General features: G+C 35.5%; 52 protein-coding genes and 1 riboswitch (2 of these 53 running past the window's edge). Of the genes, 44 read left to right on the top strand and 8 right to left on the bottom strand.

The annotated features are described in order from the left end of the window. Positions 1–1,473 carry the 3' portion of a peptidoglycan D,D-transpeptidase FtsI family protein gene (locus GF867_RS02805; RefSeq protein WP_153831598.1) on the top strand. 645 nt of this gene lie to the left of the window's left edge, so the window shows 1,473 of its 2,118 coding nt (coding positions 646–2,118); its start codon lies beyond the left edge, outside the window; it ends in the stop codon at positions 1,471–1,473. Positions 1,474–2,335: 862 nt separating this feature from the next. Here GF867_RS02805 and GF867_RS02810 read toward each other — a convergent pair. Together GF867_RS02810 and GF867_RS02815 are read right to left on the bottom strand one after the other, a co-directional pair. After that, entirely contained in the window at positions 2,336–2,965 is a 630-nt protein-coding gene (locus GF867_RS02810; protein WP_153831599.1) for an endolytic transglycosylase MltG, read from the bottom strand. A 15-nt stretch (positions 2,966–2,980) separates the two neighbouring features. After that, on the bottom strand, positions 2,981–3,382 hold the full coding sequence (locus tag GF867_RS02815) for a helix-turn-helix domain-containing protein (RefSeq protein ID WP_153831600.1): 402 nt from the start codon (positions 3,380–3,382) through the stop codon (positions 2,981–2,983). 403 nt (positions 3,383–3,785) lie between these two features. Between GF867_RS02815 and rpmG the strand changes: the two genes are divergently transcribed. The 4 genes from rpmG to GF867_RS02835 all read left to right on the top strand — a co-directional run bounded on the left by rpmG (position 3,786) and on the right by GF867_RS02835 (position 6,171). Then, complete coding sequence (gene rpmG / locus GF867_RS02820; protein WP_153831601.1) at positions 3,786–3,938, top strand: 50S ribosomal protein L33; 153 nt, start codon at positions 3,786–3,788, stop codon at positions 3,936–3,938. A gap of 128 nt (positions 3,939–4,066) precedes the next feature. Further along, entirely contained in the window at positions 4,067–4,771 is a 705-nt protein-coding gene (locus GF867_RS02825; RefSeq protein ID WP_253940709.1) for a rhomboid family intramembrane serine protease, read from the top strand. 14 nt (positions 4,772–4,785) lie between these two features. Continuing rightward, a complete protein-coding gene (locus tag GF867_RS02830) occupies positions 4,786–5,760 on the top strand; it encodes an ROK family glucokinase (protein ID WP_153831602.1) in 975 nt (324 codons plus the stop codon). Between the two features lie 12 nt (positions 5,761–5,772). Next, the gene (locus tag GF867_RS02835) at positions 5,773–6,171 is read left to right on the top strand and encodes a rhodanese-like domain-containing protein (RefSeq protein ID WP_153831603.1); all 399 of its coding nucleotides are present in this window, start codon (positions 5,773–5,775) and stop codon (positions 6,169–6,171) included. Positions 6,172–6,317: 146 nt separating this feature from the next. Here GF867_RS02835 and GF867_RS02840 read toward each other — a convergent pair whose 3' ends face one another. Beyond that, complete coding sequence (locus tag GF867_RS02840; protein WP_153861141.1) at positions 6,318–6,461, bottom strand: DUF4044 domain-containing protein; 144 nt, start codon at positions 6,459–6,461, stop codon at positions 6,318–6,320. 140 nt (positions 6,462–6,601) lie between these two features. Between GF867_RS02840 and gnd the strand changes: the two genes are divergently transcribed. The 3 genes from gnd to GF867_RS02855 all read left to right on the top strand — a co-directional run bounded on the left by gnd (position 6,602) and on the right by GF867_RS02855 (position 10,428). Next, on the top strand, positions 6,602–8,044 hold the full coding sequence (gene gnd, locus GF867_RS02845) for an NADP-dependent phosphogluconate dehydrogenase (RefSeq protein WP_153831605.1): 1,443 nt from the start codon (positions 6,602–6,604) through the stop codon (positions 8,042–8,044). A gap of 191 nt (positions 8,045–8,235) precedes the next feature. Next, positions 8,236–8,937, top strand: coding sequence for a response regulator transcription factor (locus GF867_RS02850; RefSeq protein ID WP_153831606.1), 702 nt, complete (start codon positions 8,236–8,238; stop codon positions 8,935–8,937). Between the two features lie 3 nt (positions 8,938–8,940). Beyond that, positions 8,941–10,428 carry a sensor histidine kinase gene (locus GF867_RS02855; RefSeq protein ID WP_153831607.1) on the top strand — a complete coding sequence of 496 codons (1,488 nt, stop codon included), beginning with the start codon at positions 8,941–8,943 and terminating at the stop codon, positions 10,426–10,428. A gap of 36 nt (positions 10,429–10,464) precedes the next feature. Here GF867_RS02855 and GF867_RS02860 read toward each other — a convergent pair whose 3' ends face one another. The 3 genes from GF867_RS02860 to GF867_RS02870 all read right to left on the bottom strand — a co-directional run bounded on the left by GF867_RS02860 (position 10,465) and on the right by GF867_RS02870 (position 13,071). Beyond that, entirely contained in the window at positions 10,465–11,613 is a 1,149-nt protein-coding gene (locus GF867_RS02860) for a M20 metallopeptidase family protein (protein ID WP_153831608.1), read from the bottom strand. A gap of 114 nt (positions 11,614–11,727) precedes the next feature. After that, positions 11,728–12,693 carry a membrane protein insertase YidC gene (gene yidC, locus GF867_RS02865; RefSeq protein WP_153831609.1) on the bottom strand — a complete coding sequence of 322 codons (966 nt, stop codon included), beginning with the start codon at positions 12,691–12,693 and terminating at the stop codon, positions 11,728–11,730. A 102-nt stretch (positions 12,694–12,795) separates the two neighbouring features. Continuing rightward, positions 12,796–13,071 carry an acylphosphatase gene (locus GF867_RS02870; RefSeq protein WP_153831610.1) on the bottom strand — a complete coding sequence of 92 codons (276 nt, stop codon included), beginning with the start codon at positions 13,069–13,071 and terminating at the stop codon, positions 12,796–12,798. A gap of 130 nt (positions 13,072–13,201) precedes the next feature. Here GF867_RS02870 and GF867_RS02875 point away from each other — a divergent pair, with 130 nt between their 5' ends. The 20 genes from GF867_RS02875 to queA all read left to right on the top strand — a co-directional run bounded on the left by GF867_RS02875 (position 13,202) and on the right by queA (position 39,785). Next, the gene (locus GF867_RS02875) at positions 13,202–15,952 is read left to right on the top strand and encodes an FtsK/SpoIIIE family DNA translocase (RefSeq protein ID WP_253940710.1); all 2,751 of its coding nucleotides are present in this window, start codon (positions 13,202–13,204) and stop codon (positions 15,950–15,952) included. Between the two features lie 271 nt (positions 15,953–16,223). Further along, the gene (locus GF867_RS02880) at positions 16,224–17,252 is read left to right on the top strand and encodes a BMP family lipoprotein (protein WP_153831611.1); all 1,029 of its coding nucleotides are present in this window, start codon (positions 16,224–16,226) and stop codon (positions 17,250–17,252) included. A gap of 239 nt (positions 17,253–17,491) precedes the next feature. Further along, on the top strand, positions 17,492–18,520 hold the full coding sequence (locus GF867_RS02885; protein ID WP_153831612.1) for a BMP family lipoprotein: 1,029 nt from the start codon (positions 17,492–17,494) through the stop codon (positions 18,518–18,520). 187 nt (positions 18,521–18,707) lie between these two features. Next, entirely contained in the window at positions 18,708–20,324 is a 1,617-nt protein-coding gene (locus tag GF867_RS02890) for an ABC transporter ATP-binding protein (protein WP_153831613.1), read from the top strand. Between the two features lie 3 nt (positions 20,325–20,327). Beyond that, positions 20,328–21,416, top strand: coding sequence for an ABC transporter permease (locus GF867_RS02895; RefSeq protein ID WP_153831614.1), 1,089 nt, complete (start codon positions 20,328–20,330; stop codon positions 21,414–21,416). Beyond that, positions 21,416–22,369, top strand: a complete 954-nt coding sequence (locus GF867_RS02900; protein ID WP_153831615.1) for an ABC transporter permease — start codon at positions 21,416–21,418, stop codon at positions 22,367–22,369. Before GF867_RS02895 ends, GF867_RS02900 begins: the two co-directional genes overlap by 1 nt. A 92-nt stretch (positions 22,370–22,461) precedes the next feature. Then, complete coding sequence (locus GF867_RS02905) at positions 22,462–23,739, top strand: M16 family metallopeptidase (protein ID WP_153831616.1); 1,278 nt, start codon at positions 22,462–22,464, stop codon at positions 23,737–23,739. Next, a complete protein-coding gene (gene yfmH / locus GF867_RS02910; RefSeq protein ID WP_153831617.1) occupies positions 23,732–25,018 on the top strand; it encodes an EF-P 5-aminopentanol modification-associated protein YfmH in 1,287 nt (428 codons plus the stop codon). Before GF867_RS02905 ends, yfmH begins: the two co-directional genes overlap by 8 nt. 75 nt (positions 25,019–25,093) lie before the next feature. After that, the gene (locus GF867_RS02915; protein WP_153831618.1) at positions 25,094–26,116 is read left to right on the top strand and encodes a helix-turn-helix domain-containing protein; all 1,023 of its coding nucleotides are present in this window, start codon (positions 25,094–25,096) and stop codon (positions 26,114–26,116) included. Positions 26,117–26,125: 9 nt separating this feature from the next. Continuing rightward, a complete protein-coding gene (gene pgsA, locus GF867_RS02920) occupies positions 26,126–26,710 on the top strand; it encodes a CDP-diacylglycerol--glycerol-3-phosphate 3-phosphatidyltransferase (protein ID WP_153831619.1) in 585 nt (194 codons plus the stop codon). A 154-nt stretch (positions 26,711–26,864) separates the two neighbouring features. Beyond that, positions 26,865–28,124 carry a competence/damage-inducible protein A gene (locus GF867_RS02925; protein WP_172973937.1) on the top strand — a complete coding sequence of 420 codons (1,260 nt, stop codon included), beginning with the start codon at positions 26,865–26,867 and terminating at the stop codon, positions 28,122–28,124. Positions 28,125–28,204: 80 nt separating this feature from the next. Beyond that, positions 28,205–29,257 carry a recombinase RecA gene (gene recA, locus GF867_RS02930; protein ID WP_153831621.1) on the top strand — a complete coding sequence of 351 codons (1,053 nt, stop codon included), beginning with the start codon at positions 28,205–28,207 and terminating at the stop codon, positions 29,255–29,257. 223 nt (positions 29,258–29,480) lie between these two features. Further along, positions 29,481–31,040 carry a ribonuclease Y gene (gene rny, locus GF867_RS02935; protein WP_153831622.1) on the top strand — a complete coding sequence of 520 codons (1,560 nt, stop codon included), beginning with the start codon at positions 29,481–29,483 and terminating at the stop codon, positions 31,038–31,040. Between the two features lie 170 nt (positions 31,041–31,210). Beyond that, on the top strand, positions 31,211–32,029 hold the full coding sequence (locus GF867_RS02940) for a TIGR00282 family metallophosphoesterase (RefSeq protein WP_153831623.1): 819 nt from the start codon (positions 31,211–31,213) through the stop codon (positions 32,027–32,029). 29 nt (positions 32,030–32,058) lie between these two features. Further along, a complete protein-coding gene (gene mutS, locus GF867_RS02945; protein WP_366927734.1) occupies positions 32,059–34,656 on the top strand; it encodes a DNA mismatch repair protein MutS in 2,598 nt (865 codons plus the stop codon). Positions 34,657–34,691: 35 nt separating this feature from the next. After that, the gene (gene mutL / locus GF867_RS02950; protein ID WP_153831624.1) at positions 34,692–36,671 is read left to right on the top strand and encodes a DNA mismatch repair endonuclease MutL; all 1,980 of its coding nucleotides are present in this window, start codon (positions 34,692–34,694) and stop codon (positions 36,669–36,671) included. Then, the gene (gene msrB, locus GF867_RS02955; RefSeq protein WP_153831625.1) at positions 36,668–37,105 is read left to right on the top strand and encodes a peptide-methionine (R)-S-oxide reductase MsrB; all 438 of its coding nucleotides are present in this window, start codon (positions 36,668–36,670) and stop codon (positions 37,103–37,105) included. Before mutL ends, msrB begins: the two co-directional genes overlap by 4 nt. 5 nt (positions 37,106–37,110) lie before the next feature. Then, positions 37,111–37,707 carry a Holliday junction branch migration protein RuvA gene (gene ruvA, locus GF867_RS02960; protein WP_153831626.1) on the top strand — a complete coding sequence of 199 codons (597 nt, stop codon included), beginning with the start codon at positions 37,111–37,113 and terminating at the stop codon, positions 37,705–37,707. 28 nt (positions 37,708–37,735) lie between these two features. Beyond that, on the top strand, positions 37,736–38,749 hold the full coding sequence (gene ruvB, locus GF867_RS02965; RefSeq protein WP_153831627.1) for a Holliday junction branch migration DNA helicase RuvB: 1,014 nt from the start codon (positions 37,736–37,738) through the stop codon (positions 38,747–38,749). Between the two features lies 1 nt (position 38,750). Continuing rightward, positions 38,751–39,785 (top strand): tRNA preQ1(34) S-adenosylmethionine ribosyltransferase-isomerase QueA, encoded by a 1,035-nt coding sequence (gene queA, locus GF867_RS02970; protein ID WP_153831628.1) that lies wholly within the window; start codon positions 38,751–38,753, stop codon positions 39,783–39,785. A gap of 60 nt (positions 39,786–39,845) precedes the next feature. Here the strand turns inward: queA and GF867_RS02975 are convergent, their stop codons facing one another. After that, positions 39,846–40,034, bottom strand: a complete 189-nt coding sequence (locus GF867_RS02975) for a YjzD family protein (RefSeq protein ID WP_153831629.1) — start codon at positions 40,032–40,034, stop codon at positions 39,846–39,848. A 141-nt stretch (positions 40,035–40,175) separates the two neighbouring features. Here GF867_RS02975 and GF867_RS02980 point away from each other — a divergent pair, with 141 nt between their 5' ends. The 12 genes from GF867_RS02980 to GF867_RS03035 all read left to right on the top strand — a co-directional run bounded on the left by GF867_RS02980 (position 40,176) and on the right by GF867_RS03035 (position 54,019). Continuing rightward, on the top strand, positions 40,176–43,517 hold the full coding sequence (locus tag GF867_RS02980; RefSeq protein ID WP_366927735.1) for a DNA polymerase III subunit alpha: 3,342 nt from the start codon (positions 40,176–40,178) through the stop codon (positions 43,515–43,517). Positions 43,518–43,695: 178 nt separating this feature from the next. Next, a complete protein-coding gene (pfkA, locus tag GF867_RS02985; protein WP_153831630.1) occupies positions 43,696–44,673 on the top strand; it encodes a 6-phosphofructokinase in 978 nt (325 codons plus the stop codon). Between the two features lie 20 nt (positions 44,674–44,693). Beyond that, entirely contained in the window at positions 44,694–46,451 is a 1,758-nt protein-coding gene (pyk, locus tag GF867_RS02990) for a pyruvate kinase (RefSeq protein WP_153831631.1), read from the top strand. A 174-nt stretch (positions 46,452–46,625) separates the two neighbouring features. Further along, positions 46,626–47,492 (top strand): CvfB family protein, encoded by an 867-nt coding sequence (locus tag GF867_RS02995; RefSeq protein WP_311453476.1) that lies wholly within the window; start codon positions 46,626–46,628, stop codon positions 47,490–47,492. Positions 47,493–47,500: 8 nt separating this feature from the next. Further along, positions 47,501–48,397: a site-specific tyrosine recombinase XerD gene (xerD, locus tag GF867_RS03000; RefSeq protein ID WP_153831632.1), complete on the top strand. Its 897-nt coding sequence runs from the start codon at positions 47,501–47,503 to the stop codon at positions 48,395–48,397. A 28-nt stretch (positions 48,398–48,425) separates the two neighbouring features. Then, positions 48,426–49,595 carry a phosphopentomutase gene (gene deoB / locus GF867_RS03005; RefSeq protein ID WP_153831633.1) on the top strand — a complete coding sequence of 390 codons (1,170 nt, stop codon included), beginning with the start codon at positions 48,426–48,428 and terminating at the stop codon, positions 49,593–49,595. A 20-nt stretch (positions 49,596–49,615) separates the two neighbouring features. After that, positions 49,616–50,416: a purine-nucleoside phosphorylase gene (locus tag GF867_RS03010; RefSeq protein WP_153831634.1), complete on the top strand. Its 801-nt coding sequence runs from the start codon at positions 49,616–49,618 to the stop codon at positions 50,414–50,416. A 79-nt stretch (positions 50,417–50,495) separates the two neighbouring features. Continuing rightward, positions 50,496–50,921 (top strand): hypothetical protein, encoded by a 426-nt coding sequence (locus tag GF867_RS03015; protein ID WP_153831635.1) that lies wholly within the window; start codon positions 50,496–50,498, stop codon positions 50,919–50,921. 17 nt (positions 50,922–50,938) lie between these two features. Further along, the gene (locus GF867_RS03020; RefSeq protein ID WP_153831636.1) at positions 50,939–51,709 is read left to right on the top strand and encodes a segregation and condensation protein A; all 771 of its coding nucleotides are present in this window, start codon (positions 50,939–50,941) and stop codon (positions 51,707–51,709) included. Continuing rightward, positions 51,696–52,286, top strand: a complete 591-nt coding sequence (scpB, locus tag GF867_RS03025; RefSeq protein WP_153831637.1) for an SMC-Scp complex subunit ScpB — start codon at positions 51,696–51,698, stop codon at positions 52,284–52,286. Before GF867_RS03020 ends, scpB begins: the two co-directional genes overlap by 14 nt. A 24-nt stretch (positions 52,287–52,310) precedes the next feature. Further along, positions 52,311–53,039: a pseudouridine synthase gene (locus GF867_RS03030; RefSeq protein ID WP_153831638.1), complete on the top strand. Its 729-nt coding sequence runs from the start codon at positions 52,311–52,313 to the stop codon at positions 53,037–53,039. A gap of 77 nt (positions 53,040–53,116) precedes the next feature. Further along, positions 53,117–53,242: riboswitch (FMN riboswitch) on the top strand. Between the two features lie 135 nt (positions 53,243–53,377). Then, the gene (locus tag GF867_RS03035) at positions 53,378–54,019 is read left to right on the top strand and encodes an ECF transporter S component (protein WP_153831639.1); all 642 of its coding nucleotides are present in this window, start codon (positions 53,378–53,380) and stop codon (positions 54,017–54,019) included. Between the two features lie 220 nt (positions 54,020–54,239). On the opposite strand, the gene GF867_RS13945 is transcribed toward GF867_RS03035, so the two are convergent. Continuing rightward, positions 54,240–54,443: a ferredoxin gene (locus tag GF867_RS13945; protein ID WP_311453471.1), complete on the bottom strand. Its 204-nt coding sequence runs from the start codon at positions 54,441–54,443 to the stop codon at positions 54,240–54,242. A gap of 182 nt (positions 54,444–54,625) precedes the next feature. Between GF867_RS13945 and GF867_RS03045 the strand changes: the two genes are divergently transcribed. From GF867_RS03045 to der, 4 genes are all read left to right on the top strand, one after another. Beyond that, positions 54,626–55,273: a LysM peptidoglycan-binding domain-containing protein gene (locus GF867_RS03045; RefSeq protein WP_153831640.1), complete on the top strand. Its 648-nt coding sequence runs from the start codon at positions 54,626–54,628 to the stop codon at positions 55,271–55,273. Positions 55,274–55,380: 107 nt separating this feature from the next. Next, complete coding sequence (gene cmk / locus GF867_RS03050; RefSeq protein WP_172972551.1) at positions 55,381–56,049, top strand: (d)CMP kinase; 669 nt, start codon at positions 55,381–55,383, stop codon at positions 56,047–56,049. 162 nt (positions 56,050–56,211) lie between these two features. Continuing rightward, positions 56,212–57,534, top strand: a complete 1,323-nt coding sequence (rpsA, locus tag GF867_RS03055; protein ID WP_153831642.1) for a 30S ribosomal protein S1 — start codon at positions 56,212–56,214, stop codon at positions 57,532–57,534. Positions 57,535–57,648: 114 nt separating this feature from the next. Then, on the top strand, positions 57,649–57,671 hold the beginning of the coding sequence (gene der / locus GF867_RS03060) for a ribosome biogenesis GTPase Der (RefSeq protein WP_153831643.1). 1,291 nt of this gene lie beyond the right edge of the window; 23 of the gene's 1,314 nt are visible here — the first part of the coding sequence; it begins with the start codon at positions 57,649–57,651; the stop codon falls past the right edge of the window.

The following is a 57,671-nucleotide window of genomic DNA, read 5'->3' on the forward strand; positions in this document are numbered from 1 at the left end:
GAAATTGGTACCGATTGGCAAAGAGTTTACCCTCAAGGGGATATGCTTAAGTCTATTTTAGGTCAAGTTTCAACTGAACAAAGAGGATTACCAAGCGAAAGAGCAGATGAATTATTGACACGTGGCTATGCTATGAATGATCGAGTAGGTATTAGTTATCTTGAACAACAATATGAAGATGCTTTAAGAGGATCAAAATCAATTTATAATATCGTCACAGATTCTGCCGATGATATTCTAGAAAATGAGATGGTCTTTGAAGGAGCCAAAGGAGATAACTTAGTATTAAGTATTGATTCAGCCTTCCAAGCAGAAGTTGATGAAATTACTGAAAATGCATTGAAGAATATGACGAACCAAGGCTTGAATGACAGAATTTATGTCGTGGCTATGGATCCTAATACAGGAGATATTCTAGCGATCTCTGGTAAACGATTCGAGTACGATGAAGCAACGGATTCTTATAATTACGATGTAATTGTGGATGATGCTTTAGGTGCGATCAATACAAGTTATGGTATGGGATCAAGTGTGAAACCAGCGATGGTTGCGATGGGTTATCTAGAAGGTGTAATAAGCACGTCAGATAATATTATTGTAGATGAGCCGCTGAAATTCCAAGCTTCGCAAGAGAAATCATCAGTTTTTAACCGAGATGGACAATTGCCGATTGATGATATTGAAGCATTACAAAAATCTTCAAATATCTATATGATAAAATTAGCGATGAGAATTGGTGGTCAAACAGACTATCAAGAAGATGGACGTTTGAATATTGACTTCGAAACAATCAATATTCTTAGAAATTATTTCGCAGAGTTTGGTTTGGGGACTCAAACAGGAATTGACTTACCTAATGAATCTTCAGGATACACACCAACAAGTGACCAATTAGTTAGTGCGTTAGACTTAGCATACGGACAATTCGATTTGTATACACCATTACAAATGGCTCAGTATGTTGCGACCATCGCAAATGGTGGTACAAGGTATGCACCACGAATTGTGAAAGAAATTAGAGGAACTGATGTAAACGGTGAATTAGGTGCTGTGAAAACTACTGTTCCTTCTAAAGTCATGAATGTTATTAATATTGACCCTAATGCAATGGACCGTATTCATGAAGGGATGCGTCAAGTATCTCATACAGTTGATGGGACAGCTCGTTATTATTTCTTAGACTATCCAATCGAAGTGGGATCTAAGACTGGTACAACCGAGGCGTTTTATTCGGGACCAGTTCAACATGCTTCTAATAAACCGGTAACAAATGCAACTTATGTTGGTTATGCACCATTTGATAATCCAGAAATTGCAATCACGGTAATCGTTCCGTACTTATTAGAAGAATCTTGGGGACGTGAAAGTACGAAAGTAGCACATGAAGTGATGAATGCCTATTTCTTACAGAAAGAATCAACTCGTGAAACAATTGAACAATATATGCAAACATTTGTTGCACCAGCAAACTAATATAGAAATTTTAATATAGAAATGAAAAACCCTCCGATATCGCTGATATCGGAGGATTTTTCATTATTTAATAGTATAAGGGTTTATAAGTTTTCTGTTGATTTATCAAGCTTTGTACTACGTTCAGCTGATTGTTTTCCAAGGCGGTGGTCGCTTTCAAAGCCTCACTTACGTTCGTGCTTTTCCAGCTCAATCGGCTAGGGTGTGTCTAATTCGCAGCGCTCAAAGTCACACCAAGCTACACCGATTGCCCTTTATACCGCTATGGAAAACAATTAGCTGATCTACGTTAAATATTCCAACAAAAGTAAAACGATATAATCAAATTATACTGCTAAACAGAATTTAAAAACCTTGGACTTGTCCGAGATTTTCTTAATTATAAGTTTTTGTTGATTTACCAAGTTTTGTACTTGGCTCAGCTTATTGTTTATCAAGGAGGAGGTCGCTTTCAAAGCCTCACTGATGTTCGGGTTTTTCCAGCTCAATCAGCTAGGGTGTGTCTAATTTGTTGCGCTCAAAGTCACACCAAGCTACGCCGATTGCCCTTTGTACCGCTGTAGAAAAAAACAAGTCGCTAAGCTGCGTTAAGTATTTCAACAAAAGTAAAGCAATATAATCAATTTAAAGACCACGGACTCGATCGAGGTTTTCTGATTTGAAAGATAATGAGTAGGGCAATAAGTCTCATTCAACACTCAAAAGTTTTGAATTACTGGGGTCTTAAGGTTTTAAGGTTATTACTACATGTAACGAGTTGGCGCCATTATTATTAATTTGAATTCAAAAAAAACGGGTTTCTCACAACTAATTGTGGAAACCCGTTTTTCTATACAAGAGACTTTATGCCCAGACCCTGATATTAATAATAATAATATGCGCCGTGTGTAATCTCATTAGCGATGTCATGAATTGTCATATCAGATGAAATTTCATAGCTACCAGCTTGAATAATAGAGTTTAAACCCCATTCATCAAGTAAAGCTTGGAATTCTGCTGCTGATTCGACGAATCCTTGAGCTTCTAAGTTGCTCGCGATATCGACGGATGTTTCTCCTTGAGAAATCACGAAAGTGCCAGAAGTTGAAGAAGTAGAATTTTCTGTTTCCTCATCTGTAGAATCTTCTGTAGTTGTTTCATCTTCAGTTTCGCTTTGTTCACCATCTCCGTCACTTGAAAGTGAACGATTTTCTAATTGTAATTCAGCAATTTGGTTTTCTAGCCCAGTATTTTTTTCAGTTAATGATGCAATTTCTTCATCTTTTGTTACTTGATTTTCTTCCAATGTATCGCGTTCTGCGATTAATGAACTCATTTCATCACGATATTGTGCTAATTCTTCTTCGTGAGTAGCAGAGCTTGAATTTAAGACAGAAGGAATCGTTACACCTTGGATAGGAACGTTCCCTTGAAAGAAAATCGCATAAGCACCCGTTAAAATACCAGAAGCTAAGAATCCAAGTGCTAAAGAGCGTAAAGTACTTTTATTCATAAGCTTGATCCTTTCTTAACGATTTTCGATATAATCATCAATAACATGTTGTACAACTTGTGGACTAACTTTTACTTCATGAGCAATTTCATGCATTGTATACCCTTGAGAGTATAAGCGAATGACGTCTTCTCGTGTCATATCTGAAATTGATTCAGGTAGAATTTCTTCTTCAATTGCAGTAGACAATTCTTCTGCTTCGCTAGAGTAGTCAACATTATTATTTGCTACAACTTGACGTTGTGTGCGTTCTAATTCTGATATGCGACTTTTGATGCTGTACAATTCTTGAGACTGTTGAACAGAAAACTCACTTAATTGTTCCTCGACATTGTTAGAGTCTTTACTATACATTGAAATTACAAATAATATAATCGCAATGACAAGTAGGGCAATAACTAAAATCCATATATCCATGGTTTCACCTCACCTAATTAATTTACCTGTACGTAATTTAATTTTATCAAACGTTTCAAAAGTTTCAACTATTAGAGTGTTACAGTCTAGTTAATTTTTGATACGACCAATAAAATGCTTAATTATTATAGCATACTATTAATTTACTAACATAGCTTATTGCTTCTTTCTGAAAAATAATTTAGTACAATTTTGTAAAAAAGCTCTTGTTATTATTAAAAACTTGAGTATGATATTGAAGATGTTCGATATATACAAAAGTGATGGCGATACTTATATTTGAAAACTATATGGATTTTCAAAAAAAATATAGCCAAATACATTGATTAATGTTATAATACTTTAGTATTGTTTGAAGTAATCAATAATATTACAAATACTAATAATGTTTGGAGGGATATCAATGCGCGTAAACATCAATTTAGAATGTACAGAATGTGGCGAACGTAATTACTTAACTAAGAAAAGTAAACGTAATAACCCTGATCGTTTAGAAGCTAAAAAATATTGCCCGAGAGAGCGTAAAGTAACGCTTCACCGTGAAGTTAAGAAATAATTCATATTTATATGATAAAAATTAGTTAGCAGCATTCGTGTTGCTAGCTTTTTTTTGTATAAACATGAGATTATAAGCTATATAAATCATGAATTATAAACATATTTTGTAATTGGAAGGTGATTAACATGCAAAAGAATTTTCAAGTTTTTAATCGACGTAAAGCTTCATTTCAAGATGAACCTATTATGACTTATTTGTTTCTTGCTATTAACATTATAGTTTATATATATATGTTAATACGGTTTGGGACAACAGAAAACACATTGGTTTTACTAAAAATGGGTGCAAATTTTAGTCCGTTTATTGTTCAAGCACAAGAATGGTGGCGTCTCTTAACTGCTGCATTTCTTCATATTGGCATACAACACATCGTTATGAATGGCATTACGCTATACTTTTTAGGGATGGAATTAGAGAAATTAATGGGACATTGGCGATTTACTGTAGTCTATTTGGTTGCAGCAATCGGTGGTAATCTATTTTCTTTTGCTTTTAGTGAAAGTGTATCGGCTGGCGCAAGTACGGCCATATTCGGTATGTTTGCATCTATTATTGTATTATCGAAGATGTATCCACATTCCTATGCATTAAAACAAAGAGCCACATCCTATACAGTCTTAATTATCTTGAATGTTCTCACGGGATTGACGTCAAGTGGAATTGACAACTGGGGACATTTCGGTGGAGCAATTTACGGAGCATTAATCACTTTGTTCGTGGGATTATCCATAAAAAGTAAAATTTCTTCAAAAGAACGTTTATTTGCTCTTGTAATCGTAGCCATTTTGACTGTATTATTAGTCATGTATGGTATTTATAAATATTATTAAAGGAGCAATTATAAATGAAAGATAAAATTATTGGGATAGATTTAGGTGGAACTTCAGCCAAAATGGCGATTATTTCCTTAACAGGGGATGTTTTGGAAAAATGGTCAGTGAGTACTAACATTTTAGAAGAGGGTACCCATATCGTTCCTAACTTGATTGAATCTTTAAAAGAAAGAATCGAATTATACAAAATGAAAGAAACTGATTTCTTAGGCATCGGGATGGGCTCGCCAGGTAAAGTGGATGCCGATGCTAAAACAGTCATTGGTGCTTATAATTTAAACTGGAGCACATTGCAAGAGATTGGTAAAGCTTTTGGTGAAAAATTTGATATTCCGTTCTTTATTGAGAACGATGCAAATATCGCTGCTTTAGGCGAACAGTGGCGTGGAGCTGGTGAGGGCGCACTAGATTGTATTACTGTCACTTTAGGTACAGGTGTAGGTGGTGGCGTTGTTGTAAATGGGCAATTAGTCCGTGGTGTAAATGGAGCTGCTGGCGAAATTGGTCACTTAACAATCGATACCGAAGGACATTTTGATTGTACTTGTGGCAAAAAAGGTTGTCTAGAAACAGTGGCTTCAGCAACTGGTATTATGCACTTAGCACGTAAATTTGCACAAGAATATGTTGGAGATTCAGAAGTTAAGGCTCAACTAGATGACGGAGCAGACGTTAATTCAAAAGATATTTTCGATGCTGCTAAAGAAGGAGATTACTTTGCATTACAAGTAGTTGATCATTTTGCGCATTATTTAGGACTAGCTTGCTCGCATTTAGCGAATACATTAAATCCATCAAAAATTGTATTAGCAGGTGGTGTAGCGCTAGCAGGAGATTTTTTATTAAACAAAGTTAATGAACAATTCATGGGATATTGTTTCCCACAAATTCGTCATAATGAAACATTGGTCTTAGCAAAATTAGGAAATGACGCTGGTATTATGGGAGCGGCACAACTTGTTAAGTTACAGTCAGTAGAAGGGTAAGGATTTATTTTTATGACACTATTAGAAACAATTTTATTTACTTTAGTATTTATTGCAGCTTTATACGGAATTTACTATGCATGGCTTTGGGTTTTACGTAAGATGTCTGCCAAAATGGTTGATTCGGATAAAATGAATGAGGATATACGTAAAGTTGAAGTCATCGATGTAAGAGAACCGGCAGAATTTGATGCGAACCATGTACTGGGCGCACGTAATATCCCAATTTCTCAATTCAAAATGCGATTCAATGAAATTCGTCGCGATAAAGAAATTTATTTATACGATGATAATTTAAACTACGCTTCTCGTGCAGCGAATATTTTAAGAAAAGATGGCTTTAAGAACATTCATATTCTTAAAGGTGGTTTTTCGAATTGGACAGGTAAAACAAAATCAAATATTAAATAATAAAAAAGCACTGATGACTGGTTAAGCTGTCATCAGTGCTTTTATTCATATTGAGTGTTTGATGCTGCAACGGCAAGCTAATCAAAATTCCAATATGAAAAAATCATTAGTAACATGAAATTATTATTTCATGTTAGCTAGCAAAATTAGATAAATAAGTTTAAGCTAACTGCTAAACTTATTAATAGAGATGAAACCATCGCAATTACCATTAGGATGGCAGTTATTTTAACAATTTTTTCCATTTTGCTTTTCTTTTTCTTTGAGTATTTATTTAATTTTTGAGGCATAATAAGCTCCTTTAAAACATTCTGTAAATACATTTTACCGAATAAAAGATAAGATTTCAATTGTGAAAAGCAATAGAAACTTTAAACTATGATTAAAATTTGGTAAAATAGAATAGAGTTAAAAGTTAAGGAGGAAAATTATGAGTAAACAACAAATTGGTGTAGTAGGTATGGCGGTTATGGGCCGTAACATTGCATTAAATATTGAAAGCCGTGGCTATTCAGTTTCTTTGTATAACAGAACGGGATCTAAAACAACAGATGTCTTAGAGGAAAATCCAGACAAAAATCTAAAAGGAACTTTCACAATTGAAGAATTTGTGGATAGTTTAGAAACTCCGCGTAAAATCATGTTAATGGTACAAGCTGGAGCGGGTACGGACGCGACAATTGAAAGCTTATTACCACATTTAGATAAAGGTGATATCTTAATTGATGGTGGTAACACCTATTACAAAGATACAATTCGTCGTAGTGAATATTTAGCGGAATCCGGTATTAATTTTATTGGTACTGGCGTTTCTGGTGGTGAAGAAGGAGCTTTATTAGGGCCAGCTATTATGCCTGGTGGACAAAAAGAAGCATACGAATTGGTAGCACCAATTTTTGAGAAAATTGCAGCTAAAGCTGAAGACGGAAAACCGTGTGTGACATATATTGGTGAAAATGGTGCAGGTCATTATGTAAAAATGGTACATAACGGTATTGAGTATGGAGATATGCAATTAATTGCAGAATCATATGACTTATTACACCGTGGTTTAGGTTTATCAGCAGAAGAAATCGGTAAGATTTTTGAAGAGTGGAACAATGGTGAATTAGATAGTTTCCTAATGGAAATTTCTGCACAAATTTTACAAACAAATGACCCAGAAACTGGCAAGCCAATGGTTGAAGTAATCATGGACCGTGCTGGAAATAAAGGAACTGGTAAATGGACTTCACAAAGTGCTTTAGATTTAGGTGAGCCACTATCATTGATTACTGAATCAGTGTTTGCACGTTTCATTTCTTCTCAAAAAGAACAACGTGTTATTGCAAGTGAAATCATTCCGAACGTTGACGCACAACTAGATATTGATGATGCTGCAAAAGCAGAATTTATCGAAGCGTTACGAAATGCATTATACTTCAGTAAAATTATGAGTTATGCGCAAGGCTTTGCTCAAATGAATGCAGCGAGTGAAGAATACAACTGGAATTTACCTTATGGTGAGATTGCAAGTATCTTCCGTGCAGGATGTATTATTCGTGCAAAATTCTTACAAAAGATTACAGATGCTTACGAAAAAGATGCTAATTTACAAAACTTAATGTTGGATGAGTACTTCTTAGATATCGTATCTAAAAATCATGATGCAGTACGTCATGTAGTATCAACAGCAATCGCTGCTGGTATACCAGTGCCAACATTCTCAAGTGCAATTAGTTACTATGATTCATACCGTTCAGCAGTATTACCTGCGAACTTAATCCAAGCTCAACGTGACTTATTTGGTGCTCATACATACAATCGTGTAGACAAACCAGGTACTTTCCACTTCTTATGGAATGAAGGAAAAGAAGAAAAATTAGAAGATTAATCTTTCATATCTCTTCTCACTGTGTAGCTAATTATTAGCAAGCAGTGAGAGGTTTTTTTAATTATTTGGTGAAAATATCAAATTATATTAGTTCATTATGAGAAATAAAAGATAAATATATAGCATTGTGTTCACAAATTGTGTAAAATCAATGAAGTAGATAAAATATCAATGAGGAGGAGATTCCTTTTATGGCAGAAAAAACGAAACAACGCATTTTAATTATTGAAGACGAAAAAAACTTAGCGCGTTTTGTAGATTTGGAATTACAACACGAAGGTTATGAAACTGCAATTTGTATGGACGGGCGAAGTGGATTAGAAACAGCGTTGAATGAAGATTGGGATGTTATTCTTTTGGACTTAATGTTACCAGAATTAAATGGTTTAGAAGTTTGTCGTCGCATTCGTCCAGTGAAAGATACCCCAATTATTATTATGACAGCGAGAGATTCAGTGATAGACCGAGTTTCAGGTTTAGATCAAGGAGCAGATGATTACATTGTTAAACCATTTGCAATTGAAGAATTACTTGCGAGATTACGTGCTTTATTCAGACGTATTGAAACAGAAGACGAACAAAGATCTCAACAACAACCGACAGTGAAATATCGTGACTTAGTTATTGAAAAAGCGAACAGAATTGTACGTCGTAATGATGAAGTCATTGATTTAACTAAACGAGAATATGAATTATTATTGTTCTTGATGGAGAACTTAAATATGGTTATGTCACGTGAAGTCTTACTCGACAAAGTTTGGGGTTACAAATCAGAAGTGGAAACGAACGTAGTAGATGTTTACATTCGTTATTTACGTAACAAGATTGACGTTACTGGCCAAGACAGCTATATCCAAACTGTTCGTGGTACAGGATATGTAATGAGAACTTAATTTATGAAATTGCCTAAATTTTTTGACACAAAACAACCCCTTTCCTTGAAATGGAAATGGGGAATTTTGTTATTAGTTAGTTTTTTTATTGTAAGTTTAGCGGGTGTTACTTTTTATCATAAACAAACAATGTATAGCCGTTATAATCATTTAAAAGAAATCAGTCAACAAAGATTTAATATAATAGAAAACATGTTGTCGGGTTTATCTGAACCATTTCAAAAAGAAGACTTTGTGACGAACACCGTTACTGGTGATAAAACAATTGTTGACTATTTGACTTATTTAGAAAATGAAGATATTGTCGTTAGATTATTTAATAACGACAGCCAATTGATTTTTGAGACTAGAAAATTAACAGCTTCGAAATCTGATTTATCTAAAAATCTTACAACTGTGGTGATTGATGGTACCGAAACATTTATCGGCAATACCAATGTTGTATCGAGAGAAACGAATCAGACTCTCGGAACATTTCAGTTTTTAGTGTCTCCTGAAGTCATTGAAAAAATGGAAGCCACACAACAAAAGCATCTCTTAACCGTATTGTTGATTTTGACAATTCTAGCAACTGTAATTTCTATTTTTATTTCGAATCGCTTCTTAAGACCATTGACGTATTTAAATAATAGTCTAGATCTTGTAGAAGAAGAGAATTTATCTGAATTAAGAGTACGAAAACCGTCTAGTAATGATGAGTGGAGTGACTTAAGTATTCATGTCAACCGCTTATTAGATAAAATAGATTTATATGTAAGAAACCAGAAGCAATTCGTGGAGGATGTTTCACATGAATTAAGAACTCCAGTCGCAATTGTTGAAGGACATCTTAAAATGTTAAATCGATGGGGAAAAGAGGATCCGGAAATTTTAGAAGAATCAATTTCAGCGTCTTTACAAGAAATAACTCGTATGAAAGGCTTGGTTCAGGAAATGTTGGACTTGTCCAGAGCTGACCATGTGGACATCGATTATAAGGATGAAATTACTGAAGTTAATTCTACTACTCGACAAGTGTTTAACAATTTTGTCATTTTATATCCCGATTTTCAGTTTTACCTTGATAGTGAAAAAGACGATAAAGAACTTTATGTTAGAATTTTCCGGAATCATTTTGAGCAGATTTTGATTATTTTACTGGATAATGCAGTGAAGTATAGCCGAGAACGCCAAGAAATTCATGTGTCTGTTAGTCAAACGTTAACTAAAGTTGAAATAGCGGTGCAAGATTTCGGAGAAGGTATGACGGATGAGGATAAAGAGAGAGTATTTGGTCGTTTTTATCGCGTGGATAAAGCACGTTCTAGAAATAAAGGCGGCAATGGATTGGGCTTAAGTATAGCTAAACAATTAGTAGAAGGTTATAAAGGTGATGTACGTGTGGAAAGTGTCTTGAATCATGGATCTATTTTCTATGTTGAATTTCCGATTCTTAGTGACACACGTCAAGTTTATAAACTTAAGCAAATTGCTCAAAAGAAAAACTTATAAAACAAAAAACATCTCATTTTTGAGATGTTTTTTGTTTTATAAAAGAATATTTGTAGGGTAATTCATTACAATTGAATAGAAGGCACGAATACCGTATGGAATGATTTCATCAGGAAACACATAATCATGACTGTGAAGTGGTGGTGTCTGAAGCCCGCTTCCGATACCGAAGAATACGCCTGATTTTTCAAGTTGATAATAACCAAAATCTTCTGATGGTCTAAAGGGTTCAACTAATTCATGTATGTGGAGCCCGTCATTCGAAAATATTTTATTTACATGATGAGTCAAACTCTCGGGATTGGTAGTTTCGACAAATTCGTCGTTGACTTCAAATTGTAAGGTTAGGTTATATTGCTTAGCTAGCTGTAGTGAAGTTTCTTTTATTTTTGTCAGTAATTTTGATAAATCTTGTTGTTTTTCAGCTCGTAAAGTTAATTGTAGACTTCCATTACTTGGAGAAATACCAAAATGATTTGCCTGACCAACTTGAATACTTACTACGGTTGCCAATACCATACTTGAAAATGTTAAATCCTTCCATTTAAATGATTCAAATCCATTAAAATATGAGAGTGGTTCTAACATTTGGGTAAGCTGGGAAATGGCAAATGCAGGATTAGTCCCTTTTTCAGGTGTAGCAGCATGTGTTTGGTGTCCAGTAAAACGAACAGTTAGACCTAACGACGCACACATAAACGTTCCAACACGGATAATTATATGACCAAGTTCAAAGCCGGGAAAATTATGTAAACCATAAATACGCTCGACGTTTTCTAAGTCAAAAAGTTTTAAACATTGCTTTGCGCCTTGTCCATTTTCTTCCGATGGTTGAAATAAGAAAATAATTGATTGTTCTAACTTTTCTTTTTGTAATAACAATGCCAAGCCGGCCAGTATTGTGGAATGACCGTCGTGTCCGCATCCGTGAAAAGGGTAACCGTCTGGATGGAGTATTGCATCGTGATCCGCTCGGAATACAATGGCACCACGGCTACTATTAACTCGTTGGATAGCGTAAAACCATGTCCCGAGATCATGTATTTCTAGGTTAGTATTTTGTTTTAAAAACTTAATGAGTAGGGCGCGCGTTTTAAATTCTTTCCCAGATAATTCTGGAATATCTTTTAGGTTGTGTCTTAGTTGTGTTAATTTTTGTAGTAATGATTGATCGATAAATTTCAAAAGGCAAGCTCCTTAAATTTTAATATCATATTTAAGATATTATACCGCTATAAAATTAAAATTCAATTAAAAAAAGAGCCTTGATTCTAAATCAAGGCTCTTGAAAATTATGTTTTATTTCTTATTTTGTTTTCCTGCATTACGACGATTGTTAGTCTCAATACCAGGAGTGTTTTTTGTTGGAACTAAACGCTGAGTCGTTCCATCAGATTTTGTTTGTGTAGCTCTTGGTTTACGAGCTTTACGTGGTGAGTTTTTATGTTTTGCTTCTTCTTCAGCAACTAAAGCTTTAATTTTTGGACGAACAATTTTATTCGTATACATTTGTTGAACTAAAGCAAAAATACCACCTGCTAAGAAGTACAAGCCTAAACCAGCTGCAGATATCCAAGAAATCCAACCAATCATTAATGGGTTCATCAACATCATGGTACGATTAGTTTGAGCCGCTTGAGCGTTATCGGCTTGAGGTGTATTTTTTTGCATCAACCAACCTTGTGCTGCTGTAACTAAGACAACAACAATTACTAAAGGAATGCTTTGTTCACCTAAGTTAATACCTAAAAAGACAGAACTTCTAATTTCTTCAGAAGAACGAATCGCTGCATAAACAGCTGAAATTATTGGCATTTGAATAACTAATGGAAGACAGCCTGATAGACCACCAAACATATCGATATCATATTTTTTATAAACAGCCATTAATTCTTGGTTTAATGCGTTTTGTTCTTGAGGATCTTTTGTAGCTTCTAGCTCAGCTTTAATTTCATCAATCTCAGGTTGTGCAATTTTCATTTTCGCTTGACTAATCATTGAATTTTTTGTCATTTTTAATGATGACGGCATCATAATCAATCGAGTAATGATTGTGACGATGATAATTGCAATACCATAACTACCGCCAAAAACATTTGCTAACCAATCTAAGAAGATTGATGCGGGTCTTCCGAAGTAGTCATATACCCATCCAGAAGGATTTCCAGCCGAATCATAAGATACACAGCCAGATGCTACTAATACAACAAAAGTAAGTAGAGCTATCATTTGGATTTTTTGTTTATTTAATTTAAATTTCTTCATGTTCACGCTCCTAGTAAAATTTCATACTTCACTACTATAGCGAATAATGATAGCTTTTTCAATAAGAAAAAAAACTATGTAACTATGTTAACTAATTATGAATTAATAGATAATTGAGAAATCATTATACTCTTTAACTGAAGGAATAGTTTTTGTATCAACATGTTGTGCATTCATAAATGGGTGTGATTTTTTATGAACGATTTGAAGCAATTTTTTTAAATCTTCTTCAGTACCTTGTAAGATAATTTGTACAGAACCGTCGGATAAATTTCTCACGTTACCATGTAAGTCTTTTTGACTTGCGTTTTGGTAAATATGTGCGCGATAGCCTACGCCTTGAACACGACCTTTAACGATTATTTTATAAGTTTCCATAGTAAAAACTTCCTTTCTCGTATAATATACAAACAAGAGTTCGAAAAAATAATCAACTAATGTTATAATGCTAGATGCTATTATTATATCAAAAATATAATTTAGATTAAAAGATAAGGAGGCAAAGGAGTTGGCCAATCAAACCAAAAAAACGAATGCGACTAAAAAACGCAAGCCAACTAATAAAAAGGATAAACAGACTTATCAAGCATCCTATTTGATTTTAGGTTTAGTTATTTTTTTCTTTAGTGTTGTCGCACTATTTAACTGGGGCTTTTTCGGGTTGATGTTTGCGAACACATTCCGTTTATTCGTAGGGGAAGCTTATACGTTATTATTATCAGTTATTACTATTTTTTCATTTTTATTAATTGTTAAGGGGCGGTTGGTAAATGTTCGTTCAAAACAATTTATTGGTGGAGTGCTTGTTTTATCAGCGATAACGACATTACTGCATTTTAATACATTCTTTTTTACTGAAATTACTGCGAACACAATATTTAATGAAACGTTTGAAATATTTAAGAATGAGTTGCTTACGAGTCAAAATTACCAAAGTTTAGGCGGTGGAATGCTAGGAGCGTTATATTATGCGACGTTCGGCTATTTATTTGGACAATGGGGAACTTACTTATTGGTTTTTATACTTTTTTTTGCGGGTTTCTTCATGTTAGTCGATTTTACTATCGAAGAAATTCTTTCGGCTGGTCGGTCGATTTATAATGGATTGGGTAAAGGATTATCAGCCTTATTCCCTAATTTTGAAAAAGTAAAAAATGTTTTTAATCAAGTTGACACACGTGACAAACATTATGTGCCTGCAATAGAAAAGAAGAAAGCTGAAATTGTTGTTGCGAATGATACAAAGGAAGCTAAAGAAGAGCTACAAATTCAAACGCAAACAGTAGAACCTCAAAAACGTCGTTTAATTGAGAAGTTTTTCAAGAGTAATACGGAATTGTCTCAAGAAGAAGAGGGGAAATCAGCTACAAAATTTGAAGCAAGTTATCAACCTTCATTAGATGTTGAGCCTAAACAAACTTGGGAACCTTATACTACTCGTGATACGTTAGCAAGCACAGCAGCGAGTGAACGTGAAAGTTTAGTGCTAGACTTAGATTATTTTGATGAAATGAATCGTAAAGAAACTAAGGTTTCAGTGGATAAAATTACACCGATTGAACACAATATCCCAATTCAGCAAATGGATTCTCATCAAGCGATTGTTGAAGCTAAGCCCAAGGTAAATCGAGTTGACGAGTTTAATGAGTCCAATATTGAAAAGCCTGTTAATGATGTTAAAGCGATGAATGATGACAACTTTAATTTAGCAGCTGCTCACTGGCAAGAAGGCTCAAATCAAAAACAGGATTTAACACAAGACGAACTTGATCAGATGTTATCAGCTAGTGAAGCTCAGGCTAACACTTCAAAAGTTAAGTCTAAGAAAACAAAATTTGATAGTTACCAGTTGCCATCGACTAAATTACTTAATAAAATACCGCCGGTGGATCAGACGGAAGAGTATGAAAGAATAAATGTAAATATTGATAAGTTAGAGAAAACGTTTGAGAGTTTTGGTGTCAAAGCTGAAGTAGTTAAAGCAAACTTAGGTCCTTCAGTTACCAAGTACGAGATACAACCAGCGATTGGGGTCAAAGTAAGTAAGATTGTGTCATTATCTGATGATATTGCTTTAGCATTAGCTGCTCGTGATGTCAGAATGGAAGCACCAATTCCAGGTAAATCATTAATCGGTATTGAGGTACCTAATAATCAGGTAAGTCCTGTTTCCTTTGCTGAGATTATTGATGCAGGATTAGATAGTCCAAATATTCTGGAGGTACCACTAGGACGTGATATCTCAGGTTCAGTTTGCTTAGCAGATTTAAGTAAAATGCCTCACTTATTAATGGCAGGGGCAACAGGTAGTGGTAAGTCAGTGGGGATGAACGTTATAATCGTCTCGTTATTAATGAAGGCTAAGCCTGAAGAAGTTAAGTTTTTAATGATTGACCCTAAAAAAGTCGAATTAACCATGTATGATGGTATTCCACATCTGTTATCACCAGTTGTCACAAATCCTAGAAAAGCTGCAAAAGCATTGAATAATATTGTCCAAGAGATGGAAAGACGTTATGAACTATTTGCGGCGACCGGTGTTAGAAATGTTGATAGCTATAACGAGCACATAGATGCGTACAATGCTGAAGAAGGTACAGGTTATGAACGATTACCAAAAATCGTTGTCTTTATTGATGAACTTGCTGACTTAATGATGGTCGCAAGTAATGAAGTAGAGAATGCCATTATTCGTTTGGCTCAAATGGCAAGGGCCGCTGGAATTCATATGATTATCGCAACGCAAAGACCATCTGTTGATGTTATAACAGGGATTATTAAGGCTAACGTTCCATCTCGTTTAGCATTTGCCGTTTCAAGTGGTACAGATTCTCGTACCATCTTAGATAGTAATGGAGCAGAGAAGTTATTAGGACGTGGAGATATGTTATTCCAACCTATGGGTAAAAACAAACCAGTCCGGGTGCAAGGTGCTTATATTTCTGATAGTGAAGTTGAACGAATTACTGAATTTATACGTGATCAACAAGAAGCAGAATATGATGAAACAATTATGGTTTTAGAAGAAGAATCTGGAGAAAATGCACAGGTATCGGAAGATGAATATTTCGAAGAAGCAGTAGAGTTAATTCGAGGGGCCGAGACCGTAAGTATTTCTCAATTGCAAAGAAAATTTAGAATTGGTTATAATCGTGCTGCTAGATTGATTGATGATTTAGAAGCAGTGGGCTATGTTAGTGCTCAAGATGGTAGTAAACCTAGACAAGTTCTTTTAGGGAATCAACCTTTAGAGATTTAAAAATAGTATCCTCTATGAAACAAAATCAGTTTCGTAGAGGATATTTTTATGTCAATCTTATGACAATATAATAACAAAACACGATAGGATCTATGTTTTTTTTGGCTTAAAGTCAAAGATAATTCACAATCTGTTTTATAGATTATTGATATAAATGATTTTATGGTTGTGTTATAAAAAATAAAATAATCATTGAAAATTTATGTTGATATTTTCATAATAGTTTAATATAATTGACTCAGAAAGCGTATACATACTTAGGAGGTATTTCATGAAAAAAATTATTACTTTAGCCGCATCAGTTCTTTCAGTGGTGGGTCTAGCAGCGCCAACTATCGTAGCAGCACAAGATGCTTTTTCTGCTGTAATCGTTACTGATATCGGTGGTGTAGATGATAAGTCATTTAACCAAAGTGCTTGGGAAGGATTATCTGCATGGGGTGAGGAACAAGGATTAGAGCAAGGTGTAGACGGATTTGAATATATTCAATCTAACAGTGACTCTGATTATGTTACAAACTTAAACACAGCTGTTCAATCTAATTTTGATATTATTTTCGGAATTGGTTATAAATTAGAAACAGCGATTAACGATATTGCTGTACAATATCCAGATCGTCAATTTGCTATCGTTGACTCAGTGGTAGATCAACCAAATGTTGCTTCATTAACATTTAAAGACCACGAAGCTTCATTCTTGGCTGGTGTTGCAGCCGCTTTAACAACTGAAACTGATCACGTAGGTTTCATTGGTGGTGTTGAGGGTGTAGTAATTGGTCGTTTTGAAGCTGGTTTCGTAGCTGGTGTACAAGCTGTAAATCCTGATATTGAAATTTCTATTGAGTATGCAGGTAGTTTTGCAGACGCTCCTAAAGGTCGTCAAATTGCAGCGGCAATGTACTCAAATGGTGCAGACGTAATTTTCCATGCTTCTGGTGCGACTGGTAACGGTTTATTCTCTGAAGCAAAAGATATTGTGTCTAATGATCCAGAACGTAACATCTGGGTTATTGGAGTTGACTTAGACCAAGAAGCTGAAGGTATTGTGACAATTGATGGTGAAGAACGTCACTTAACCCTTACCTCAACGCTTAAAGGTGTTGGCGAAGCTGTAAAACAATTTACTGAACTTTCTCAAGCAGGGGAATTTGAGGGTGGAAATCACGTGTTCGGTTTAGCTGATGGTGGTGTGGAAATCAGTGAAGGTAATATTGCTGAAGAACACTTAGAGACAATCGAAGAATACAGACAACAAATTATTGATGGGGACATTGAAGTTCCAGAAGTACCAGGTGAATAATTTTTATCTTAGACCATGTGTACACATGGTCTATTTTCAATTAATTTACAAAAAAAAATTGAATTCCACAGGGTAAAGCCATGAAAAATAAGATTCCATAAGAAATTTTAAAAAAACGAACGTTAAGCATTTTTAAATCGTTAATATGTGTATTTTGTTGCGATATATTTCGAATTAGAGTATTATAGAATAGAATTCTAGTGATTCAAAATCAACTTTTTTTGGAGGAAGAAAACAAAATGAAAAAATCATTAGCTTTAGCTTCAACAGCTTTATTATTGGCAGGATTTGCTGCACCAGCAGTAGTTTCAGCACAAGACGACTTCTCAGTTGTTATGATTACTGACCAAGGTGGCGTTGACGATAAATCATTTAACCAAAGTGCATGGGAAGGAATTCAAGCTTGGGGAGAAGAGAACGGTAAAGAACGTGGCGTTGGTGGATTTGATTACTTGCAATCAAATAGTGACTCAGATTACATTACTAACTTAAACTCAGCAGTTCAAGCTAACTTTGATATTACATTTGGTATTGGCTTCAAGCTAGAAACAGCAATTAATGATGTAGCACAACAATTCCCAGATAATCACTTTGCAATTGTTGACTCATTTGTGGATCAACCAAACGTAGCTTCATTAAACTTTAAAGACCATGAAGCGGCATTCTTAGCAGGCGTAGCTGCAGCATCTACTTCTGAAACTGGACATATTGGATTTATTGGTGGTGTTGAAGGCGTTGTAATTGACCGTTTTGAAGCTGGATATATTGCTGGTGCTAAAACAATTAACCCAGATATTCAAGTTTCAGTTGAATATGTTGGTAGTTTTGCAGATGCTCCTCGTGGACGTCAATTAGCTGCTGCAATGTACTCAAACGGAGCTGACATCATTTTCCAAGCTGCAGGTGAGTCTGGTAACGGTGTGTTTTCTGAAGCAAAAGACTTAGTTGCGAATGACCCATCATTAAACATTTGGGTTGTTGGTGTTGATATGGATCAAGAAGCTGAGGGTGTAATTGAAATTGATGGAGAAGAACGTCATTTAACACTTACATCAACTTTAAAACAAGTTGGTGAATCAGTTAAATTATTCATCGAAAAAACACAAGAATCAGGGTTTGAAGCTGGTAATACAGTTTACGGTTTAGCTGATGGTGGTGTAGGTATCACTGATGGTAACATGTCAGAAGAATCTTTAGCGTTGGTTAAAGAATACTCTGAGAAAATTGTTGCAGGTGAAGTAGAAATTCCTGAAACACCTGAAAACTAATCAGGCTTGAATAAATTATTCACATAGCATACAATAATAAGGCTGACTTTTGTCAGCCTTATTTTATTGATGAAACATTGGACAAAAGCTTATTTTTTAACCTATTATTTTTTTTGAGATATTGCTATAATAAACTATATAGTCAAAGTAAGCGTTTGAATACTAAATATGAATGAGAGGATTACGTATGGAAACAAAACAATTCCCCGTAATAGAAATGCGCGGTATTTCCAAGCGTTTTGGTGATTTTTATGCCAATAAAAATATCAATTTGGAATTGCGTAAAGGTGAAATCCATGCATTATTAGGTGAAAATGGTGCAGGTAAGTCTACATTAATGAACATTCTGTCAGGTTTATTAGAACCAACAGACGGCCAAATATTAATGAATGGTCAAGAAGTTGAAATTAATTCACCAACTGTTGCTAACGAACGAGGCATCGGAATGGTTCATCAACATTTCATGTTGATTGAAGATTTTACTGTCGTTGAGAACATAATCTTAGGTAATGAACCTAAAAAAGGTGTAATGCTTGATAAAGCGTCAGCCAAAAATGCTATCGTTGATGTTTCGAAAAAATATGGACTTTCAGTTGACCCTGAAGCTAAAATTGAAAACATTAGTGTTGGTATGCAACAACGTGTTGAAATTTTAAAAACTTTATACCGTGGGGCAGATATCTTAATTTTTGATGAACCGACTGCTTCATTAACTCCTCAAGAAATTGATGAGTTGATTGTTACTTTACGTTCTTTAACTAAAGAAGGTAAGTCAATTATTATCATTACACATAAATTAGATGAAATTAAAGCTGTTGCAGATAGATGTACAGTTATTCGTCGAGGCGAATCGATTGGAACGGTTAATGTAGCTGAAACTACTTCGAAAGAATTAGCAGATATGATGGTTGGACGTTCAGTGTCGTTCAAGACTGAAAAGGCTGCAGCTAATCCAACGGATGTAGCGTTAGATGTTAAAGATTTAGTTGTAAAAAATGAACGTGGCTTAATTGCAGTAGATAATTTGAGTTTTAATGTAAAACATGGTGAAGTAGTAGGGATTGCTGGAATTGATGGTAATGGACAAACAGAACTTATTCTTTCAATTACTGGTTTGTTACCAATTGAATCAGGGACTGCTACATTAAATGGCCAAGAATTAAATAAATTAAATCCACGTCAAATTCATCAAATTGGTGTTGGACATATACCAGAAGACCGACATAAACATGGATTAATTCTAGACATGGCGTTAGAAAATAACATTGTGTTAAAAGATTATCATAAAGAACCATTTGCTAAAAATGGCTTCCTGAACTTTAAGAATATAGAAAATCGGGCTAAACAATTAATCGAACGATTTGATGTGCGCACTGTTTCCGAAAAAGTACTAGCCAGAGCTTTATCAGGAGGAAATCAACAGAAAGCTATTATTGCACGTGAAGTTGAAGGGAATCCAGATTTATTAATTGCAGCGAACCCAACTCGTGGTTTAGACGTAGGCGCAATTGAATTTATTCATAAAGAGCTAATTAACGAACGTGATAATAATAAAGCTGTTTTATTAATGAGTTTTGAGTTGGAAGAGATTATGAACGTTTCTGATAGAATTTTAGTAATGTATGATGGAAAAGTAGTAGCAGATATGCCAGCTGATGAGACAAATGAACAAGAAATCGGTTTGTTGATGGCTGGAACTACCTATGAAGAAGTTTTAGCAAGTCGTACATTAGAGGGAGCTAGCAGTGAAAAAACTGCAGTAAATCCTGAAGATGAAACGAATCATGTGAAGGGAAGTGAATAACACATGCAAAAATTTCGAGGCGTTTTAGTTCCTATTTTAACGGTTATTATCGGTTTGCTTTTCGGAGCAATCGTCATGCTTGCATTTAATTATGATCCGATTGCGGGTTATAAAGCTCTATATCAAGGTGCTTTAGGTACACCTTTCGCAACTGGGCAAACAATACGTGCGGCGACTCCACTTATTTTTACTGGTTTAGGTTTCGCGGTAGCATCAACTGCAGGTTTCTTTAACATTGGTTTGGCTGGTCAAGCTTTGGCTGGTTGGTTAGTGTCAGTGTGGATTGGTGTTTCTTTACCAGATGCACCTAAATTAATTGCATTACCTTTAGCTATTTTAGGTGGTGTGGCTGCAGGTGCAATATGGGCAGCGATTGCAGGTGTCTTAAAAGCTTATTTTAATACAAGTGAAGTTATCGTGACAATTATGCTGAACTATGTTGCGGTTTACGTAAGTGATTATGTTATCCGTAATGTTATGACTGATCGTATGGACCGCTCACCATTTATTGGTGATAATGCATCATTAGATATTCAATGGTTAACTGATTTAACAAAAGGTTCAACAATTCACGGAGGGATTTTCCTTGCCCTTATCGGTGTTGTAGTCGTTTATGTGTTGATGAAACGTACAACAATTGGATTTGAATTTGAATCAGTTGGTTTAAATCGTCATGCTGCTAATTATGCTGGTATGAATGCTAAGAAAAATATTATTTTAGCGATGGTTATTTCTGGTGGATTAGCTGGACTGGGTGGCGTAATGAACGGTTTGGGTGAATTTGGTAATATTTTCATGCAAAATGGTGTAGCGCCAGATATCGGATTTGATGGAATGGCAGTTGCCTTATTAGGTGCAAATAACCCAATCGGCGTATTATTCTCAGCGTTATTATTTGGTGGATTAAAAACTGGTGGTAACTTGATGCCTTTAGCAGCCAGAGTACCTCAGGAAGTAGTCGATATTGTAACAGGTTCAATCATCTTCTTCGTTGGTTCAAGTTATATCATTACTTACTTCTTAGATAAACGTAAAAAGCCAGTCATGGCAAATAAGGAAGTTATTTCTCAAACTGAAGGAGGCGATGAATAATGGTACAAATTCTATCGTTAATTGTATCCTCATCATTAGTTTATTCTGCACCTCTAATTTACACTGCTCTAGGTGGTGTATTCTCTGAACGAAGCGGAATTGTTAACGTTGGTTTGGAAGGTATCATGGTAATGGGAGCTTTTAGCTCGATTGTCTTTAACTTAGCAATGGCACCAATGTTAGGCGATTGGACGCCTTGGGTTGGAATGCTATTTGGTGGCTTTATCGGCGTAGTATTTGCTTTAATTCATGCAGTAGCGACTGTTAATTTAAGAGCAGATCATATTATCTCTGGTACTGTATTAAACTTAGTAGCACCAGCTTTGGGTATTTTCTTAGTGCGTGTTATGTTCAATGGAAAAGGACAAACTGATATTATTCGTGAGTCATTTGGTTACTTTAATTTTCCAGTACTAAGCAAAATTCCGGTAATCGGACAAATTTTCTTTACAAGAACTTCACTACCAGCTTATGTTGGGATTGTTCTAGCAGTTGTTGCTTGGTTTATTGTATTTAAAACAAGCTTTGGTTTAAGACTAAGATCTGTAGGTGAGCATCCACAAGCAGCTGATACATTGGGTATTAATGTTTATAAAATGCGTTATGCAGGTGTGCTATTATCAGGATTCTTCGGAGGTATGGGTGGTGCTGTCTTAGCACAGTCTATTTCACTAGACTTCTCAGTATCAACTGTGGCGGGTCAAGGGTTTATGGCAATGGCAGCAATGATTTTTGGTAAATGGAATCCATTGGGTGCAATGGGAGCAGCTATTTTCTTTGGTTTTGCTCAAAGTTTAGCTGTTATTGGAGGACAGATTCCTTATATCAACACAATCCCATCTGTATTCTTGCAAATTGCTCCTTATATCATTACAATTATTGTTTTAGTTGGTTTTGTTGGAAACTCTAGAGGACCGGCAGCTAACGGAACAACATATGTGAAAACTAAGTAAATATTAAATAGATAAAGTACTTAAAATAACTGGAAAGATGTCTGTTTAGACATTTTTCCAGTTATTGTCTTTTTTTCAGAAGGAGAACTGTATTGAGAGAAATAAAAAATGGCGTTTATTATACGTATACACCTTCCACTAAATATAAATCGAATCTGTTAGTTATTAAACTAATTGCACCCTATAATATAAAAAGAGCGTCGATTAGAGCGCTATTAAGTCGATTGTTTGAAGATGGTTCAGAGGCAATTAAAAATAAAAGTATACTTGAAAAAAAATTAGCTGATTTATATGGAGCGACACTAAGTGTTTCCGTTCAAAGAAAAGGAAACTTTCATGAATTTTCGTTAACTTCTTCAATCGCGAGACCCAAACTATTGAACGATAATATTGATAAATTAGTAGAAGATTGGTTTAAATTAATCTATTCAATCCTTTTTGAGCAAAATTTTGATCAAAATAATTCTGAATTAGTAGCGAGTTTTCAAAGAGAAAAACAGATGCTTTTATCACTCTTAGAAAGAGACAAAGATGATAAGGCTAGCTTGGTAATTGAAAAATTAATGGAGCGTTTATACGAAAATGCTGAAGTTTATTATGCTGAAGGTTTAGGAAATGAAGCGGCAATAAATTCGGCTACGTTAGGTGATTTAAAAAGAGAATATGAAACGATGATTAATGATTCGCTCATCTTAATAGGAGTCCATGGAGAATTTATAAACGATCCTTTAGAACAGGAAATTTCAAATTGGCCGTTACCGCCTCGGAGTTCAAATATTAGTTATTTGGATAATTATATTACGACTAAGCTGATAGAAGAAGAGATTACGGTTGAGAAGGTTGATGGACAACAAACTTATCTAGCATTGGCCTATTATATCCCGATGGCAATCACGCTTAGACAAAAGATTCTTACGCAAGTATTAAATGGCATTCTAGGAAGCTTGCCGAATTCCGTGCTTTTCACAGAAGTAAGAGAATCTGAGGGTTTGGCTTATTCAATTTGTTCTTCGGTAGATTATTCAAGGCATCTATTAATAATTGAAGCTGGGATTGATGGTGAACAAATCGAGACGGTGTTAAGTGCCATTAAGCAACAATTCAATACAATTAATCAAAAATTATTAGATTCAAATTTCTTAAACGAAGCCAAATTAACGTTACTAAGCAATAAAATTCAATCACGAGACTCACAAGCTGTCGAGTTGTATTTAGAGTTTAATCAAATTTTGAAACCAGGAATCGATTTTACTTTTGAAAACTACCATCATATTATTGAAACGCTTCAACCTGATGATATTGCGTCATTATTAGCCAAAGTAAAACCGACTATCGGAGTTGTATTAAAAGGATGTGAAGCAGATGATTAAAACATATTTTGCCGATGTAGATGAAACGACCATTCAAATTCAACTTGAAAATGGTTTACAAGTCACATTAATTCCTAAGAATAATTATCATCGCGTTTATGGTATTTTAACGACGAATTTTGGCTCGATTGACACGTCGCTTCGACATATAAAAAGCAATGAAATCATCACGTTACCTGCGGGTACTGCGCATTTTCTAGAACATAAAATGTTCGAAGGAATGAATGGGGAAGATGCGTTTGTTAAATTTATGCGACAAGGTGCAGAAGCAAATGCTTTTACAACACATTTTCAAACCAGTTTTTTATTCTCAGCATCTTTTGAGATTAATAAAAATATTGAAACTCTATTAGATTTTGTTCAAGAACCCACATTCTCACCCGAAGGTGTCGAAAAAGAAAAAAAGATAATTGAGCAAGAATTATTAATGTATCTTGACGATCCTTATTGGAGGATTCATCAATTAGTACTAGAAGGTTTGTATCCTAATCATCCGGCTGGAGTAGATGTCGGTGGGACCATCGAGACTGTCAATAAAACAAGCTATGAAGATTTAAAACTAGCTTACGAAAGTTTTTATCATCCGTCGCAAATGTGTTTAATAGTATTAGGCGACTTTGATATAGAGGCCACTTTAATGGCTATTAAACAAAATCAGTTAGGAAAAGTTTTCCCGCAACAAATGTATGAAAGATTGTCACTACCTGTAAAAGAAGAGACAATTGCTAAGCAAGCATTGTTTATGGATGTAAGTCAGCCAATAGTGGCACTAGGTTTTAGATTTAAAGAGATTGAAGCTGAAGGTGAGGCTTTACTAAAAAAAGTCTTAGAGGGCGAAATTTTAGCTGATTTAATTTTCGGTCCAACAACGACTCAAAATCAAAATTGGTACGAAAAAGAGTGGATTGATTCTAGTTTTGACTATATGACATCTATTCAAAGGACGATGCATTATTTACATTTAAGTGTTAGTAGCCATTATGAAAAAGAAATACTCTCAGAATGGGAATCACTCTTTAACAATTGGCAAAACTCTTATGATTTAAATGAGCAACATTTCGAGACGGTCATTAAAGGAAAAATTGGTGATTTACTACAAATGTTGAATTCAATGGAGTATACTGCTTATAGTGTAATCGATAGTGTGTTTGAAAACTATGATAGTTTTAATGCACTTAAGTATTTAAAAGAAATGACACTAGAAGATGTTATAGAGTATGGTAAAGAATATTGGGGAGTAGCATCCACAACTCAAGCGGTTATTTTACCGAATGCTTAAAAAGAATTAATCATTCGGACATTAATCTGTGCTATAATATCTTTGTGTTTAGAAAGATGTAAGGGAGCAACCTGAATGAGTGAATTAGGTACACGTTTAAGAGAAGCCCGTGTTGAAAAAGGCTATACATTAAATACATTGCAACAAATGACTAAGATTCAAAAAAAATATTTACAGGCAATTGAAGATGGACAATATGAAGAGGTGCCTGGTAATTTTTATGTGAGAGCATTTGTTAAACAATATGCAGATATGGTTGGATTAAACGGCGAAGACTTGTTAGAAGAGTTCCAAGAGGAACTTGAATCTCAAGCTGAAGAAACTGATGAAACATTAGTTGAAACTGAGACAACCTTACCTAGTCGATTATCTCAAAGACAAGGTAGTAATGAGAAGAATGCATGGGAAGCAGTTTTTTCTTACTTGCCAGTAATTTTCTTAGTTGCGATTATCGTCTTAATTATGCTGACTTTGGTCGTTGCGATTAACCGCATTGGAAACGTGGAACAGAATACAACAGTAAATGAACCAAATTCAAGTAGTGTTGTAAGTTCAGTTGAGCCAGATTCGGTATCGCTGGAGCCAGAAGATGAGTCTTCTGAAGAAAGTATAGAAACTGAAGCTGAATTAGCAGCAAACCAAATTTTAGTGGGAGACCAAGTCTTAACATTAATTTCTTCAGAAGGTGAAGAAACAACGTATGAAATTAGTGGTTCTTTCTCTGACTTCACGTTTGAAGTTGAAGGCTTAGGTTATGTCTGGTTAGGAGTTTACGAAGATGAGATGATGATTGTTGACGATACAATCGCAGAAGGAGATACATACGAAATAGCTGAAGTATCGGAAGGAACAACGAGCTTTAGAATTCGTTTCGGTTATCCAGAAGGTGGACTCTTAATTGTAAACGGAACGGAATTGCCAATCGATAATGCTTACTTTAGTGACACGATTGTCTTTGTGTTAAATGAGGACACTGAAGAAATCGATGGTACAATACAGGAAGAAACAGTGGTATCAGATGAGATTTCTGAAGAAGCAACAAATGAGTTTCAAGGTCCTGCTGTTTTAGATCCAAGTAATAATACTGGAAATGAGTAGTGAGTGTTTATGAATATTGCGAATAAATTGACCTTAGGTAGAATTTTCATGATTCCAATTTTTATTATACTGTTAACAGTACCGTTGGATTGGGGGCAAGTAACTTGGTTAGGCGCTGTGATTCCAATTCACCAGTTAATAGCAGGAATTATCTTTGCGGTGGCCAGCTTTACGGATTATCTAGATGGCTATTTAGCTAGAAAATATAATTTAGTCACATCCTTTGGTGCTTTTGCTGACCCAATGGCAGATAAACTTTTGGTCTTAGCGGCTTTAATTATGTTAGTCGAATATCAAATGGTGCCAGCTTGGGTCACAATTATCATAATAAGTCGAGAGTTATTAGTAACAGGACTTAGAGTATTGTTGGCTCAGCATGACGGGAAAGTAATGTCTGCAGCTATGCCAGGAAAAATAAAAACATTTTCACAAATGTTTGCGATTGTGTTCTATCTGTTTAATGATGCAGGGTTTGTTCTATTAAACATTCCGATGGCTGATATTTTATTATATGTATGTTTATTCTTCACCATTTATTCTGGCGTAGATTATTTCTATAATGCACGATTCGTCTTTATTGACGAAGTGAATTAAATTAGATAAGTTTACAAGGCGAATGATTTTTCATTCGTCTTTTGTTTTTAAGAATATAGTGGACAAACTAACTAGTTTTGTATCTTTTTGAATGAATTTAAGACTAGAAAATATTATTTTGAAAAAAATACGTATTTATATAGAGGAGAGAAAGATGAAGGCAGAAATTATTGCAATTGGCACCGAATTACTAATGGGTTATGTAGTTAATACGAATGCAAGTTATATCTCACAAAGTTTATTGGATATTGGAATCGGGACTTATTATCAACAAGTTGTGGGCGATAATGATGAACGTATACTTGAAGCCCTTGCGTTAGCGGCTTCGCGATCAGATTTAATTATTCTTTCGGGTGGAATCGGACCAACACGAGATGATCGAACCAAATTAGTCTTAGCAGAGTTTTTAGAAGAAGAACTAAGTTATGACGCAGATCAACTAAAAAAAGTTGAAATGCATTATAAAGAAAATAACAGAATCATCACTGAAGGAGATTATCAACAAGCTTTAACGATCTCAGATAGTCAGACGTTTTTTAACGAAGTGGGCTTAGCCTCTGGTTTAGGTTATTCACGACTCAGCCAGAATACGTTAAAATCACAGCATTTTATTGTGTTACCTGGACCGCCATTTGAAATGAAGCATATGATGGAAAATTTCGCTAAACCTTTTATAGAAAACCAACGCGAAGACTATGAACAGATTGAATCTTTGTATATCAATTTTTATGGATTGGGAGAGGCGCGTGTTGCACAAGCTATTGACGATTTAATTGTATCTCAAACAAATCCAACATTAGCAATTTATGCAAAACCTCGTTTAACGACAGTTCGTATAACAGCTAGTGCTTCGAATAAGTTGCAAGCATCCGAATTAAATCAGCAAGCGGCTGATAAAATTATCGCTCGCTTATCAGAATTCTATATTGGAGCAGGGGAACATTTGTCATTTGAAGCATCTGTCTTAGGGCTTTTAAAAGAAAAAAAACAAACATTAAGTGTTGCAGAAAGTTTAACAGGTGGCATGGTTATGGAAGTATTGACAGCTGTTTCGGGAGCATCAGAGGTCTTAAAAGGAGGCTTTGTTACTTATCAAAATGAGCTTAAAATTAACTTGCTGGGCGTAAATGCTGCTACGATTGATCAATATACGGTCGTTAGTGCTGAAGTTGCGATGGAAATGGCAGAACAATGTTTAAGAAAATGTCACACTGATTATGCATTGAGTTTAACAGGCGTTGCGGGTCCAAATCCTTTAGAAGGTCATCCTGCTGGCAGAGTATTCATAGCTTTAGCTATCAAACAAAAGGCAACTCAAGTAATAAAATTAGAATTAGTGGATAAACCACGCGATATTGTAAGAGAAATCTCTAAGCACGAAGCGTTAAATTTATTGAGATTAAACGCATTATAGAACATTTGTTCGATTTTAGCTTGATTTCTTATTTATTATTCGATAAAATATAAAAGAAGTAATCGATTGGAGGATTTGAAATGGTAGATAATAAAGAACGTCAAAAAGCCTTAGAAATGGCAATGAAAAGTATTGAAAAAAACTTTGGTAAAGGTGCAATTATGAAAATGGGCGAAAAAGGGGACACACAAATTAAAACTGTTCCTACTGGCTCGTTAGCACTTGATGTAGCACTTGGTGTAGGTGGTTATCCACGTGGAAGAATTATTGAATGTTATGGTCCGGAATCTTCAGGTAAGACGACTGTAGCCTTGCATGCTATTGCGGAAGTGCAGAAACGTGGTGGAATGGCTGCCTTTATTGATGCAGAACATGCTTTAGATCCGGCTTACGCTGCGAAACTTGGTGTTAATGTTGATGAATTATTATTATCACAACCAGATACGGGAGAGCAAGGGCTCGAAATCGCTGATGCATTAGTAGCTTCAGGTGCAATCGATATTATTGTAATTGACTCTGTTGCCGCATTAGTACCTAGAGCTGAAATTGAGGGAGACATGGGAGATTCTCACATGGGATTACAGGCTCGTTTAATGTCACAAGCCTTACGTAAACTATCAGGATCTGTTAATAAAACAAAAACGATTTGTTTCTTCATTAACCAAATTCGTGAAAAAATCGGTATAATGTTTGGTAACCCAGAAACCACACCTGGTGGTCGTGCGTTAAAATTCTATTCAACGATTCGTTTAGAAGTTCGGAGAACTGAAACGATCAAAGAGAGTGGAAACATGATCGGTAACCGTACGCGTATCAAAATTGTTAAAAATAAAGTTGCGCCACCATTTAAGGAAGCAATCGTAGATATTATGTATGGACAAGGTATTTCTCAGACAGGGGAATTAGTGGACATGGCAGCCGACATTGATGTAATTAATAAAGCAGGTTCTTGGTATTCATATGGAGATACACGTATTGGTCAAGGTAGAGAGAATGCTAAACAATATCTTGAAGATAATCCAGAAATTCGCCAAACAGTTGAATTATTAGTACGTAAACACTATAATATCGGAACTGCGGAAGAATTAGCAGCTCTTGCTGAAGAAGCAGAAACAGAATTACCATTAGATTAAAAATGAATTATAGACTAATTAATAGATAACAAAGCTTGTTATATAGGTGTTTGTTTCCTCTGGTTAGTCTTTTTTTGCGTTTATAAGATAGTGAGAAAGCGGTTTACTTCATTGACAGTTTATAAATTAAAACGTATTATAATATTATGTGGCAACACATTATTTATTTTATGCAAAAAATTTTTAAAATGAATAAATTATAATAGATTCGGAGGTGACTCAAATGGACTTTATGTCATACGCCTTCGCGATCGTTGCTTTAATTATCGGAACAGTAATTGGTTTTTATATTCGAAAAAAATCAGACGAAAAGAATGTTGCTGGTGCCAAAGCTAACGCTGAAGCTATTGTTGATGATGCGATTAAACAAGCTCAAAACTTGAAACGTGAAGCGCTTTTCGAAGCGAAGGAAGAGAATATTAAGTACCGTAATGAGGTTGAGCAAGAGTTAAAAGAACGTCGTAATGAAGCTAATCGAACAGAAAATAGGCTCATTCAAAAAGAGGAAAATCTTGAAATCAAGAGCAATAATTTAGATAAACGCGAACTGAATTTAGAAGCTAAAGAAGATGATTTCTCAAAACGTCGTGATGGATTAGTGAATGAAGAAGCTAAAATTCAAGCGTTGATTGATGCGCAAAAAACAGAACTAGAAAAAATTTCAATGCTTTCACGTGATGAAGCTAGGAAAATAATAATGGATGAGACTGAACAAGAGTTATCGCATGAAATTGCAATTATGATTCGTGATGCTGATCAAAAAGCAAAAGACGAAGCTGATCGCAATGCGAAGAATATTATTTTACAAGCTATTCAACGCAGTGCTTCTGACATAGTAACTGAGAATACGGTTACAATTGTACACCTGCCTAATGACGATATGAAAGGTAGAATTATTGGTAGAGAAGGACGTAACATTCGTACTCTTGAAAGTCTAACGGGTATTGATTTAATTATTGATGATACACCTGAAGCAGTCGTTATAAGTGGATTTGATCCAATTAGACGACAAATTGCTAAGTTAGCTTTAGAGAAATTAATACAAGATGGTCGTATTCATCCGGCTCGTATTGAAGAGATGGTTGATAGAGCCCGTAAAGAGATTGATGAGAAAATCCGTGAAGTTGGGGAGGAAGCTACATTTGATGTAGGTGTCCACTCATTACATCCAGATTTAATCAAGATATTGGGTAGATTATCTTATAGAACAAGTTATGGACAAAATGTGTTGAAGCACAGTATCGAAGTTGCTAAATTAGCTGGTGTCATGGCTGGCGAACTAGGCGAAGACATTGCTTTAGCTAAACGAGCTGGTTTATTACATGATATTGGTAAAGCATTAGATCATGAAATTGAAGGGTCTCACGTTGAGATTGGGGCAGAAATTGCGAACAAATACAATGAACCTGAGATTGTTGTTAATTCAATTGCGTCTCACCACGGTGATACATTACCAACTTCAACAACAGCTGTTTTAGTTGCTGCAGCTGATGCTTTATCTGCTGCTCGACCAGGTGCACGAAGTGAATCATTAGAAAATTATATTCGCCGATTGGAAAAGTTAGAAGAAATCTCGAATAGTTTTACCGGAGTTTCACAAAGTTATGCTATTCAAGCAGGACGAGAAATACGCGTAATGGTAAAACCAAATGAAGTTAATGATGCACAATCAGTTCGTATTGCACGAGATATCAAGAAACGTATTGAAGAAGAAATGAATTATCCAGGTAATATTAAAGTAACAGTTATTCGCGAAACAAGAGCAATTGAGTACGCGAAATAAGAATAAATGGACACAGGTTAGCAACTTTATAGTTGTTAACCTGTTTTTTAAACTAAATCTTAATAAGTGACGTTAATTTAATAAGCATCATTACCTCGGATGCTACTACTTTATTTTTATAGTAATGATTGATAAAATAGATAAGATGCAAAGATGGAAAGAGGATTTTAATGAAAATATTATTCATAGGCGATGTAGTCGCGAAAAAAGGTCAAGAAGCTTTACAACAATATCTACCAGAATTAAAGCAGAAATATAAACCACAACTAACGATCGTTAATGGTGAAAACATTGCTGAGAATGGTAAAGGAATTAATGAAAAGTTGTATAAATGGTTGCTAAACTTGGGGGCTGATGTTGTCACTTTAGGAAATCATGCGTGGGATAATCGTGAAATTTACGAATTTATTGAAAGAGCACATTGTTTAGTGCGACCAATAAATTTACCTAAAACAACAGCAGGACAAGGTATTCATTACGTTAAAGTTAATGAAGTAGAAGTTGCCATTATTAATGCCTTAGGTAGTGTGTTTATGGGACCGAATATTGATCCTTTTCAATACTTACCCGATGTGATTTCTGAAGTCAGAAAGAGAACCTCACATATCATATTAGACTTTCATGCAGAAACAACCAGCGAGAAACAGGCTATTTCTTGGTTATTAGATGGACAAGTCACTGCGGTATTTGGAACACATACGCATGTGCAAACGAATGACGCACGTATTTTGCCTAAAGGAACTGCTTTTATGAGCGATGTCGGCATGACGGGCGCATTAAATAGTATAATTGGCTTTAAGCCAAGTGATGTCTTACAACGTTTTACTACACAATTACCACATCGTTTGGAACCAGAAACCACAGGTCCGATGATGTTAAGTGGTGTCTTTATTGAAACGGAGAATAGCACAGGTTTAACTAAGAAAATTGAACCTATCACAATAAGTGAGTTAAGAACTGCGACAACTAACAGAAGAAAATTTGAGTAGAAGTAATAGGTTAAAGGATAGGTGAGAAGGTGTCAAACAAAGTGAAAACAACACCAATGATGGAACAGTATAATGAAATGAAGGCACAATATCCCGATGCGATATTATTTTTTCGACTAGGTGATTTTTATGAAATGTTTGGTGATGATGCAGTTGAGGCGGCCAACATTCTAGAAATAACATTAACTTCAAGAAATAAAAAAGCAGAAAACCCAGTACCAATGTGTGGCGTTCCGCATCATTCGGCGACAGATTATATAAAACGACTGGTTGAAGCTGGAAGAAAAGTAGCTGTTTGTGAACAAATGGAAGACCCTAAACAAACAAAAGGCATGGTTAAGCGTGAAGTGGTTCGCGTAGTGACGCCTGGGACAATTCTGGAAGAAGATGCAATCCCAACCAAAGAAAATAATTATTTAGCAGCGTGTTACTATGCAACGAATAAGTATTATTTGACGTTTATCGATGTGTCTACAGGTGAAATTCAATTGACGCATACAGATGATTGGACACAGTTTATTAATGAATTACAAACGGTAGCACCTACTGAAATTGCGATAGCTAAGCATCAAGAAGACCTTGAAGCTGTAAAGCAAACACAAGAGACAGTTAAGGCTTATTATTCTTTTTTTGAACAACCAGAGCAAACGGAAACGCAAATTGCTTGGGAGTTATCAAATGCTTCAGAAGACGAAGGTAATTTGCTTAATTTCCTGTTCGCCTATTTGTATAGTATTCAAAAGCAAGCACTTAATCATGTTAAGCCAGTTCATCGCTATGAATTAAGTCAGTTTTTACAAATGAATCATTATGCTAAGGTTCAACTAGAGTTGACGCGATCTTTAAGAACGCAAAAGCGTAAAGGTAGTCTATTGTGGTTGATCGATCGCACCAAGACAGCTATGGGTGGGCGCTTATTGCATCAATGGTTAGAGAAACCACTGTTAAGAATGGAAGCATTGGTGACTCGACACCAAAAGGTTGAACAACTTATGAATCACTATTTTGAACGAGTGGACTTAATGGTTAGTTTAAGTAAAATCTACGATTTAGAACGTTTGGTAACTAAAATCAGTTTAGGTTCAGCAAATGCTCGTGATGTAGATCAGTTGCGTTATTCTTTAGGACAAATTCCTTTAATTAACCAGTTACTTACACAAATTAACCAAGGACTTGATGGTGTTTCAAGCGAAATATTTGAATTGTTACCGACATTTGAGGCACTGCACCAACTTATCGATGAAGTCTTAGTTGATGAACCAGGTATTTCAATTACTGAAGGGAACATTATAAAGACGGGATATAACGAAGAGCTAGATCGTTACCATGATGCATTAGCGAATGGACAGCAATGGTTGGCAGAGCTGCAGATGAGAGAACGTGAGCTTACTGGCTTAAAGACACTTAAAGTAGGCTACAATAAAGTATTCGGCTATTATATTGAAATTAGTCGACTTCAAGCAGCACAACTAGAAGACGATCGTTACATCAGAAAGCAAACACTCGCGAATAATGAACGTTTTATTACAGAAGAACTGAAAGAAATGGAAACGACAATTTTAAGTGCTCAAGAAAAATCAGTTGATCTAGAGTATCGTTTATTTGTTGAATTAAGAAATAAAATAAATGAATTAATTAGTCCGTTACAATATTTAGCTAGCCAAGTGGCTGAATTAGATGTCTTATGTAATTTCGCAACAGTAAGTGAAACTGAAGGTTATGTACGTGCGGATTTGACGACAACCAACAAGGATATTTACTTAAAAGATAGTCGTCATCCAGCTGTGGAAAAATTAATCGGTCAAGCCGCTTTTGTGCCGAATGATTTGACGGTAACACCTGAGCAATCACTGCTGTTATTAACAGGACCTAATATGTCAGGGAAAAGTACTTATATGCGTCAAGTGGCATTCTGTGTTATTTTAAACCAAATAGGTTGTTTTGTACCAGCAAGAGAGGCACGCTTACCCTTAATTGATCAAATATTTACACGTATTGGTAGTGCCGACGATATATCGAGTGGACAGAGTACGTTTATGGTGGAGATGATGGAAACCAATTATGCTATTTCACAAGCGACGGAACGTAGTTTGTTATTATTCGACGAATTAGGTCGTGGAACTGCTACGTTTGATGGGATTGCATTAGCCGAAGCGATTCTATATCATATTGCGAATAAAGTAAGAGCAGCAACTATTTTCTCGACTCACTTCCATGAATTAACCGAATTGGATGAGAAAATACCTACAATGAAGAACGTGCATGTTGGCGCAACTGAACACGAAGGTGAAGTGGTCTTCTTACATAAAATTTTAGACGGACCAGCAGATAAGAGTTATGGTATTCATGTAGCTAAATTGGCTGGCTTACCGCAAACATTGCTTGATCATAGTCAAACGACGTTAACTGAACTAGAAAGCAATGCTTACCGATTAAGACATCCAGATGCTGAACAAATGAGTCTGTTTGATCAAGTCGTTGTAGCAGAACCTCTGCCAGAAAAAGTTAATCAACTTGACGAAAACACGCAACAAGTATTAAATGAATTAGAGAAGATAGATATAAACCGTATGACGCCATTTGAAGCAATGCAACAACTGCTTGATTGGCAAGCACAACTAAGATAATTTAATGTATAGAGCATGTCAGAGAGGGGGATACTATGGGGAAAATTAAACAAATGTCAGAAGCGCTTGCTAACCAAATTGCTGCTGGAGAAGTAGTGGAGAGGCCAGCATCTGTAGTAAAAGAACTCGTTGAGAATGCAATTGATGCCAATAGCACGGAGATTATGATTGAATTATTAGATGCTGGTATTCAAAGAATACGTGTAGTAGACAATGGAGACGGTATGGATGAGACAGACATTCAATTGGCATTTCTTCCGCATGCTACAAGTAAAATCTACACAGTCCATGATTTGTTTAGTATACATTCTTTAGGATTTCGTGGAGAAGCATTAGCGAGTATAGGTTCCGTTGCAAAAGTTAGAATGGAGTCGACACAAATTGATGATTCAGACACTGAACCTAAAGGATGTTTTGTAGAAGTATCTGGCTCTAAAATAACTGACCAAGGAATTACCAAGCCGAGAAAAGGCACAACAATTACGGTAGACAGTTTATTTTATAATACACCCGCCCGTTTGAAGCATTTAAGTAGCATTAAGACTGAATTAAGGCATATACTTAATTTTGTTCAAGATATTGCTTTGTCTTATCCGGCTATTCGTTTTACTTTATTAAATGATAATAATAAGATTTTCACTTCGTTTGGAAGTGGAAATTTGAAGCAGACGATAGCCAACGTATATCAACCGGTTCTGGCCCGTCAATTAATTGAGATTTTAGCTCGTGATAATGATTTTGAAATTTCAGGCTATATTTCACCACCTCAATTAACTCGCACAAGTAAACAATATATACATTGGATAGTCAATGGGCGTACTATTAAGAGTTTTGCTTTAAGTAATATTCTTGTAAGAGCCTACGGTCGCCAATTGATGATTGGTCGCTTTCCAGTTGCAGTTATAAAGATTGATTTAGACCCACGCTTGGTTGATGTCAACGTCCATCCGACTAAGCAGACGATTCGGTTAAGTAAAGAAGATGAGTTGGCCACTTTATTGACAGATGCTGTTCAACAAGCGCTAAAGAGTATCAATCCGGTACCAACAGTGGAAATTGAGGATATCCCTAAGGTTAAAGGACCAGAAATTAAAGTTGAAGAATTACCCCTAAACTTTAGACAAAGTACTTCATCATCAACTGTGGATGAAACCACTAAAAAACCTAATGTTGCGAATAGTCGATACGATGGTTTAATGGAACAAGTGGCAGCAGTTGAGAGCTCAATTGCTGACAGACAAAACAATTCTGAAATACAATCGACAGAGTATACTGAAAAGCTAACAGAGGATCAAGTACATGAAGAGAGTCAAAAACTAGCACCAGAATCGACAGTTGAATCATACCAATCAACAGAGCCGCTTCTTGAGCAAGAGGAAGTAGAACAGAGCGTAAAAGATGATCGTTTAGACTTCAAACATTTACGTTATGTCGGGCAAATACATGGTACTTACTTGATCGCTGAAAGTGAAATTGGTTTTTATTTAATTGACCAACATGCTGCCCAGGAACGATTAAGGTATGAAGCATTTATGCGTTATGACCCAGATGTATTGATTCAACAGCAACTACTATTTCCGATAGTTTTTACCTTTAGTCAAGCAGAAGTATTACAAGTGGAACAGATGAAAGCATCTTTTGAACGACTTGGAATATTCTTAGAATCGTTTGGACCAGTTAGTTATCAGTTGGAAAGTTATCCAAATTGGTTGTTGCAAGATGAAGTAGAACAAATGGTTTATGATTTAGTCCATTTATTGACGGCACAACCTAATTTAACGATTGCTCAAATTAAAGAAGAGTCTATTATCATGAAAAGTTGTCGAGGAGCTATCAAGGCGAATCATTATCTTGATGCCGTCCAAGCTAAAGCGTTGATTGAGAGTATGGCTGATTTAGACGATCCTTACCATTGCCCACACGGACGACCGGTGTTTGTAGAGTTCAATCAGACAACTTTAGAAAAATTATTTAAGAGAATACAAGACCCACATGAAGGAGGTCATCAAAGATGACAGATAAAAATTATAAAGAAAACATTGAAAAATTAACAGAATTACAATACAAAGTGACTCAAGAAGAATTTACAGAACGCCCATTTTCTGGGGAGTATGATGATTTTTATGAAAAAGGGATTTATGTTGATATCGTGAGTGGTGAAGCACTATTCTCAAGTTCAGCAAAATATGATGCGGGTTGTGGTTGGCCATCATTTTCTAAACCAATTACTGGTAGCAGTTTAACGGAACACATGGACAACTCATTGGCTCGTACAAGAACTGAAGTGAGAAGTTCTTCTGCTGATTCACATTTGGGTCACGTTTTTGAAGATGGTCCAGAAGAATTAGGTGGTTTACGTTACTGTATCAATTCAGCATCGCTTAAATTCATTCCTTTGGAAGAAATGGATGCGGCAGGCTACAGTGAATTTAAACAATATGTGGAGTAGCCACTATGTATGAATTTATTGAAGGCGACTTAGTGCACATTCATCCAACTTATTTAGTTTTACAGGCTAATGGAATTGGCTATCAATTATATTGTGCTAATCCATATCGTTGGCAGGAATATCTTGCTCAGAAAGTAAAAATATTCGTTGAATTAATTGTTCGTGAAGACTCAATGACATTATATGGTTTTAAAGAGTTGAGTGAAAAACAACTGTTTTTAACATTGAATAAAGTGTCTGGCATTGGCCCTAAGAGTGCAATGTCAATCCTTGCTTTAGATGATCATCAAGGCTTAGTGGAAGCCATTGAAGCTAGTGATAGTAAATACTTGATGAAATTTCCTGGTGTTGGTAAAAAAACAGCCCAACAAATGATATTAGACCTACAAGGTACTTTAGATTTTGCGGAAAACTTTAGTGAGAATAAAGTTGATAATCAAGCAGCTAAGAATAAGCAATTACTTGATGAGGTTTTTGAGGCGTTATTAGGTTTAGGCTATTCACAAAGAGAAATCAAACGTATTGAAAAACCTTTAGGGGAAGCTGTTTTTGAAACAACTCAAGAAGCATTAAGTATTGCGTTTAAATTATTGATTAAATAAATAAAAATGAATAGGAAGGAGGTTGATTATGAGCGAAGAGCGCATCTTAGATGGAAATTTATTTGAAGATGAGTCTGAATTATTAAGTTTACGCCCTCAAAAATTAAGAGAATATATTGGGCAGCAGAAAATTAAAGATGAATTGTCTATCTATATTCAAGCCGCATTGCAAAGAGAAGAGGCTCTGGATCATGTATTATTGTACGGACCTCCTGGATTGGGAAAAACAACGTTAGCAATGGTAATCGCCAATGAATTAGAAGTGAATGTTCAGACAACTAGTGGCCCAGCTATTGATCGACCTGGAGACTTGTTAGCCATTCTCAATGAACTAAGTCCGGGTGATATACTATTTATTGATGAAATTCATCGTCTACCTAGAGTAGTGGAAGAAGTTTTATATTCAGCGATGGAAGATTATTTTGTTGATATTATCATCGGGCAAGGCCCTTCGGCTCATCCGGTTCATTTTGAATTACCTCCTTTTACATTAATTGGTGCGACGACACGAGCAGGAATGCTTTCTCAACCATTACGTGACCGTTTTGGTATTATTTCACACATGGAATATTATCAAACTGAAGACTTAAAACTAATTGTTGAAAGAAGTTCACAGGTTTTTTCAACCGAAATTGATGAGTCAGGTGCACAAGAAATTGCGTTAAGAAGTAGAGGGACGCCTCGTATTGCGAATAGACTGTTAAGACGAGTGCGAGACTACGCCCAAGTAAAAGGGAATGGTCTGATAACCAAAGACATTACGCAAGCTTCGTTAGATATTCTAGCAATTGATGATAAAGGTTTGGATACTTTGGATCGTCGTTTGCTCATGACGATGATTGAGCAATATAATGGCGGCCCAGTCGGCATTGGAACTATTGCAGTGAATATTGGAGAAGATTTAGAAACAGTGGAAGATATGTACGAACCATTCTTATTACAGAACGGTTTCTTGCAAAGAACACCACGAGGCCGTATTGTCACACCTTATGCCTATAAACATTTAGGTATGATACATCCTGATACAATGAAAGAGGAATAAGATGTTAACAACAAAAGATTTTGAATATGATTTACCAGAAGAATTAATTGCGCAAACACCTTTAAAAGATCGCAGCTCATCACGTTTGCTAGTGGTCAACCGCCAGAACGACGAATTAAAGGATACGCATTTTGAACATATCTTAGATTATTTAAATCCAGGAGATGCACTAGTAGTAAATGAAACACGTGTAATTCCAGCGAGAATTTTCGGTGTAAAACCTGATACTGGTGGGCACTTAGAAGTGCTTTTATTAACAAATACCGAAGGAGATAAGTGGGAATGCTTGGTTAAGCATGCTAAGCGTGCAAAAGTAGGAACGGTTATTCATTTCGGTGATGATGCGCGTTTAAAAGCTACAGTGATTGAAGAATTAACCCACGGTGGGCGCATTATCGAGTTCTCTTATGAGGGTGTTTTTCTAGAGGTATTAGAATCTTTAGGCGAAATGCCTTTGCCTCCTTATATCAAAGAAAGATTAGAAGAAGCAGATCGTTACCAGACTGTTTACGCTAAGCAAAATGGTTCGGCAGCGGCTCCTACTGCTGGTTTACATTTCACACCAGAATTATTAGAAAAAGTGAAGGCAAAGGGGATTCAATTGATTCCTTTAGTTTTACACGTTGGTTTAGGAACATTTAGACCTGTTTCAGTAGAAAATTTTGAAGATCATGAAATGCATTCAGAGTATTATCAATTAAGTGAAGAGTCTGCGGCAAGTATTAATAAAGTGAAGGCCAATGGTGGTAAGGTAGTAGCTGTTGGTACAACTAGTGTAAGAACTTTAGAGACGATTGCAACGGATAATGACGGAGAACTTGTAGCTAGTTCGGGTTGGACATCGATTTTTATTTCACCAGGCTATGAATTTAAAGTTGTGGATGCCTTAATTACAAATTTCCATTTACCAGCGTCTACATTGGTGATGTTGGTTAGTGCGTTTTATAATAGAGAATCTGTTCTTGCAGCCTACGAACATGCTGTAAGTGAGCGTTATCGCTTCTTTAGTTTTGGCGATGCAATGTTATTAATTTAATTACATCATAAAAAAGAAAACACCAGCCAAAAAATGACTGGTGTTTTTTGATGATATGAATTATGACTGAGATTTGGTTTCGATAGAATTTTTAAGCATGTTAGCAATAATCACAACACCAACGGCTACAATTAAACCTAAAATAGTCGCGCTAGTGAAATCATAACTTACACTTGTTAATGAGCTTCCTAAATAATAGGCAACATGCCCTAAAATAAAGCTCCAAAATAAAGTAACGATATACTTCATATAATCCCTTCTTTCTACAATAGTTTAACAAGAAAAATAAAGATTTACAATGATATCTGCTTTAGGTTAAACAAAATACAACAAATAATGATATGATTAAGAAGAAAGAAATAGAGGAAGAGTACTCAGGAGGTGTTATTTGTGCTATTAAATGTAAAAACAGCATATTCTTTGTTAAACAGCACAGCTAACATTCGTAAATATCTGCAAAAAGCTAAACAGAATGGCTATAATGCGATTGGAATTGCCGATGAGAATGTTATGCATGGAGCAGTCGAATTTTATCAAGAATGTTTGAAATATAACATTAAGCCGTTAATCGGTTTAACTATTGAAATGGAAGGTTTAGTAAGGCAAGATAAACAATTTCCTTTTATTGTATATGCTAAAAGTTATGAAGGTTATGGATTGTTGATGAAAATATCACGTAGATTAAATCAACAACCAGTACCAGTTAAAGAAATTTGGCAGTTACTAAAAGAGCAAGAGAATCACTTAGTTTTAATCAGTGCGGGACGAAGTGGAGAACTAGAACAAGCTCTCATTCATGACGACTTGGTGTGGGCTAATCAGATATTAGATTATTGGCGTGACGCATTAGGTGAACAAAATATTTATATGGGTGTTCCTATTTATCCATATAATCCTTTAGAAATTGACAATATTCTAACTTTTTGTCGCCAGGCTAACCTACCTTTAGTAATAAACCAATTGGTAGATACGATTCAACAAGAAGATGCGTTTAGTTTAAAAGTATTACAAGCAATCGGTGCTAATGAGCAGCTTGATATTTCTTTAAGAAATATCAGGGGTGGCCATTATATTTATCATGAATCAGAATTAAAAAATTTATACACTGAAGCTGGTTTAGAATTCGTAATAAGTGAAACGGAACAATTGATTGAGCAGCTCAATGTGAACATACCACTAGAGCAACAATGGTTGCCAAAGTACCTTGCTCCCCATAATTTAAGTTCTGATAACTACTTAAAACAACTTACTCTTGATAGTTTAAAAGCACATGGATATCAAAACGAAACAGTTTATTTGGATCGCCTAAAACATGAATTACAAGTAATTCAACAAATGGGATTCAGTGATTACTTCTTAATTGTTTGGGATATTCTATCCTATTGTCATGAAAATAAGATTCGAGTAGGTCCGGGCCGAGGGTCAGCAGCAGGGTCTTTAGTTAGTTATTTATTGCAAATTACTTTAGTAGATCCGATCGAATATGACTTGCTGTTTGAGAGGTTTTTGAACCCAGAGCGTTATAATATGCCCGATATTGATATAGATATTCCAGATAATAAACGTGACATTGTCTTACAGTACATTGAAAAGAAATACGGACATGAACAAGTGGCGCAAATATGTACCTTCGGAACTTTTGGCGCTAAACAATCAATTCGTGATACTTTACGTGTGCTAGGTTCTGATAGTAAGGAACTTAAACATTGGTCTAATGCAATTCCGAAAGAATTAGATATCACTTTGGAAAGTGCCTATACTAAATCAGCTACGCTGAGAGACATAGTGGAAAGTTCAGAAGTTAATCGCCAGAAGTTTCAAGTGGCTTTGACTATTGAAGGGTTACCAAGACATGTTTCAACACATGCTGCCGCGGTAGTTATCAGTGATTTTCCAATTGAAGAGCAAGTACCCGTGCTTGATCGCCCACAACAAATGCTCATTACACAATTCGCAATGGCGGATGTAGAGCGCATGGGGCTATTAAAAATGGATTTCTTGGGTTTAAGAAACTTGAAATTATTAGACGATATTTTAACGAATCTCGCCAAAAGTGAAAAGGTAATACTTGAGATTAATAATATTAATATGAACGATGACCAGACACTGGAAATTTTCCGAAAAGCAGATACAAATGGTGTTTTTCAATTTGAATCCGATGGTATTCGCCATGTCTTACGGAAATTACAACCGGCTTCGTTCGAAGATATTGTAGCTGTTAACGCATTATTTCGCCCAGGGCCTATGAAACAGATTGATAGTTTCATTCGACGCAAACATGGTGAAGAAAAAATTGAGTATTTACACCCCTTGCTAGAAGATATACTCGCTAATACTTACGGCATTATCGTCTATCAAGAACAAGTTATGCAAATCTGTCAAAAAATGGCAGGCTTTTCACTCGGACAAGCGGATATTTTACGACGAGCAATGGGGAAAAAGCAAGCAGATATTATGGAAAAAGAACGAGAACATTTTATTGAGGGCGCAAAACAGAATGGTATTGATTCATCTACTGCTGAAAAAGTTTATCAATATATTTATGAGTTTGCGAATTATGGTTTTAACCGTGCCCATGCAGTCGTTTATTCAACACTAGCTTACCAATTAGCGTATTTAAAAGTACATTATCCTTTAGAATTTTATCAAGCATTACTTAATAATGGCCGTTCTAATACCACAACTAGTAATCAATACATACAAGAAGCTAAGAAAAGGCTCAAGAAAATTAAAAGTGTCGACATTAATACGAGCTTATCAGATTTTTCAATCCATAACAGTCAGATACAAGTTGGCTTTGAAGCGGTTAAAGGAATGCGTAAAGATTTAATTCAACATATTATTGACGACCGAAATTTATTGGGCAATTATACAGATCTATTGAATTTTCTGCGTCGTTTGCCGAATAATTATTTGAAAAGTGAATTTGTTCAGCCTTTAATTGATAGTGGTGCATTTGATGGTTTCGGTTATAATCGAGCAACTTTAACCCATAATTTACCGAAAATGATTCAAAGTGTTGAATTCAGTGGCCAAAATATTAACCTTTTCGCAGAAATTGAACCCAAAGTAACTTGGATAGAAGAGTGGTCAACGAGTGAATTGTTAGAAAAGGAACAGAATGTACTAGGATTCAACTTAGCTGGTCATCCGCTTGATGACTATCAGGGATATATTGAGCACAACACCAATTTAAATACACTGAGTGCAGTATTCGAAATGAAACCCAAACAACGTATTCAAGTTCTAGTATTAGTTAAGGAAGTAAGAGTGATTCGGACTAAAAATAATGATTTGATGGCATTTTTAAAAGTAAATGATGTCGAAACAGATTTAGAGCTAATTGTTTTTCCGCAACAATATCAACAATATATGGGCTTGATAAAAGAAAATGAAGTGCGGATGATTGATGGACAGATTAGCTTGAATAAACGAGGTGACAAGCAGATTATTGTAAATCATATTAAAGCAATTGATTTGAAACAGTTAGAGGATAGAGCTATTGAAGTGACTAAGTGTTATGTAAAAGTTAGTGATTTTCAAGAAGCTAACTCGCAAATTCAAAAACTAAAGGAGCTAGCACTTGAAAACCCTGGCCCAGCTAATATTATTTTAGTTAATGATGCGCGACAAACATGGCAGTTTAATTCACCTTATCAAATAAGTTATAGTCAACGTGTACAAAAAGAAGTGAAGTCGTTATTCGGTCATAATAATGTTGTATTCAAATAGATTCTATTAATATATCGTTAGATAACATGAAGAATTCGATGAGAGCGACCTCACGTGAAACTTACTTCATTCAAAGCTAGTTAACTTTCATGAAAATGTATGACATCTCTGGTAATTAGTGGTAGAATAAACCGTGTGTGTGTAATTATTATTAAATTTTATGTTTTGAGGTGAATAGATGAAACGCATTGCAGTTTTAACAAGTGGTGGAGACGCCCCTGGAATGAACGCTGCTATTCGTGCGGTGGTTGAACAAGGTTTACATCACGGCATCGAAGTATGGGGAGTTCGTTTTGGGTACAAAGGTTTAGTTGAAGGAGATTTTATTCCTTTATCTATAGCTGACGTTCATCATAAGGTGAAACGTGGGGGAACAATGTTGTATACCGCGCGTTATCCAGAATTTAGAGAAGAAGCAACTCAGTTATTAGCGATAGAACAACTGAAAAAGCATGAAATCGATGGTTTGATTGTTATCGGAGGAGACGGCTCATTTGGGGGTGCGCTAGCTCTTACTAAACTGGGATTCCCAGCTATTGGTATTCCGGGAACGATTGATAATGATATTCCAGGAACTGAGTATACGATTGGATTTGATTCGGCTATGACTGTAGCTCTAGAAGCAATTGATAATATCTCAGATACAGCAGCGTCACATAACAGAACTTTCGTTGTTGAAGTTATGGGAAGACACGCTGGTGATATCGCAATTTGGGCTGGTATTGCAGCCGGTTCAGACGCAATTATTATTCCAGAAGAAAGCTATGACATTGCAGATGTTGCGAGAAGAGTTGACGCAGGTCGTGCTGCAGGTAAAGATTATTCTATGATTGTATTAGCTGAGGGAGTAATGGGTGTCGAAGAGTTTGTGAAACAATACAGCGAAGTTGCACCTCACCAAAGTGTACGTGGCGTAACATTATCTCATATTCAACGTGGTGGAAACCCAACGGGTCGAGATCGTGTGTTTGCAACACTAATGGGTGCTAAATCAGTAGATTTATTAATTCATGGACAATCAGGAATCTATGTCGGCATTATTAACGAAGAATTAGCCGTTTTTGATATTGTAGAAACATTAGAGAAAACAAAACATAAAGTTCGCGAAGATTTATATGAATTAAACTTAGAGCTTACAGATCGAATAATAGACTAATTAAAGGAGCTTCATTATCAATGAAAAAAACTAAAATTGTATGTACGTTAGGTCCTGCTTCAGATACAACTGAGATCTTAACGGAATTAATTAATGCAGGTATGAACGTTGCGCGTTTCAACTTTTCACACGGTTCTCACGAAGAACATTTAGAGCGTTTTAACAAATTAAAAGCTGCTCGTGAAGAAACTGGTAAATTAGTAGCTATCTTATTAGATACTAAAGGACCAGAAATCCGTACGCATGAAATTGAAAACAATCAAGCAGAATTAATTCAAGGAACTACAGTACGTATTGCTATGAATGAAATCATGGGTAATGCTGAAAAATTCTCAGTTTCTTATCCAGAATTAATTAATGACGTTGAACTTGGTACTAAAATTTTAATCGATGATGGTTTAATTGAATTAAACGTTACAGCGATTGATCATGAAAACCAAGAAATTGTTACTGAAGTATTAAACTCAGGAACAATTAAAACTAAAAAAGGTATCAACGTACCGAATACTCAATTGAACTTACCAGGAATCACTGAAAAAGACGAATCAGACATTCGTTTTGGTGCTAAACAAGGTATTGACTTTGTAGCGGCAAGTTTTGTTCGTCGCGCAAGTGACGTAATGGAAATTCGTGCAGTTTTAGAAGACGAAGGATGTTATAATGTAAAAATCATTTCTAAAATTGAAAACGAAGAAGGCGTTTCAAATATCGATGAAATCTTAGCGGTTTCTGATGGTATTATGGTTGCTCGTGGTGACCTTGGAGTTGAAATTCCAACTGAAGATGTGCCAATTGCACAAAAACAAATCATTAAAAAATGTAATCAAGCTGGTAAACCAGTTATTACTGCTACACAAATGTTAGACTCAATGCAAAGAAATCCTCGTCCTACACGTGCTGAAGCGGGTGACGTGGCGAACGCTATCTTTGATGGTACTGACGCAGTAATGTTATCAGGCGAAACAGCAGCAGGAGATTATCCAGTTGAAGCTGTTAAAACAATGGCAAGTATTTGTTCAAGAACTGAAGATGCTTTAGTTGGACAAGATGCATTTACATTAAAAGCTTATGACAATGATGATTTAACTGAAGCAATTGGTCAATCTGTTGGGCATACAGCACGCAACCTAGGTATTAAAACTATTGTTGCTGCAACTTCTTCAGGGCATACTGCAAACATGATTGCTAAGTATCGTCCGCAAGCACATATTTTAGCAGCTACTTTTGACGAAAAATCAGCTCGTACTTTAGCACTTACTTGGGGTGTTGAACCATTTGTAATTGAAAAACCAGGTTCAACGGATGAAATGTTAGATTCTGCTACAGCGTTATCACAAGAAAAAGGTTACGCTAAAGAAGGCGATTTAATTATCATTACAGCGGGTGTTCCAGTTGGTGAATCAGGAACAACTAACATCATGAAAATCCAAGTAATTGGAACTCAATTAGTTAAAGGTCAAGGTGTGGGAAGCGGCAACTTTATTGGGAAAGCTGTCTTAGCTGAAGATGCTAAAACTGCTAATGAACAAGCTGTTGTTGGTTCAGTATTGGTTGTTAAGTCAACTGATAAAGACTATACACCAGCAATTGAAAAAGCTGGAGCAATTATTGTAGAGCAAGGTGGAATCACTTCGCATGCAGCGGTAATTGGTTTAGAAAAAGGCATTCCAGTTATTGTAAATGCAGTAGATGCACTAAACAGAATTAAAAACAATGAATTAATCACAGTAGATGCACGTCGTGGTGTAGTTTACCGTGGCGCAACAATCAGTATTTAAGAATAAGTACTTTTAGGCGATATCTTCCCTTAGGGCATGCTGGTTTTTTAGTGAGCTGAATCTTTAGCACTAAAACTCTCTATGACTTAGGGGAGGATTCGCCTTTTCTATTGAAATTAAAAAAGTCATTATCTAAATGCATAAAAATTGAAAGAATAAGGGGCAGTGAGGCACGTGGTTAAATATGGAGAAATTGTGACGGCAATCATAACCGATGAAAACGAGAAAGAATACTATGTTCAAAGCCAAGGTGTAACGTTCGCATTAGCAAAAGCAGATGTAGAAGAACAATTAAAACACGGTGAAGAAGTAGAAGGTATGATTTACGAAACACAAACTGGTAAGAAAGTTATCCAAATTGATTTGCCGGATATTCGTCCTGGCTATTATGGTTGGGGAACAGTAATTTCAAGTCGTAAAGATTTAGGTGTCTTTGTTGACGTTGGTCTTAATCATAAGGAAGTAGTTGTTTCGCTTGATGACCTACCTCTTTCAACGCATTTATGGCCTAAGAAAGGCGATCGTCTTTATCTAACGTATTCAGTTGATGATCGAAATCGCTTCTGGGGGCACATGGCAGATAATGAAAAAATAGCTGAGTTGTTTGTTAAAGCGCCAACTCGTCTAAAAAACCAAGATATTACGGCAACTGTTTATCAAGTTAAAATGGCAGGTTCTCTTACAATTACAGAAGAAGGTTTCTCAGCATTCTTACATGAGAGCGAGAGACAAACTGAACCAAGATTAGGACAAGTTCTTCAAGGTAGAGTAGTCGGTGTTCGTCAAGATGGTGGTATCAACATTTCATTGAATCCTCGAGCGCACGAAGCAATTGATGATGATGCTAAAATGTTAATAGCGGTTTTACAAAAGATGCCAAAGGGCTTTTTACCATTACATGATAAAGCAGATCCTAATGAAATAAAGCTACAATTAGGTATTAGTAAAGCTCAATTTAAACGTGCGGTCGGAAGTTTGTTGAAAAACAATCTGATTAAGCAAGTAAAAGGTGAAGGCATCTATTTACTTGAAGAGAAATAGGCGATTTTATGTTTGATGATTTAATTGATGAATTCAGTCGATATTTATTAATCGATCAGGGTAAAGCTGAGAATACAATCAAAAGTTATCGTCAGGATTTAACTAAGTTTACAATTTTTTTAGAAAAACAGTCGATGACAAACATTGAAGAGGTTGATCAACAAACAATACGTCTATTTTTAGCTTATCTAAGAGAAAGTGGTTATGCTGCTAGTACTACTAGTCGAATTATTTCGACATTAAAGAAGTTATTTGTATACCTTTTAAAAGAAGGTCGAGTTGAGCTCAATCCTTTAGCGCTAATTCAAAGCCCTAAAAAAGTTCATCGATTACCCAAAGTGTTAAACATGCAACAGGTTGATGCGTTACTTAATGCGCCTGATACGACAACATCTTGGGGGTTGAGAGATAGGGCTGTTTTAGAAGTAATGTATGCGACAGGTTTGAGGGTGAGTGAATTAATTGGATTAACAATTGATGAATTACATTTAGACCTTGGTTTTCTACAAACAATTGGTAAGGGGAACAAAGAAAGAATCGTGCCCTTAGGAGAAGAAGCAGAATATTGGATGAGTGAATATTTGACGTTAATCCGTCCAAGTTTTGCTCAAAAATCCAAACAACCTTCATCAGCAGTTTTTTTAACCGAGAGAGGTAATGCTTTTACTCGTCAGGGAATTTGGAAAAATCTAAAAAAATATGTTGCGTTGGCTAATATTGATTTTGAAGTGTCGCCTCATATGTTGAGACATTCGTTTGCCACACATCTACTAGAAAATGGTGCTGATTTAAGAATGGTACAAGAACTTCTAGGACATTCAGATATTTCAACAACGCAAATATATACACATATTACGCAGCAAAGACTTCAAAAAGTTTATCGGAAATATTTTCCCAGAGCTTAAAAAAAATAATAAATAGGAGGAATTGCATATGAGTTTTGATCGTATTCATTTAGTTGTTTTAGATTCTGTAGGGATTGGTGAGGCACCAGACGCTGCTGAATTTAATGACTTAGGTTCACATACATTAGGGAGTATTGCAGAAACAGCTGGTTTGAAAGTACCTAATATGGTTGAGTTAGGTTTAGCTAACATTGAAAAGCTGGAAGGTTTAGAGCCTCAAAGTGAAACAAAAGGTTATTGGACAAAGTTACAGGAAGTTTCAGTTGGTAAAGATACGATGACTGGACACTGGGAAATTATGGGCTTAAAGATTGAAAAACCATTCCGAGTTTTTCCAGATGGCTTCCCTAAAGAATTATTAGATAAAATTGAGGCGTTTTCTGGAAGAAAAATTGTTGGTAATAAACCAGCTTCTGGTACTGAAATTTTAGACGAGTTAGGCGAACATCAAATGGCTACGGGTGATTTGATTGTTTATACTTCGGCAGATTCAGTGTTGCAAATTGCTGCTCATGAAGAGATCATTCCTTTAGAAGAATTATACAAAATCTGTGAATACTGTCGTGAAATTACATTAGAAGAGCCATATATGTTGGGTCGTATTATTGCACGCCCATATTTAGGGACACCTGGTAATTTCCAACGTACAAGTAATCGACATGATTATGCATTGAGCCCATTTGGTGAAACAACATTAGATTTCTTGAAAGAAGCTAACTATGATGTTATTTCAATTGGTAAAATTAATGATATCTTTAATGGTCAAGGTTTAACTGATGGTCATCGCACTACGGACAATATGGATGGTGTAGACAAGTTAATTAAAGTAATGCAACAAGATTTTAAAGGGTTGAGCTTCACTAACTTAGTAGATTTCGACGCTGTGTTTGGCCACCGACGTAACCCAGAAGGATATGCACAAGCTTTGGAAGAATTTGATGGAAGATTGCCAGAAATCTACAGCAATCTAAGAGAGAATGATTTGTTGATTTTAACAGCAGATCATGGTAATGACCCAACATATGCAGGGACAGATCACACTAGAGAATATGTTCCAATTTTAATTTATAGTCCTAAGTTTACAGAACCGAAAGAATTGAACGCTACATATTTTAGTGATATTGCAGCGACAATTTCTGATAACTTCAATGTGAAACAAACAGAGAACGGCTCTTCATTCTTATCACAATTAATTTAATATAAAGCGAGGAATTTAATATGTTTAAAGAAACGAAAGATTATTTAGTATCACAGGGAATTACTGAACCTGAAATTGGTTTAATTTTAGGATCAGGTTTAGGAGAACTTGCAGATGAAATTGAAGATGCAATAAAAATCCCTTACGAAGACATTCCAAATTTCCCAGTGTCAACAGTTGTAGGACATGCTGGACAATTAGTTTATGGAACTTTGTCTGGACGAAAAGTAATTGCATTACAAGGGCGCTTTCACTACTATGAAGGTTATGATTTACAGACAGTGACTTATCCAGTTAGAGTTTTTAAAGAATTAGGCGTTAGTATCTTAGTTGTAACAAATGCTGCAGGAGGCGTTAATACATCCTTTGCTCCGGGTGACTTAATGATTATAACTGATCAAATTAATTTAACTGGAGAAAACCCATTAATCGGAGCTAATATTGAAGAACATGGGGTTCGTTTTGTTGACATGACGGAAACTTATAGTAAACGTGGGCAACAATTATTAAAAGATATTGCAAAAGATTCAGGACTTCACTTGCAACAAGGTGTTTACGCTTGGTTTACTGGTCCAACATATGAAACTCCAGCAGAAATCAAATTTGCCCGTACAATTGGAGCTGATGCAGTAGGTATGTCTACTGTACCTGAGGCAATTGTTGGAAAACATTGTGGTATGGAAATTATTGGTATTTCATGTATTACAAACTTAGCAGCTGGTATGCAAGCTTCTTTAGATCATGATGAAGTGGTAGATGTTACGACAATTGTTAAGCCTCGTTTTAAAACTTTAATCAAAGAATTAGTTAAACGTGCCTAGAGCTTTTTTTCTAAAGAGTTGATATTTCAGCTTTTGAGTGCTATTATCTCAAAAGTAGTATTAAGGGAGGAGGATGAATATGCTAATACGTTCTAAGAATAAAAACGAAAAAATTGTTTTGGGGCTATTATCTTATACTTATGACGATAATGTTAAGTCCGAAGTTTTAAAAGAGCTATTAGAGACTTATCGTAATGATGATAAGCGCGAAATCTATTTATATAAAGATGAAGCTTCAGGAAATTATGTCGGAGTTATGGCTGTTGAACATAATCAATCCTCAGTAACCAAAAATGAAGAAGAACTATCAATTCACGATAATATTATGATTCAAAGAGTAGCTGTGATACCATCTTTCAGAAATGAAGGTATTGGTTATGGATTATATTCTGATTTAAGAGAGCTTTATCCTGATGCCACAATTATTGGAACGACTACTAATGAAACAGTGGATTTAGTATCAAAGTGGGCTCAGCAATATAATGATGAGCACGAAAATGATTAATTTAAAAGAGGATAGACATGTCGAATAATGAATTGAAATTAGAACTAGATGCTTTTCAGGGACCATTTGATTTACTATTGCACCTGATTAAGCAAATGAAAGTTGATATTAATGATATTCCCATGAGTGAAATCACTTCACAATACTTGGCTTACCTACATTCGATGAAAGAATTCCAATTGGATATTGCGGGAGATTATTTGGTAATGGCGGCGACTTTATTAGAAATAAAAAGTCGCCTCTTGTTGCCTATAGAGCCAGAACCAGATCTTGAAGGGGATTATGAGCCTGAAGATCCACGTCAAGTGCTAGTCCAACAATTATTGCTTTACCAACAGTTTCAAGATGTGGCAACAGCTTTGGAGATTAAACAGGTGGAACGTGCGGAGTTATATACACGTCCTAGTGAAGATTTATCTGGTATGCAAACTTTTGTGCCTTTGGATGAAGGGGATATAACGCTAGACCAATTAACAGCAGCGATGGCCTTAGCGCTCCAGAAAGAATTGGAAAGAGTGCCTAAGCAAAAAGAAATTAACCATGACCCCTTAACAGTTTCAGAAAAAATGGATGAGATTCTTTCAATTATTAACACTTTAGATGAGCATAATAGTATTGAATTTAGTGATTTGCTTAATGGAGGTAATCGGCACGAAGTTATTACGACATTTATGGCTATGTTGGAATTGGTTCGAAAGCAAGCAATTATTTTTAAACAAACTATGGCCTTAGCGCCTATAAATATATTAAAAGCGGAAGGAGCCAACGGTTTAAATGAAGTTAATTAAACGAGTTTATGCAATTCTTTTCGTAGCAGGTCAGGAAGGTGTAAGTCGTGAACAATTGGCGAATTCCTTACAAGTTCCAATGAAAGAAATTGATGAAGCCCTACAACAATTGAAGTTAAATTTTGATAATGATGATGAAACGCCAATTGAATTAGTGAATTTTAATCAACATTTCCTTCTTGTTACTAAGAAAGACGTTGCTAAAGATGTTGAGGTTTATGCCCAGTCTCCTTATAAGAATACATTAACTCGAGCCGCTATCGAAACTTTAGCAATTATTGCTTATCGTCAACCTATTACTCGATTGGCAGTAGATGAAATACGGGGTGTCTCATCTGCAAATATGATCCAAAAATTAATCGGTCGAGATCTTGTGAAAGAAGTTGGGCGTGTAGAAGCACCAGGTAGACCGGTTTTATATGGTATTACAAATTATTTTATGGACTACTTTGGTTTAGAGTCTCTAGAAGATTTACCAGAGGTAGAGCCATTAGCTTTAAACTCGGAGTCCGCGGTAGAGGATTTATTTTCTACTAAGAATTGGCAAATTGAATTATTCGATGAATTAGAGCAATAAATTATTAGAAAATAGGTGTTAAATATGGAACGATTACAAAAGGTTATGGCGCATGCTGGTGTTGATAGTAGACGCAAGTGTGAACAACTTATTTTGGATGGTAGAGTTAAAGTTAATGGTCAAGTGGTTCGTGAGTTGGGTGTAAAAGTAGGGAATAATGATCGCATTGAAGTAGATGAAGTACCTATTTATAAAGAAGAGCCACGTTACATTTTGTTAAACAAACCACGTGCTGTTATTAGTGCAGTGAGTGACGATAAAAATCGTCGTGTGGTTTTAGATTTGATTGAGGGAGTTTCTGAGCGAATTTATCCAGTTGGACGTTTAGATTATGATACTACAGGGTTAATTATTCTGACGAATGATGGTGAATTTGCAAATTTATTAATGCATCCGAAACATCAAATTGATAAAATTTATGTGGCCAAAGTAAAAGGAATACTGAATCAAAACGCTTTGAATAAACTTGAACGTGGAGTCATAATTGATGGTAAAAAAACCTCGAAGGCTAAGGCGAAGGTAATTTCGTCAAATCCTAATAATCAAACTTCTATTGTGGAATTAACGATTCACGAAGGCTGGAATCATCAAGTTAAAAAGATGTTTGAATCAGTAGGTCATCCAGTAATGAAATTAAAAAGAGAACGTTTTGCCTTTTTAGATATTCGAGGATTAGAAGTTAGCCAATGGAGAGATTTAACGGCTTTTGAAGTAGATAAATTATTTAAATTGGCTCAATCTAATAAAAAATAATCAAATAAATATTATAATTTATATGAACTTGCTTGCCAAGTCACAAGTTACATGCTATAATAATTTCAAATAAAACAATACGTCTTCGGGGCAGGGTGAAATTCCCGACCGGTGGTATAGTCCACGACGAAGTAATATTTATTACTTTGATGAACTGGTGTGATTCCAGTACCGACAGTAAAGTCTGATAGTAGAAGAGATTGCATAACTATGCTTATTTGACTACACCGTATTTGCCGAAGATTTAATTAGGTAATTATGGTGTATTTTTTTGAGTATAGAAACTCTCTGAGTTTGCTTGCTTTCTATTCCATGAGACGTGGAAGGAGAAATAAGTAATGAAGAAAATGAAGTTATCGCGTGTAATGTTTTTGGCAATTTTGGGGGCATGGGCAATTGTACTTAGAACGTTTGATTTTCCTATTCTACCAGCTGCACCTTTCTTAAAAATTGATTTTAGTGATTTAATGGTCTTAATCGGCTTGCTTACAAGTGGACCAATTGGGGCAGTAATCGTAGCGGGTACTCGAGATTTATTAAATTATATTATGAGTGGTGGGCAAATGGGCTTGCCAATTGGAGTGATCATGAGTTTTATTGCATCAATGGCAATGTTTTTACCAACTCACTTTATCTTATCTAAATTAAAAAAAGCATCAATTAATGTAAAATATGCACTAATGAGTGCAACTTTGGTTATATTTTTAGTCGGAGCTATGTCTCTTTTCAACTACTACATAGCATTACCATGGTATGTAGCTGTCTTAAATTTCCCTATACCAGACTTGTTCGGATATTTAATTACAATCATCGTACCATTTAACTTGATTAAAGGTATAATTTTAGCTGTTGGACAAATTATCGTCATTAAAACATTAGTTCCAATGATGAAAAAAAGAAATATGCTTTACGAAGCATATTCCTTTGAAAAGAAGTCTATTAATTCTCCGGATGTTCGATTATCTCAATCGCACGGGTAGGACAACGGTAAGCTGCGGGAGTGGCCATTTCGTGTTGAAGTGGCGTGCTCTCTTTTTTTATAAAGGCAATTCCGTCATCCTTACAGTCAAAAACTTCAGGTTAACTTGATTAAAGGTGTTATTTTAGCTGTTGGGCAAATTATCGTCATTAAAACATTAGTTCCAATGATGAAAAAAAGAAATATGCTTTACGAAGCATATTCCTTTGAAAAGAAGTCTATTAATTCTCCGGATGTTCGATTATCTCAATCGCACGGGTAGGACAACGGTAAGCTGCGGGAGTAGCCATTTCTTGTTGAAGTGGCTTACTCTCTTTTTTTATAAAGGCAATTCCGTCATCTTTACAGTCAAAAACTTCAGGATAATGAAGATAGCAAAGGCCGCATGCAATGCATTTTTCTGGAATTATGTCTAATCTGTTCACTTTTTCACCGCCATTTGTTACAATGTAATTACATTATTATATCATTTATGTATTAAAAGGGTTTGCATATTTTTTATTTTTTTAAAATAAAGTATGATGATAGTGTGCTTTTAGAATAGCATTGCTAGCTATTAAAGAAAAAATATGTTATTAATAGTATAACATATGTAGGAGGAATTTTGATGGCAAAAGATAATGAACAATTTGATAATCAAGAACATCAAGATGAGCAACAACCAAAACAGGAAAGTAAATTCAAAGCGCCTTGGAATAAAAAATTCGGTGAAGATGAGAACTTGAAAACACGTCAATACTCACGTGCTGCGCGTAATCAACCAGTCAAAGAAGCTACTACTTTATCTAAAGTATTATTATTCTTGTTAGTTATTACGTTACTATCACCATTTTTATTGTATTGGTTTGTAAGTGCTCAAAAATCTGAAAACCAGATACCACAGAGAACAACTTCACAGATTCTAATCGATCAAAGCTCATCGAGTGAAACATCAAGTGAATCAACAAGTGAATCTTCATCTGAAGAAACAGAATCAGTTAGTTCGAGAGAAATTGAGGAGAGTTCTGATGAATCTTCTTCAGTTGAGTCAAGCGTACCAGTAGAGTCAACACCGGTAGAGTCAACACCGGTAGAGTCAACTCCACCAGTTGAAACTCCAACAGAACCAGCAAGTACATACTATGTGGTACAACAAGGTGATTCTTGGTATGGCATCGCAACGTCGTATGGTATTGATGTATATACATTGGCTCAAGCCAATGGTGCAACAATCGATACACCAATTTTCCCAGGAATGGAAATTCTAATTCCTTAATTTAGGATTTTTATTATCACGTTTCTCAACTTGTGCTTTTAGCATTGAGGGAAACGTGATTTTCTATGTAATAAACCAATGATGGTATTAAGAAAAGGAAGTTGAAGATGACAATTACAATTGCAATTGATGGACCAGCTGCTTCTGGAAAAAGTACGATTGCTAAGCAAATCGCAAAAAAATTGAATATTACTTATATTGATACAGGTGCGATGTATCGTGGCGTAACGCTAGCTATCTTAAAGCGAGGAATTGAGGTAGAGAATGTTCAAGAGATAAGAAATATTCTAAATAATATTGAATTAGATTTTAATTTTGTTAATGGAGTACAACATTTATTTTTAGATGGACAAGATGCTGAAGAAGAAATTCGAAGTATAGAAGTGTCGCAGAATGTTTCGGCAGTATCAGCTTTAGATTTTGTTAGAGAAAAGTTAGTTGATCTACAACGTAAGATGGCGGAGAAACAATCAGTCGTAATGGATGGTAGAGATATTGGAACAGTCGTATTGCCTAAAGCAGACTTTAAATTTTTCTTTATCGCTAGTCCAGAAATACGTGCTCAGAGACGTTATGACGAGAATATCGCTCGAGGTATTAATACTCAAACATTTGAAGAGTTAAAGCAAGATATTATACGTCGTGATGAGTATGATTCAACAAGAGAACACAGTCCATTAAAACAAGCAGATGACGCGATTGCAGTTGATACTGGCTTGTTATCCATTGAAGAAAATGTTGAGTATGTGTTGAGTCTTATTCAAAAGACAAACTAAGAGCTCAATTTAGTTTAATATTATGATAAATCACGAAGAATTAAATAAAAACAAGAGTGACTAGACTAATAATGTTTTTTTTGTTACAATTATTATTAGGTGGTTTGTATACACAATATACAAGCAACAATTTATAGGTAATCGCTTAGGAGGAACTGGTAGATGTCAGAGTTTGTAGAGAACAATGAATTAAATGAAGAAGTTGTATCAGCTGAAGAGGTTGAAGCAACTGAAGAAGTAACAATGACTTCAATGGAAGACGCTTTAGATAGCGTATTAGACATTAAAGTTGGCGACACTGTTAAAGGTGATGTATTAGCATTTGATGATAATCAAGTACGTGTTGCTATTAAAGAATCAGGTGGTTTAGAAGGTGTTATTCCACCAAATGAATTATCAGCTGCACCATACGAAGCATTAACTGATATTGTTAATATTGGTGATGAAATTGAATTGGTAGTTTTAAAACCAATTAAAGATAAAGAGAACGGAAACTTCTTATTATCTAAAAAACGTGTAGACGCTAAAAAAGTTTGGGTAGAAATCCAAGAAAAAGCAGACAAAGGCGAAACTATTACAGCACCTGTTAAAGATGTTGTTAAAGGTGGTTTAGTTGTTGATGCTGGTGTTCGTGGATTCGTTCCAGCTTCAATGGTTGAAGATCACTTCGTAGAAGACTTCGCACCATATAAAGGTCAAACATTAGAATTCGCTATCGTTGAAATCGAACCAAGCGAAAACCGTTTAATCTTATCTCACAAAGAAATCGCTCGTAAAGAACGCGAAGCTAAACGTGAATCATTAATGGATGAATTAGTAGAAGATTCAATCGTTGAAGGTACTGTAGCTCGCTTAACTAACTTCGGTGCATTTGTTGATTTAGGTGGAGTAGACGGATTAGTTCACATTAGCCGTATCGCTCACGAGCATATTGCTAAACCAAGTGATGTTTTAACTATTGGCGATAAAGTTAATGTTAAAGTATTATCAGTCGACAAAGAAAAAGGTAGAGTATCATTATCAATTAAAGATACTTTAGATGGACCTTGGGATAACATTGAAGAAAAAGCTCCAGAAGGATCTGTATTAACAGGTACTGTTAAACGCTTAACAAGCTTTGGTGCTTTTGTTGAAGTATTCCCAGCTGTTGAAGGCTTAGTTCATATTTCACAAATTGCTCACGAGCATATTGCGACTCCTCACGAAAAATTACAAGAGGGTCAAGAAGTTGAAGTTAAAGTATTAAGTGCTGATCCAGAAGCTCAACGCTTATCATTATCAATCAAAGCTTTATTAGATAAGCCAGCTCAAGAAGAAGGCGAAGCTCCAGTAGCAAAAGAAGCTGCTCCAAAACAACGTAAGCCAAAAGCTAAACAAAAACCAGTTACTGAAACTTACTCTGATAACTCATCAGAAGGAAGCTTTACATTAGCTGATATGTTAGGTGACGCTTTTGACGCTTTAAGTTCAGAAGAAGAAGCTTAATATTTTTTAGTAATTAATTGGCTGTATAGCCCGGAGACTGACTAATTCTTGGTCAGTCTCTTGTTTTGTCTAATTCTCAATTTTTAGATAGATAACAATGGAGGTGAATGAGAAATGAGTATACCAACTATAGCTTT

The sequence above is a fragment of the Fundicoccus ignavus genome, assembly GCF_009659375.1.
In the GTDB taxonomy this organism is placed as follows: Bacteria; Bacillota; Bacilli; order Lactobacillales; family Aerococcaceae; genus Fundicoccus; species Fundicoccus ignavus.

What these genes read in the sequence shown, in the direction of transcription:
- GF867_RS02885 (WP_153831612.1), top strand. Translation starts at nt 17,492, where the DNA reads ATGAAAAAATCATTAGCTTTAGCTTCAACAGCTTTATTATTGGCAGGA.
- GF867_RS03010 (WP_153831634.1), top strand. Translation starts at nt 49,616, where the DNA reads ATGTTTAAAGAAACGAAAGATTATTTAGTATCACAGGGAATTACTGAA.
- GF867_RS03030 (WP_153831638.1), top strand. Translation starts at nt 52,311, where the DNA reads ATGGAACGATTACAAAAGGTTATGGCGCATGCTGGTGTTGATAGTAGA.
- mutL (WP_153831624.1), top strand. Translation starts at nt 34,692, where the DNA reads ATGGGGAAAATTAAACAAATGTCAGAAGCGCTTGCTAACCAAATTGCT.
- gnd (WP_153831605.1), top strand. Translation starts at nt 6,602, where the DNA reads ATGAGTAAACAACAAATTGGTGTAGTAGGTATGGCGGTTATGGGCCGT.
- GF867_RS02855 (WP_153831607.1), top strand. Translation starts at nt 8,941, where the DNA reads ATGAAATTGCCTAAATTTTTTGACACAAAACAACCCCTTTCCTTGAAA.
- recA (WP_153831621.1), top strand. Translation starts at nt 28,205, where the DNA reads ATGGTAGATAATAAAGAACGTCAAAAAGCCTTAGAAATGGCAATGAAA.
- GF867_RS02915 (WP_153831618.1), top strand. Translation starts at nt 25,094, where the DNA reads ATGAGTGAATTAGGTACACGTTTAAGAGAAGCCCGTGTTGAAAAAGGC.
- GF867_RS02850 (WP_153831606.1), top strand. Translation starts at nt 8,236, where the DNA reads ATGGCAGAAAAAACGAAACAACGCATTTTAATTATTGAAGACGAAAAA.
- GF867_RS02825 (WP_253940709.1), top strand. Translation starts at nt 4,067, where the DNA reads ATGCAAAAGAATTTTCAAGTTTTTAATCGACGTAAAGCTTCATTTCAA.
- GF867_RS02870 (WP_153831610.1), bottom strand. Translation starts at nt 13,071, where the DNA reads ATGGAAACTTATAAAATAATCGTTAAAGGTCGTGTTCAAGGCGTAGGC.
- pfkA (WP_153831630.1), top strand. Translation starts at nt 43,696, where the DNA reads ATGAAACGCATTGCAGTTTTAACAAGTGGTGGAGACGCCCCTGGAATG.
- GF867_RS02940 (WP_153831623.1), top strand. Translation starts at nt 31,211, where the DNA reads ATGAAAATATTATTCATAGGCGATGTAGTCGCGAAAAAAGGTCAAGAA.
- GF867_RS02890 (WP_153831613.1), top strand. Translation starts at nt 18,708, where the DNA reads ATGGAAACAAAACAATTCCCCGTAATAGAAATGCGCGGTATTTCCAAG.
- GF867_RS02975 (WP_153831629.1), bottom strand. Translation starts at nt 40,034, where the DNA reads ATGAAGTATATCGTTACTTTATTTTGGAGCTTTATTTTAGGGCATGTT.
- pyk (WP_153831631.1), top strand. Translation starts at nt 44,694, where the DNA reads ATGAAAAAAACTAAAATTGTATGTACGTTAGGTCCTGCTTCAGATACA.
- GF867_RS03015 (WP_153831635.1), top strand. Translation starts at nt 50,496, where the DNA reads ATGCTAATACGTTCTAAGAATAAAAACGAAAAAATTGTTTTGGGGCTA.
- ruvA (WP_153831626.1), top strand. Translation starts at nt 37,111, where the DNA reads ATGTATGAATTTATTGAAGGCGACTTAGTGCACATTCATCCAACTTAT.
- GF867_RS03020 (WP_153831636.1), top strand. Translation starts at nt 50,939, where the DNA reads ATGTCGAATAATGAATTGAAATTAGAACTAGATGCTTTTCAGGGACCA.
- scpB (WP_153831637.1), top strand. Translation starts at nt 51,696, where the DNA reads ATGAAGTTAATTAAACGAGTTTATGCAATTCTTTTCGTAGCAGGTCAG.
- queA (WP_153831628.1), top strand. Translation starts at nt 38,751, where the DNA reads ATGTTAACAACAAAAGATTTTGAATATGATTTACCAGAAGAATTAATT.
- yfmH (WP_153831617.1), top strand. Translation starts at nt 23,732, where the DNA reads ATGATTAAAACATATTTTGCCGATGTAGATGAAACGACCATTCAAATT.
- ruvB (WP_153831627.1), top strand. Translation starts at nt 37,736, where the DNA reads ATGAGCGAAGAGCGCATCTTAGATGGAAATTTATTTGAAGATGAGTCT.
- rpmG (WP_153831601.1), top strand. Translation starts at nt 3,786, where the DNA reads ATGCGCGTAAACATCAATTTAGAATGTACAGAATGTGGCGAACGTAAT.
- GF867_RS02815 (WP_153831600.1), bottom strand. Translation starts at nt 3,382, where the DNA reads ATGGATATATGGATTTTAGTTATTGCCCTACTTGTCATTGCGATTATA.
- GF867_RS02840 (WP_153861141.1), bottom strand. Translation starts at nt 6,461, where the DNA reads ATGCCTCAAAAATTAAATAAATACTCAAAGAAAAAGAAAAGCAAAATG.
- deoB (WP_153831633.1), top strand. Translation starts at nt 48,426, where the DNA reads ATGAGTTTTGATCGTATTCATTTAGTTGTTTTAGATTCTGTAGGGATT.
- GF867_RS02830 (WP_153831602.1), top strand. Translation starts at nt 4,786, where the DNA reads ATGAAAGATAAAATTATTGGGATAGATTTAGGTGGAACTTCAGCCAAA.
- yidC (WP_153831609.1), bottom strand. Translation starts at nt 12,693, where the DNA reads ATGAAGAAATTTAAATTAAATAAACAAAAAATCCAAATGATAGCTCTA.
- GF867_RS02900 (WP_153831615.1), top strand. Translation starts at nt 21,416, where the DNA reads ATGGTACAAATTCTATCGTTAATTGTATCCTCATCATTAGTTTATTCT.
- GF867_RS02880 (WP_153831611.1), top strand. Translation starts at nt 16,224, where the DNA reads ATGAAAAAAATTATTACTTTAGCCGCATCAGTTCTTTCAGTGGTGGGT.
- GF867_RS03035 (WP_153831639.1), top strand. Translation starts at nt 53,378, where the DNA reads ATGAAGAAAATGAAGTTATCGCGTGTAATGTTTTTGGCAATTTTGGGG.
- msrB (WP_153831625.1), top strand. Translation starts at nt 36,668, where the DNA reads ATGACAGATAAAAATTATAAAGAAAACATTGAAAAATTAACAGAATTA.
- GF867_RS02925 (WP_172973937.1), top strand. Translation starts at nt 26,865, where the DNA reads ATGAAGGCAGAAATTATTGCAATTGGCACCGAATTACTAATGGGTTAT.
- xerD (WP_153831632.1), top strand. Translation starts at nt 47,501, where the DNA reads ATGTTTGATGATTTAATTGATGAATTCAGTCGATATTTATTAATCGAT.
- cmk (WP_172972551.1), top strand. Translation starts at nt 55,381, where the DNA reads ATGACAATTACAATTGCAATTGATGGACCAGCTGCTTCTGGAAAAAGT.
- pgsA (WP_153831619.1), top strand. Translation starts at nt 26,126, where the DNA reads ATGAATATTGCGAATAAATTGACCTTAGGTAGAATTTTCATGATTCCA.
- GF867_RS02835 (WP_153831603.1), top strand. Translation starts at nt 5,773, where the DNA reads ATGACACTATTAGAAACAATTTTATTTACTTTAGTATTTATTGCAGCT.
- GF867_RS03045 (WP_153831640.1), top strand. Translation starts at nt 54,626, where the DNA reads ATGGCAAAAGATAATGAACAATTTGATAATCAAGAACATCAAGATGAG.
- GF867_RS02810 (WP_153831599.1), bottom strand. Translation starts at nt 2,965, where the DNA reads ATGAATAAAAGTACTTTACGCTCTTTAGCACTTGGATTCTTAGCTTCT.
- rpsA (WP_153831642.1), top strand. Translation starts at nt 56,212, where the DNA reads ATGTCAGAGTTTGTAGAGAACAATGAATTAAATGAAGAAGTTGTATCA.
- GF867_RS02895 (WP_153831614.1), top strand. Translation starts at nt 20,328, where the DNA reads ATGCAAAAATTTCGAGGCGTTTTAGTTCCTATTTTAACGGTTATTATC.
- rny (WP_153831622.1), top strand. Translation starts at nt 29,481, where the DNA reads ATGGACTTTATGTCATACGCCTTCGCGATCGTTGCTTTAATTATCGGA.